The organism is Roseateles sp. PN1 (genome assembly GCF_038419725.1).
Taxonomy (GTDB): Bacteria; Pseudomonadota; Gammaproteobacteria; order Burkholderiales; family Burkholderiaceae_C; genus Paucibacter_A.
This window is the reverse complement of sequence record NZ_JBCARA010000019.1, coordinates 1-55,275: the sequence shown is the minus strand read 5'-3', so window position 1 is coordinate 55,275 and position 55,275 is coordinate 1. Positions and strand designations below refer to the sequence as shown.

Below are 55,275 nucleotides of genomic sequence, written 5' to 3'. Positions count from 1 at the left end.
ATTCTTCAGCTCGGGCGAGTTCACCAGCACCTTGATGGCCCGCATGGTGCTGCCCAGATCGGCCACCATTTCCTCGACCGGCAATTGCTCCAGGCGCGCCGTCATTTGGTCGAAGCGTGAGGGCAGGGTGGGGATCTCACCCATCTCGTTGCTCAGGGCATAGAGCTTCTCGGGCGTGTTGGGCTGCAGGCTCAGATCAACCAGCAGCAAGCCCGTCAGCAGGCTCTGGCTTTGCAGCTGGGCGCGCAGACCCAGGTGGCGCATGCTGTCCAGATCGCTCAAGCCCGTGACGCGCAGGCGCCGCTCCGCCTCGGGCGAGAACTCCACCACCACCGGGATCAGAAACTTTTTGCTGTTCGGTGCCACGGTGATGCCCAGCTTGCTGACTTGGCCCACCTTGACGCCCAGAAACACCACCGGCGCGCCCACCTGCAGGCCGTAGACCGAGCCTTCGAAATACATCACCGCGCGTTCCGGTCGGCTGAACAAGGTGCCGCGCGCCAGCAGCAAGACGCCCACAAAGGCGAGCAGACAGGCCGCGATGACGAAACTGCCGATCAAGGTCGGGTTGGCTTTTTTACTCATTGGGGCTCACTCATTGCGGCCGGTTTGCCGCGCCTCATGAAGCTGCTCACTTGGGGCGGGCCGCTGTTCAAAAGCGCTTGCGGGCTGCCCAAGGCAATCATGGTACGGGTCTTGGCGTCCAGAAACACGCAGCGGTCGGCAATGCCCAGAATGCTGGGCAACTCGTGGGTCACCATCACCACCGTGGCGCCTAAGCTGTCGCGCAGTTCCAAAATCAAATCGTCCAGGTTTTTGGAGCTGATTGGGTCCAGCCCGGCCGAGGGCTCGTCGATGAAAAGGATTTCCGGATCGATGGCCAGGGCCCGCGCCAAGGCCGCGCGCTTGCGCATGCCGCCGCTGATCTCGCTGGGGTAGTAATCATCAAAGCCACGCAAGCCCACCAAGTCGAGCTTGAAGCTGGCCAGGGCGCTGGTCTCGGCGGGGCTCAGGGCCAGGTGTTGCTCGATGATCAGGGCCACGTTCTCGTTCAGGGTCAGGGAACTCCAGAGCGCGCCGCTTTGAAACATCACGCCGCATTGGCGCTGCAGCTGGGCTTGCTCTGCCGCGCTGCTGGCCCAGAAGTCCTGGCCCTTGATCAGCACCCGGCCTTGGGCGGGGCTTTGCAGGCCGATCATGTGGCGCAGCAGCGTGCTCTTGCCGCAGCCGCTGCCACCCATGATGACGAAGATTTCCCCGCGCTGCACCGCGAAGTTGAGGTCGCGCTGTATCACCCGCTCGCCATAAGCCATGGTGAGCGCGTCGATGACGATAGGGGCGGTGTCGCTCATGGTCGCTGGTGTCGTGGCTGCTGGTTACACCGGCTCAGATGCCCAGTTTGTAGAACACGATGGTCAACATCGAGGCCGTCACCACGATCAGCAAGATGCCGGTCACCACCGCCGAGGTGGCCGCTTCGCCCACCGACTGCGCACTGCGCCCGCACTGCATGCCGCGCAAACAACCTGCCAGCGCCACCATCGCCCCGTAGACGCAGGACTTGGCCAGGCCGACACCAAAGTCGGTCAGGCTCAGCGTCTCTACGGTTTGGCTGAAATAGGCCGTGGCGTCCAGGCCGAACACCAGCACCGCTACGCTCAGGCCGGCCAAAATGCCCATCACGCTGGCGTAGATGGTCAGCATGGGCATCATCAAGATCAAGGCCAGCATGCGGGGCAGCACCAGATAGCGCATCGGTGCCATGCCGGCGGTGCGGTAGGCATCGATCTCTTCGTTGACCTGCATGGTGCCCAGCTGGGCCGCGAAGGCCGCGCCTGAGCGGCCGGCCACCACGATGCCTGTCATCAGCGCGCCGATTTCCCGCACCATGCCAATGCCCACCAGATCGGCGATGTACACCTGGGCGCCAAATCGGGCCAATTGCGCCGCGCCCATATAGGCCAGGATCAAACCGACCAAAAAGCTGATCAAGGAAACGATGCCAAAGGCTTGCGGCCCGCATTGCTCAACAATGCTCCAGAAGTCGCGGGCCCGAAACGAACCCTTGCCGCGCAGCGCCTCGCCGGTGGCTTGCAGCAGCTCACCGATGAAGCGGGCGAAGGCGCGCATATCGGCGCCGATCTCCAGCGTCAGCAGGCCCAGGCGATGGATGAAGCCGATGTTGGCGACGGCGTGGGGCGCGTCGGGTGGCTCACCCTGCGCGGCCAGGTGCAGCAAGCGCCGCAGACCGTCGGGCAGGGCGCTGAGGTCCAGTTGCACGCCCTGGGCCTGCAGTTGCTGGATCAGGCCGCGTATCAAAACGGCAAAGCCGCTGTCCCAAGCGCTGAGCTGCTGGCCGTCGAGGCTGATGGTGGTGCCTTCGGCTTTGCTCTCGGCGGCAAAGGCGATCAACTCGGCTGCTTGGGGTAAACGGTCGCTCAAGCGCCATGAGCCCGCGAACACCCAGCGCACGGAGGCCGCCTGCGGCTCAGGCAGAACGCGGAAGCGTTCTTCGCTCATGGGTATGCGCGGGACTTCTGTCATTCTTCTCGCAAGTTATTTGGGGTGTTGCCGCAGTGTCGCATCAGCAAATGCCGCCGCGCAGACTCCTGGCGTCCCTTGTACATTGAAGGCCTCGAAGATTCAATTCTCATCGTGCCTAGCCAACTCCTCCATCCCCTGCATTTGCTGATCATCGATCCGCAGAACGACTTTTGCGATCTGCCCGAGGCCTATCGAGCGCCCGATCCGGCCACTGGGGGCAGGCTGTCGCCCGCACTGCCAGTGCCTGGCGCTCATGCCGATATGCAGCGACTGGCCCAGTTCATGCGCTCCTGCCAGGCAAAGCTGGATGCGATCACGCTCACCTTGGACTCGCACCATCGCCTGGACATCGCCCATCCTGCTTGGTGGCAGGACGCCAGCGCTCAGCCCGTGCCGCCCTTCACGATCATCAGCGCCGAGGCGCTGCGTGCCGGCCAATTCCGCCCGCGTGATCCGGCGCAGGTCCCGCGCTGCCAGGCTTATTTGGATGCGCTGGAGGCGGGTGGGCGCTACCAGCTGATGGTCTGGCCGGTGCACTGCGAGATCGGCACCTGGGGTCATGCGGTGCATGCCGATGTGCAAGCGGCCTGCAGCGCCTGGGAAGAGTCGCGTTTGCTGCCGGTACGCAAGATCCTCAAAGGCAGCAACCCCTGGACCGAGCATTACAGCGCCCTGCAGGCCGAAGTGCCCGATGCCGCCGACCCCGCCAGCCAGTTCAACCAGGGCTTGCAGCAAAGCCTGGCGACAGCCGGCACCTTGCTGGTGGCCGGTGAGGCCAGCAGCCATTGCGTCAAAGCCACGCTGGAACATTTGGTGGCGCATTGGCCGGCCGATCTGCTGGGCCGCATCGTGCTGCTGAGCGATTGCATGAGCCCGGTGGCCGGCTTTGAGGCCCAGAGCCAGGTCTTTTTGGATGAGATGCAGGCGCGCGGTTTGCGCGTGTGCAGCAGTGGGCAGTGGCTGGCCGAGGCGGCGTTGTGAGTGGCGCTGTGAGTGACGCAGTGGGCTCATCTGCGGCCCCCGTCATCGGCAGCTTGCTGGAGACCGATCTCTACAAATTCACCATGTGGCAGGCCATGCTGCACCGCCACCCGCAGGCGCAGGCCGAGTACCGGTTCGCCTGCCGCTCCCAGCCTGACTACCCGCTGGCCGAGTTGCTGCCCGATATCGCGCGCGAGCTGGACGCCCTGTGTGCGCTCAGCTTCAAGCCCGACGAGCTGCGCTACCTGAGCGGCCTGCGCTTCATGAAGTCTGACTTCATCGACTTCCTGCGCATTTTTCGCTTCCAGCGTGACTTCATAGAGTTAGGCGTGAGCGAGGTCGATGGGCGGCAAGACCTGACCCTGGTGGCGCGCGGGCCGCAAGTCCATGTGATGGGCTTTGAGATCTATGTGCTGGCCATCGTCAACGAGCTTTACTTCCGCCGCTTTGACCAAGCCCGTGCGCTGCGCCTGGGCCGCGAACGCCTGGCCAGCAAGATTGCCGACTTGCGCGCCTTCGAACATGAGCCCCGGCGCGCCCATCCCTTCGAGGTGTTTGACTTTGGCGTGCGGCGGCGCTTTTCCGGCGCCTGGCAGCGCGAGATGGTGGCCACCTTGAAGGCCGAGGTGCCGCAGTTCTTCAAAGGCACCTCGAATGTCTTGCTGGCCCGCGACCTTGACCTGGTGCCCATCGGCACCATGGCGCATGAGTATCTGCAAAGCTACCAGGCCACCGGCGTGCGCCTGCGCGACCATCAAAAAGCCGCGCTGGAAGATTGGGTGCAGGAGTACCGCGGCGACCTGGGCGTGGCGCTGACCGATGTGGTCGGCATGGACGCCTTTTTGGCCGACTTCGATCTCTATTTCGCCAAGCTGTTTGACGGCTTGCGGCATGACTCCGGCGACCCCTATGTTTGGGGCGAGAAGGCTCTGGCCCATTACGCCAAGCTGCGCATCGACGCGCACACCAAACGCCTGGTGTTCTCCGATGGCCTGGATGTGCCCGCCGCCCTGGCCCTGTACCGCCATTTCGCTGATCGGACCCAGCTGGGCTTTGGCATCGGCACCAACTTCTCCAACGATATGGGGCTGACGCCCTTGAACATCGTCATGAAGCTGACCCATTGCAATGGCCAGGCGGTGGCAAAGCTGAGCGACAGCCCAGGCAAGACCATGTGCGAGGACCAAACCTTCCTGGCCTATCTGCGCCAGGTCTTCGGAATTGCCGCCGTATGAGTTAAAGAGCTGAACGTCCTGCCCAGTTTGCCAGCCCAGCCTGCGCGCTTCTGGCACTGATTCGACTGCCCCAAGCGCTTGGAAACATGCTCAAATAATTGCCGCCATGTCTGCTGCAGAAAACGAACATCGCATCACCGTTGATCAGTTGCGCGTGGGCGTTTACGTCTACTTGGACGTGGGTTGGATGGATCACCCCTTCAACTTCAATAACTTCAAGATCAAGACCGAAGAGCAGCTGCAGACCATTCGCAGCCTGGGCCTGGCGAGTGTGCGCTGGGCGCCGTCCTTGAGCGATGTGAAGCCCTTAGCCAAGAGCGAGCAGCCGCCGGCGCCGCCCACCGCGGAGGAGTTGGCCCGCCAGGCCGAGCTGGCCGCCCTGATGGCCGCCAAGCAGCAGCGCATTCAGCAGTTGGCCGAGCACCGCGAGAAGATTGAGAAAGTGGAGCGCGCCTTCGCCAATGCCGCCGGGGTCATCAAAGGCATCAACAAAACCATTTACTCGCAGCCCCAGCAGGCGCTGAATGACACCACCGAGCTGATCGGCGGCATCGTCGACGAGATGCTGGCGGCGCCGGATCTGGCCATTCAGGTGATGGGCGACAAGCCCGGCAACGAGGATGTCTACCTGCACTCACTCAATGTCTCCGTGCTGGCCATGGTGCTGGGCAAGGAGATGAGCATGCCGGCCGAGCTGGTCAAGATGGTGGGCATGGCGGCGGTGTTCCATGACATCGGGCTCAATGACATTCCCGAGAACATCATGCGCAAGGCCGGGCCCTTGAGCAAGTTTGAGCGCGAGGCGCGTGAGCTGCACTGCCAGTACGGTCTGGACCTGGCGAAGAAGATTGGCCTGTCCAATGTGCTTTGCAACATCATCTATCAGCACCACGAGGCCTTTGACGGCAGCGGCTATCCGAAGAAGCTGTCGGGCGAGGCGATCGACCCCTTGGCCCGCCTGGTCGCAGTCATCAACACCTACGACAACCTCTGCAACGCACCCAATATCGCCAACTCGCTGACACCGCATGAGGCCTTGTCGCAGATGTTCGCGCAGCAGCGCAGCCGCTTTGATCCGCGCTTTTTGCAGGCCTTCATCAAGTTCATGGGCGTGTACCCGCCGGGCACCATCGTGGGCCTGTCCAATGATGTGATTGGCCTGGTGATTCGCGTCAACGCCGCCCGGCCGCTCAAGCCCACCGTCATCACCTACGACGCGGGCATTCCGAAGAGCGAAGCCATGATGCTGGACCTCAACGAAGAGGGCGATGTCCACATCAGCAAGGCCTACCGCCCCAGCCAGCTGCCGGCCGCGGTGTATGAGTACCTGGCGCCGCGCAAGCGGGTCAACTACTTCTTTGACGGAGGCAAGCCCTCATGAGCTGGGATGCTGCCACCCTGGATCGCGTCATGTGCGACCAGAGCTCCGAGATGCTCTTGGTGGTGGACCCCAAGTCGCTCAACATCATCTCGGCGAATCGGCAGGCCGAAGTCACCCTGGGCTATGAAGCCACGCCGCTGGTTGGGCGCTCCATCACCGAGGTGGAAAGCAGCCTGGCCGATATCTTCTACTGGGAAGATGTGCGCATGGGCGGCGGCAGCGATATCGACAACGCTGAGTCCATGTACATCTGCGGTGACGGGGTGGCGCTGCCGGTGATCAAGTCGATCCGCCGCTTGCGGGGTGACTTCGAAGACGTCTTGGTGCTGCGGGTGCGTGACGGCGCCAGCCTGAAGCGCGGCGAGGCCCAGTTGGCGGCGCTGTCGGGCCAGTTGCAGGCGACCCTGGAATCGATCTGGGAAGGCATTCTGGTGCTCGATTCGGCCGGCCAGATCGTCAATATGAACCGCCGCTTCAGCGCCATGTGGGAGATCCCCGAGGCCGTGCTGCTGCAAGACAGCGAAGCCATCATCGCCTGCCTGATGGACAAGCTGAGCACGCCGTGGGAGCTGCAAGACGACTTCGACGCCTTCAGCCAACAGGCGGGTCACGAAGTCTGCGAAATCACCAAGCTCAAGAACGGCCGTTTGTTTGAACGCCGTGCCCGCCCGCAGATGGACCGCGGCGAGGTGATCGGCTTGGTCTACAGCTTCCACGACATCAGCGATTTCGTGCACGCCCGCCAGGAGGCCGAGGAAGCCTCGCGCTCCAAGAGCCGTTTCCTGGCCAATATGAGCCACGAGATCCGCACGCCGATGAACGCGATCTTGGGCCTGCTCAAACTCCTGCAGCGCACCGAGCTCAGCACGCGCCAGCGCGACTACGCCAGCAAGACCGAGGGCGCGGCGCGCTCGTTGCTGGGCTTGCTCAACGACATTCTTGACTTCTCCAAGGTCGAGGCCGGCAAGCTGGCCCTGGACCCGCAGCCGCATGCCTTGACGCAGGTCTTCCGCGATTTGTCGGTGATCCTGGCCGCCAATGTGGGCGCCAAGCCGGTGGACTTGCTGTTTGATCTGGATCCGCAACTGCCGCCCTTGCTGCAGGTGGATGCCTTGCGCTTGCTGCAGGTGCTGATCAACCTGGCCGGCAATGCGCTCAAGTTCACGGCCCGCGGCGAGGTGGTGGTGGGCGTCAAGCTCTTGCAGCGCGATGCAGAGGCGGCCCGCCTGGAATTCACGGTGACGGACACCGGCATCGGTATCGCGCCGGAGCACCATGCCAAGATTTTTTCCGGCTTCAGCCAGGCTGAAACCTCCACCACACGCCAGTTCGGAGGCACCGGCTTGGGGCTTGCCATCAGCATGCGCTTGCTGGAATTGATGGGCGGTCAGATCACGCTGCAAAGCGCCTTGGGTCAGGGCAGCCGCTTCAGTTTTCAGCTCGACTTGCCGCTGGTGCAGGCCGAAGGCGAGCCTGGTGTCAGCGCCCCGCGCCCAGCCTCGCCGCGGCAGGGCCTGGCCTTGCTGATTGATGACAACGCGCGGGCCCGCGACGTGTTGCGCCGCCTCTTGACGGCCGAGGGTTGGCAAGTGGTGGCGGCAGCCAGCGTGGCCGAGGCGCAGGCCTTGATGGCTGCGTCCGCCCCCGACGGCCTGGCGCTGAACCTGGCACTGGTGGACGCGCTGCTGCCGGGTGAAGATGTGTGGGCCTGCCTGGCCCAGCTGCGGGCCCAGCCCGGCTTGGCCGAGCTGCCTATCGTCATGAGCGGCACGGCGCTGCAGCTCGAAGCGCTGACACAGGGCGAGCAAGCGCAGCTGAGCGCCTTCCTGGTCAAGCCCTTGATGGCGCTAGCTTTGCGTGAGGCGCTGAGTCCGGACAAGCACGCTGCCGCCGCCAGCGCACAGCTTGGCGCTGCGTCTGCAAGCGCCGAGTTGGCCCCGCTGGCAGGCATTCGCTTGCTGGTGGTGGAGGACAACCTCAATAACCAGCAGGTTGCGCAGGAGCTGCTTGAAGACGCCGGCGCCACGGTTCGCCTGGCCTCGAATGGGCAGGAGGCGGTGGACTTCATGAGGGCCGAGGTGGGCTCGGTTGACCTCTTGTTGATGGATGTGCAAATGCCGGTGATGGACGGCTACACCGCCACCCGCATCCTGCGCGAGGAGCTGGGCCTGCGCCTGCCCATCGTGGCGATGACGGCCAATGCCATGGCCTCGGACCGCGACGATTGCTTGGCCGCGGGAATGGACGAGCATGTGGGCAAGCCTTTTGATCTGGATCGCCTAGTGCATCTGATTCGGAAGTTATGCCGGCCCACGTCGGCCGGTTCAGAGGAAGCGAGCGCGTCAGCGGCGCCCAAATTCGCCACCTTGCAGGTGCCGGCGCCGCTGCTGGAACGGGCGCTGGGCGAGGGCATTCAAATCCAGCTGGCCGTGGACCGCTTCATGGGCAAGGCGGCGATGTACCAGCGCACCGTGCTGGGCTTTGCCACGTCAGCGAGCGAACTGCCGGGCCAGGTCGAGGCGGCCTTGCATGCGGGTGATTTGGCGGCCGCCCAGCTTCAGGTGCACGCCTGCCGAGGCATGGCCGCCATCTTGGGCGCCGAGCGTCTGGCCCAGTTTCTGGACAGTGGCGAAACCCAGCTGGAGCAAGGCAATGCGCCCGATGCCGCCTGGCTGGCCACACTGCCCGAGCAGCTACAGGCCACGGTGGCAGCCTTGCGCGAACTGGCCGAGGCGGTGCTGGCATTGCCGGCGCCGACCTGAGCCTGCAGATATTGCGGCATTCAAGGCCGCATGGATGGCCGGCGACAACAGGTAACTAGCGCTTACTGCGGCCTGGCCTCCAGCCACTGCGTCAGCTTGCCCGCCAGCAAAGGCGTGGCCTCACCTGCCGCCCAGGCGGCGTGGCCGGCGCCGTAGTAGGGCGAGAGCGGATGGCCGCTTTGCCCGCCCGGCATGCTTAACAAGCCCTGCGCCTCGCGGCCCGGCGCCACCACCAGACGCTGCGACTGGCCGAAGGCCGGCTGGGCCACATGGGGGAGATTGCTGTCGCCGCCTTGCGGCTGGCTGGGCATGTCCAAGAACATCGACAGCGCGGGGATGGCCTTGGACAGTACATGCTGGATCTTGCTGGCGTTGTGTCGGCCCCATGTTGCTTGGCCCAGCGGCTGGGTGGCGCCCAGGGTGAGTTCGTTGATGGCAAGGTCTAACTGGCTCAGCAGCAGGGCGTCCCAGCTGGCGTAGGCGGGCGGCAGCAGATGGGCGGGGGCCTGGTCCAGCGCCGCGCTGGCGCTGTATTCGAACTGGGCGCGCCAGGGCGTGCGGCGCTTCTCGTCGAGCTGTTGTTCACCCAGGAAGGGCAGGGTCCAGGCGGCCCACAGGCGGTCCAGCGTTTTCAGGCGCACCGCACGCACCAGGCGGTAGGCCACTTGGTCGGCATCGGCGCGGCCATTCCAGGCTTGCAGCATGGCGGCCACCTCGTCATGGCGCTGGCTGCGCGTAAGCACCTTGCCCAGGCGCTGGGCCCAGCTCTGCATGAAGCGGGCTTCGTTGTCGAGTTGGATCGCCGCCAGGCTTTGCTCGTCGTGCTGGGCGCGCTCGCTCAGACGGTCACGAATCTGGCGGGCGCGCGCGCCCAGGTCAAAGCCGCCGTCGCCCAGGCTTTCGCCGCCGATCTGGCGGTTGTTGGCGGTCCACAGCTGGCCCTGGCTGGGGTTCTTGACGACGGGGTAGTCCGCACGGGGCATCCAGTCAGGCGCTGCGCTGTCGGGTGCTTGAAAGCGGGCGTAGCTCTGCGCCACGCCGGCCTGGCGCCACAGCCGGCCGGCAATGGTCCAGGCGATGGCTCCACGGCTGTCAGCCAGCAAGATGTTTTGATGCGGCAGGCCGCTGGTTTGGGCGATGCGCAGGCCTTCTTCGACCGAACCGGCCTGCAGCATGCCGTCCAGTTCCAGATTGAAGGCCTCGCCGCGCTGAGCGATCCAGCGCAGGGCATAGGCTTGGCCGCTGGCTTTGTCTTCGCGCACGATGGGCGCGCCCTTGAACTCGCGCACTTCCAGCGTTTGCGCGGCTTCGCCCTTGATGGCGATGGTTTCTTGGTAACGCTGAATCTGCTCGGGGGGCAGATTGGCCGGCAGTTTGATCCAGTCAAACCATTGGCCGTAGGCATTGGTGAATCCCCAAGCCAGCCGCCCATTGCTGCCCACCACCAAGCTGGGCATGCCCGGCAGCGTCAGCCCAGCGCCGCGTTGGCTTGCGCCACCCTGGCCCAGCTGCAGCTGCGCCCGGTACCAGATGCTGGGCACGGACAAGCCCAGATGCATATCGTCTGCCAGCAAGGCGCCACCGTGGGCGCTGCGCTGGCCGGACACGGCCCAGTTATTGCTGCCGATGACGGGGGCTTCGCCGCCGCTGGCCATGCTGACCCCCATCCCAAGCTCAAACCCTGACCCGCTTTCTGGCTTGAAGCTCAAGGCCTGCTTGGGCGCTGCCGCCGCTTGCTTGCGCAGGTCAAAGGCTTCGGCCGTGGGCATGGCGCCGTGCGGAGGCAGCTTGCTGCCGTCAAGCGCGGCGTCCCAGTGGCCGCCGCGCGGGTTGAGCCAGTCGAACAAAGCATCGCCGCTGAGTTCGCGCAGGCGGGCGCGCTCAAAGCCGGCATCGATGCCACTGCCTTGCAGCATCCAGAACATTTCCGCCACCACCAGCAGCGAGTCCACTTCGGTCCAGGCCTGCGGTTGAGCCTGCAGCAAAAGGTACTGCCAGGGCCGCAGTGTCTGCGCGGCTAGGCCGGCGTTGACGCCGCTGGCGTAGGCTGTCAGTAGGGCTTGGTCCGCGGCGCTGAGTTGCTGAAAGCGTTCGCTCAGGCGCACGCGCATGCGGTGCATGCGGCGCTGCTTGTCGCGCTCCAGGGCTTTGGCGCCAAACAGGGCGGACAGCTCACCCGCGGCCGAGCGGCGCGTCAGGTCCATCTCAAAAAAGCGTTCTTGCGCATGCACAAAGCCCAGGCCGCGCGCCAGATCGAGCCGGTGCTCGCCTTGCAAGACGGCCGTGCCCAAGGCGTCACGCCCTATGCTCAGGGGCGCTTGCAGGCCCGGCAGCGTGATCTTGCCATTGAGCTGGGGCAGGCTGGCGCGCAGCAGCGTCCAGGCCAGGGCGATCAGCAGGAGCAGGATCAGCAGCAGGGCAGCGAGGCTGCGGCGCAGCAGGCGCAGGCCGGATTTTTTGGGGGAGGGCGTGTTCGTCATGGTGAGGCAGTCTAGGTGGCTGCGGGGCACTCGGCCCCCCGGTCTTGCCCCATGTCGGAGCCAGGTATGCGACCATCCGCCCCATGTTCTTCGCCAAGCATGTATCGCGCCGGCAGTTCGGCCCTTGGGCGGGCGGCTTGGCCATGACTCTCTGGCCCCGTATGGATGCATTTGCACAAGCCCAGGCGCCCGCGCAGCAGCAGCTGGTCAATAGCAGCACGGCAGCCATCAAGGCGCAACAGCTCACAGCGGCGCTGCCGGCTGGCGGCGGGCCGCTGAACCTGAGTATTGAGGTCCAGGGTGAGCCGGAGAATCGCCTTGTGTTTTCATCCCTGCGCAGCACGGCCAAACTCGCGGCCATCAGCCTTTTGGATCCTCTGGGTTCGCTGGTCTGGCGCAAGACGCCTGCCGAGCTGGGGTTGACGCCGCAGGCCGATGCGGGGCGGCCCGAGCTGGGCGATGCCATCGTTTTGCCGGCGGTGCGCGATGCGGCGCCGGGGCGCTGGCGCTTGCAGCTTGAAGCAAGAGCAGGCGCCAAGGGTCAGGTCTTGCTGAGCTACCGCGTCTTGCCGCGCTTCGAGCTGAGCCTGAGTTTGTTGAGCGCCGGCAGTTCAGGCTCAATGATTGCCGCCGGTGAGCCCTTGCAGCTGGTGTTGCGTGGCCAGGATTACGGCGTGCCGCTCACCAATTGGGCGGCGACGGCGCCGCAGCTGAGTCTGCGCGATAGCCGGGGTGAACTCGTCGCCAGCCCCAAAGCCGAGGCCGGCGCGCGTACCGCGACCGGCATCTTGATCAGTGATGAGCCCGGTGCCCTGATCGCCCGCTTCATCCTGCCCGCCGCGGGGGAGTACCGGCTCACAGCCCAGCACCAATTCCGGGCCACGGCCAAGCCCCTGCAGGCCGAACTGCTGCTGCATGCCACCGCGCCCAAGGCCGCGCTGGCCTTGAGTGGGCTGCGGCTTGAGCAGCAAGCGGGCGCTGCCGGGGCTTGCGTCCGCGCCGTGCTGTTTGACTTTGCGGTGAATGTGGCCACTGCCGGCAACTATGCCTGCAATATCAGCCTGGTCGGGCCGGCGGGATCGCGCATGGTCAGCGGCTCCAGCTTGCTGGCGGCGGGGGCGGGTCGCATCTCGGTGCGGGTGAGCGCAGACAAGCTGGCCGCGCTTGGCGGGCCGCTGACGGTGCTGGCCCGGGTCGGCCTGATCCGCTTTGGGCCCAGCGAAGCGGGGCTGGTGGCCGAGTTGCAAGACGTGGCGCTGAGCGCCGAGCAGGCCAATGAACTCAGGGCCGTATACATGGCTGTATGTAGGCCCTGAGTTCGCTTTCACTTGCTTTCACTGACTCACTCACTCACTCACTCACTCACTCGCCCGCCAGACCTGCGGGCGCTGCGTTCACTCCACGCCTCTTCGACCTCAGTTGCGCGGGCAGTTGGGCGCCGTACAAGCGCGCTGGATCAAAAGCCGGGCATCTTGCAGATCGATCTTGCCGTCTCCGTTGAGGTCGCGGCGGTCGCCGGGGATCAGCGGGCTTTGGCCGCGGTACTGCATCAAGAGGTCGCGGTCGGCGGCGTTCACACTGCCATCGCCGTTGAGGTCGCCGGTGATGGTGGGGAAGTACTGCCAGCGCGAGATGGCGCTGGCGGCCACCGGCACCCGCGAAGCTTGTGCCGTGCTGCCTCCGCCCACCACCAGCACCGATTCGATGCGGTAAGGCCCGTCACTGCGTTGCAGCTTGTCGGCCAGCACCGTGGCGGTGATGGCGGTATTGCTGTTGGCAGTCAGTGCGCGGCTGAGGCCGAATTGGCCCACCTCGGCGCCTTGCGCATCAATCACCTTGAAGGAGATTTGGTAGTTGCCGGCACTGATCACGCGCAGTGGCAGGCTGAAGTCCAGCTGGCCGATATGGCCGCCGCGCAGCACCGGGCTGACGGTGGCGCCATTGGCCACCTCGATGGCGGCGGCACAGAACTGTTCCAGCGGCATGCCGCTGAAGCTCAGCGCATTGTTGCGGCGCATTTCCAGCTGCGGCGAAGCGCCCGCGAAGGCCAGCAGATCCAGCGGCTCGACGACAAAGCTGCCGCCTTCGCTGAAGTGCTGGCGGATCTCGGTCGAGCTGAATGACACGGTGGACGACAAAGCACCGGCCGCCGCCAGCGTGGTGTTGGCGCGCTTGAGCAGGCTGCCGCTGGCGCTGCCGTTGGGGCCAAGCAAGGTAGCCGCCGTGCTGTAGGTGCCGGGCAGGGCGACCGTGCCGGTCAGCGTGATATTGAGTTTGCTGATGCAGTTGTTGGCCCCGCGCGTGACCGAGCTGCTGACCGCGCCGAATGTGAAGTTGGCCGGCACGATGTCCACAAAGCCGGTGGCCGTGCGCCGCACATTGCCGCCGCCGGCGGTGGGAATGTCCACCTGGGCGTCGACCTGGTAGCGGCCGGTCTGGTTGAAGGTGTAGCCGCGGCTGTAGATACCGTCGCTGGCCAGGCCGTCGAAGTCAGCGGCCTGGCCGCTGTCCACTGCACTGACGTTGGCAATCGGATTGCCGTCCTTCTTGAGCGTGAGGCTAGGTGCCAGGCCCAGGATGGGGAGGCCCTGGTTCAAGGCCAGCACGCCCAGCGGCACCGGTTGGCCGACCCGGTAGCTTTGCCCGCTCAGCACCATGCCGACCTGGAAGGGCGACTGCGCGTAGAGGTTCAGCAGTGCAACCGTGGGCACGGGCGCGGGCGGGAAAGTGGCCAGCAAGGTCCAATTGCCGTCCACCGGGTTGGCGATCTCGGGCGTGATGAAAAGACCGCCCGGCAGCGGCGGCGTCAGGCTGGCGCCGTCCAGAAAGCTGATGCGCGGGTCATTGGCCGGGATCACGACCATGCCTTGCGGGTCGATCAGGCTGATTTGTGCCCCGCTCACTGGCAGGATCAGCTGCAGCTTCAGGCTGTTGAAAGCCGAGACCGCAATCGGCAAGCGCAGCTCGGTGGCGCCGGCCGCGATGGGCCCGGCTTGGGTGTTGGTGGCCATGGCGTTGACCAGGCCGGTGTTCTGCGCTTGGGCAGCGGGGGCCAGCAGGCTCAGGCCCAGTGCCAGGGCTTGGGCCAGGCAAAGGGTGGAGAGGCGTAGCGAGCGCAATGAATGAAAGGGGTGGCGACGAATCAAGCTCATGATGGCTCCTGGCTCAGCGCAGTTTGATGGTTTCATCAAGAATCTTGCGCACATTGCCGCCGTTCTTGACCGTCGAGTGGTTGATGCTGTTCTGGTTGCCCAGTGGCGTGCCCCAGCCCGGGTTGGCGCTGGGCAGGGCCACCACCACATCGTTGGGGCTGGCGCTGGCGTTCAGCACCGTCTGGTAGGTCAACACCGTGATGGGTGGGACCGAGGGGTCAAAGCTGGGCAGCACCTCGAAGCTCAGCTGCACGGCCGAGCTGAAGTTGCAGATGGTCATATAGGCCAGGCGCAGCGCGTTATAGGTGTAGTTGCCGAAGATGGGCACCCCGGAGATAGGGTTCATCGGGTCGATCTCGCCATTGCTGGGCTCGCGGCTGCAGTTGGGGCCGGCGTCCGCACCGATGGTGAAGGTATTGCCCACATTGCCGCGCAAGCCCGCTGAGATCGCCTGATTGGCCGATTGCGTGGTCAAGTCGTTAAGCCCCGGAGGCTGGGGCCCGGCGCCAAAGCCGCTGGCGATGCCGGCGGTGGTGCTGTCCACAAAGCGGCGGGCATAGCCGTTGGGGTCTTGGCCATTGCCTTCGTAGATGCTGGCCAGCGCGCGCTGCAGCAAGGTCAGGTCAGCCACCACCGAACCGCGGTGCGGGGTGGACAAGGTGCCCAGCGACAGCACTTCAAATTCTGGCGGGCTCAGCACAGCCATGGCTTGTGAGTCCAGGCCACCCTTGCTGTGGACGATCAGGTTGACCTTCTTGGCCTTGACCTGATCCAGATAGCCTGCAATCTGGCCCTTCAAGTCCGCTGCATTCGTCATCACCGCACCATTGCGGTTGCCGGTGAAAAAACGCTTGTAGAGCGCACCGCTCTTGTCCATGGTGTCGAGCACGCCGGGTGCCTCGGCGGCGTCCCAGGTGTCGTCTTTGGCGGCGATGCCGTGAATCAGGGCGAAGGGGTAGGCGGCGTCGAATTCAATGCCGACCCAGTCGATGGACATGCACCAGTACTCGCCATTGCCAACATTGCCGGTGTCGATGTCGACCCGAAATTCGTTCACCACGCCCGGGTTGCTCGGGCTGGCGAACTTGACCTCGCCAATGTCGACCTCGAAGGAATCATTCACCCACTGGTTGTTGAAGCCGGACAGGGTTTTGATGAAGGTGCCGTTCCAGGAAAGGTTATCGATCTCGGGGGCGTAAGTGCCATCGGTGACGGCCTTGTCGTCAATGTCATAGACCGGAAAGGAAATCTTGGCGCGCGCGCCCACCACCTTGTCGGCGACCAGCTTGCCCGGGTCTTTGAGCTTGCCCTGACCGTCGAGCTGGGTCTCGTTGACAGGGGCGGGCACCTTGAAGCGCACGACGAGCGGGCCACTGCCGCGGAAAGTGCAGCCGCTGTCCAGGCCCGCGCCGGAATTGATGACGTATTTGCCCATGTCCTGTTCGGGCGGGGTAAAGGGCGAGGTGGTCTGCGCCAGCGCGCAGGCGCTGCCAGCTAGCAGGGTCAGGCTGGCGCCTGCCTGCACAAAGGTCTTCATCATGATGGCGTCCTTTGAGTCGAAGGGGCTCAGGGTTTGCTGAGGAACACTGGGGCAGCGACAAAGATGGCGTCGCCGCGCGCATGGGCCTGGCCCTGCAGGCGGCCGCCGAGCTTGTCGGCCGGCAGCGGCTGGGCTGTGGTGATCCAGTACTCACGCCCGTCTTCCACCGCCCTCACCTTGGCGCGCGAGCCGGCGATTTGCAGCACCACGACCTCGATCGGCGTGCCTTTGGCCACCGCCGTGGCGGCCGGTGCCGATGCCGCGATTGCAAGCGGTGGTGGATTGCTGGTCTGCGCCGAGACCTGGCCTACCGCGAAGGCGGCGCTGGCCAGGCCGAGCATCCGGATGGCCCGCCCTGAGGGTCGGGTCTTGCCTGCGCTGTCGGCCTGCTTGCCCTTGCGGCGGCTCAGGCCCACGCCGGCCAGGGCCAAGGCCACCAGTGCCAAGCTGGCGGGCTCGGGCACTTGCCCGCCGCCACCCTCGGTGATGGCCACCACCGCGCGGGCCGACTGGTAGTCCACTTCCATCAGCCGGCCGCTGCTGTCCAAGAACAGCATGCCAGGGTCGCTCAAATCAATGGCGAACTCAGCGCCGCTGCTGGCCGCCAAGGCGGTGAAGCTCAGGCTCAGGAAGCGGAAGCTGTCGGCTTGGTCGGCGTCCAACAAGGCCGTGCTATTGCCCGACAGGCCAAAGGCATCGACCATGCCGGCGCCCTGGGTGGCATCACCGAAAAAGCCGATCGACCCCGGCTCGTCAAGGTCGAGCTGGTTGATGGCGCTGGCCGGGTCGATGAAGCTGACGGTGCCCAGGCCCGCCAGGGCGGCGTTGTTCAAGATATTGATGTCGAATGTACTGAGCGAGCTGCCGGCCGCTGGGCTGAAGCCGCTGATATCGAAATAGATGGTGAAGACCTCACCCACATTCACGCTGGACTTCGAGGCGCTGACGCTGATGAGCGGCGTGGCTTGTGCCGTGCCGATCCAGCCTGCGCTGGCCAAGGCAAGCGCCAGCAGCCCACGCAGCATGCCGGTGCGGAGCTGGCTCTGGATGGAGAGAGGGAAACCTAGCTTCATGAGAACTCCTGACTGAACGGTGTGATGACTGAATTCGGGTGCGGCACCTGGCGGCCAAGCAGCCATGCAGCAGCTTCAACCGCGGCCTACCGCGGTTCGTCAAGCAAAACAGTTTTTCCGGCTAAAACCTCGTGATGGCGAGGCATGCGTGCTCGCACGGCACTTCGCTGGTGCCTGGGGAAGACTGGGCCCGTCAAGACCGGGCTTTGTTGCCCGGCTCTTCGCCCGTCCGCAGAAGCTTGACTTGCACAAGCCTTGCCTTGAATGGCGCTGAGTCTATGGAGTGCTGCTGCGGCGCGCAATTTCACATCTAGGGGGGAGCGGCGCAAGGTCCCTAGAATCGCGGCATGCATTCTTTCTCTGACCCTGCCTCCGATTTACTTCGCCCCGCAATCACCCCATTCAGCCGCCGTGGCTTGTTGTTGGCGGCCCTGGCTCTGGCCGGCTGCTCCAGCACTTCCCTGACCAAAGCGCCCGAGGTGGCCCCGGCACCCAGCCCGGTTGCCGCCAGCCCTGTGGCTGCGCCTAAGCTGCCGCCGGTCTTACCCAAGCTGGGCTTGGCGCTGGGTGGTGGCGCGGCACGCGGCTTTGCGCACATCGGCGTGATTCAGGTCTTGGAAGAGCAGGGCATCAAGGTTGACCTGGTGGCAGGCACCTCGGCCGGCAGCTTGGTGGCCGCCTTGTATGCCTATGGCATGAACGGCCGTGAGCTGGCCACGCTGGCCGATGGCATGGACGAAGGGGCCATCACCGATTGGGCCTTTCCGACCCGTGGCTTGATCCGTGGCGAGGCGCTGGCGCGCTATGTGCGCGAGAAGACTGGCGGCAAGCTGATTGAGCAGATGAAGCTGCCGCTGGGCATCGTCGCCACCGATTTGTCGGACGGCTCGGGCGCGCTGTTCCGGCGTGGTGATACCGGCGTGGCGGTGCGGGCCTCAAGCTCGGTGCCGGCGGTGTTCCAGCCGGTCAAGATTGGTAACCGCGAGTATGTGGACGGCGGCCTGGTGGCACCCGTGCCGGTGCGCTTTGCCAAGCAGATGGGGGCCGAGCTGGTGTTAGCGGTGGACATTTCCTCGCCGCCGGACAAGAACCCGCCGGGTGATGCGATGCGCATGCTGATGCAGACCTTCTCCATCATGGGCCGCAGCATCAATAACTTTGAGCTCAGTGAGGCCGATGTGGTGATTCGGCCCAAGCTCGACGGTGTGGGCAGTGCCGACTTCACGGCACGTCGCCGCTCCATCCAGGCGGGTCGCGAAGCAGCTATCCTGATGCTGCCGCAGTTGCGGGCGCGCATTGAGGCCAAGACGCGTTAGTTGATTCCCTTCTCCCCCAGCCGGTTGATTCCGCCTGGCTCATCCCGCGAGGCACCGAATCATGAGCACCGCAACGATTCCGCTCTTCCCCTTGCAGTCGGTGCTCTTCCCCGGCGGCTATCTGCCGCTGCGAATTTTTGAGCCACGCTATCTGGACATGATCGCGCGCCAGCACAAGGCCGACCAGGCCTTTGGCGTGGTCAGCCTGATCGAGGGCGGCGAGCTGCGCCGCCGCGATGAGGCCTCGGCCGATGGCGCGGGCTTTGTGCGGGAGCGCTTTCACGACATCGGCACCTTGGCGCATATCGACTGGCTAGAGTCGCAAGGCCCCGGCCTGCTGCAGATCCGCTGCCATGGTGGTCAGCGCTTTCGTCTGCTTCGCAGTGAATGCCTGCCGCATGGTTTGTGGATGGGTGAGATTGAACTGCTGCCCGACGATGTGGCGGTGGCCGTGCCCGCCGATCTGGCGCCGGCCGCCGTCTTGCTGCAAACCTTGCTGCACAACCTGGAGCAGGGCGCGGCAGCGGTAGATCTGCCCTTTCAGCCGCCCTACCAGTGGAAGGACAGCGGCTGGTTGTCCAACCGCTGGAGCGAGATGCTGCCACTGGCCGACGCAGAGCGGCAGCGCCTGATGCAGCTGGACAACCCGCTGCTGCGGCTCGAGTTGGTGGCCGATCAATTGGACCGTTTGGGCCTGCCGCCGCAGGGCCGATGAGTGGGCGCGCCAGCGCCCACTTTGTGCCTCAACTCAGCAGCGTCCACACCATCAAGCCGGCCAGGGCCATGCTGATGGTGATCGAGTAGAGCAGCAGCACGGCGAAGGCGCGCAGGCCGGTGCTCCACCAGCGCGAGCGGTAGACCCGGCTCATCGCGACCAGTGGGTAGAGCATCGAGGCCAGCCCGGCCCACGCGGGCGCGCCCGACAGACCCATCAGCTTGCCCGCCATCACCAGGGCAATCATGGCGAACCAGAAGGCGTGTAAGTGCAAGGCGTAGATCAGGTGCTCGGTGTAGCGACGCCGTTTGTCCAGATAAACCAGCTTGAGCCAAAGCGCGTAACTGGGCAGCAGCAAGAACATGGCGGTACCCAGATGGCTGAAGAAGCGCGCCTGCCCTTCTTGCAGCTCGGTGGCCATGGTGGCGGGGTCGAAATTGAAGCGACGCTTGAGCCGCTCGCACGTCGAGGTGGGCAGCTTCTTGCAAAAGAAGACACCATCTTTGATGCCGGCCTCGAAGCCGCCCATGCCAATGATCTGCACATCCTTCTTGTCGGCCGTGTCGATCTTGATGAAGTCGGCCGAAGCGGTCTCCATCTGGGTGGCGGTCACAATCCGCAGCAAAATCAAGGCCAGCAGGCTGATGGTCAGGTAGATGCGCAGCGGCAGCACATAGCGGCGGCGCCGCCCGGCGAAGTACTCCAGCGTCAGCTGCCCCGGCACCATCAGCTTGGCCAGGGTGCGCCACAAAGCCCCTTCCATCGCCAGATAGCTGCCACCGAATTGCTGCAAGAACTCGCCCAGCTTGGGCGCGCGCAGCAGGGTTTCTTGGCCGCATTCGCCGCAGTACTTGGGCTTGGGGTCAGGAAAAGGGCTGGCGCAGTTGGGGCATTTGTCGTCCTGCGCGGGCGACACGGCCAGCCAGCGCGACCAGGGCCGGGGCGGGCGTTGCGCCAGCGGTGCTGGGGCGGGGGCGAGCGAGGTCGGGTCGGACATGGGGATGCGCAAGAAGGTGAGGCCGTGAGGGCTAAAAAACAGTGCCCGCATCTTATGGGCTAGCCGTCCCGCCACATGCGTGTCTGGCCAGGCTTGGGGTCAGGTCTTGCCGCGCTGGCTTGAAAAGCGTTCGGCCATAAAAAAACCCAGCGCAAGCGCTGGGCTGAATCGGTGCAGGCATGCACCGAGGAGACAAACTTGGCCGGCTAACTGACTGATCTACCGGCTGCAAGGCCGCTGCACCGAGGCCATCAAGGCCCGAGCGGCGGCTTGCTGATTCGTTCGCTGACTGATCAGGCTGCGGCGCGCTTGGTGGCGCGGGTGGCGGTCTGAGTGGCAGTCTGGCTGGCCTTGACGGCCGAGTTGGTGGCGGCTTCGAAGTTGGCTTCGGCGACGTCAGCAGCTTGCTTGGCGGCCTTTTGCACGGACTCGAAAGCGTTGTTGGCGGCGGCAACAGCCGACTTCACCAGGGCAACAGCGTTCTCGGTGCCGGCAGGGGCGTTCTTGGCAGCGCTCTCAACCACGGCCGAGAACTTGGCTTGGATGTCGGCCAACTGGGCTTCAGCAACCTTGGCCACTTCGGCATTGGTGCTGGAAGCGATGTCGTACAGGTGACGGCTGTAGGAAGCGGCCTTCTCGGCGCTGGGTTGCAGCAACGAGGATTGCAGGGCCAGCAGCTCTTGAGCGTCCTTCACCGACAGGGCAGCGTGAGTGGACTCAGCCACTTCACCCAGGGCCGTCTTGGCCACTTGCAGGTTCAGTTCGACGAGCTTCTCGACGCCTTCAAACGCCTTGTTCGTCAGGCCGAACAGGGTTTCGATATTGGCTTTGTGGGCGGCGATGATTTGTTCTGCGGTCAGCATGATGGAGCACTCCTTGAATTGGGGGCTACCCCCGTGTTTATCTGCAAAGTCAAACTTCGACAGTGAAATGTTGCACTGCAACAAACCGAAGTATAGGGAGGGGCATTTCTTTTGCAAGCACTTTTTTGTTGCAATGCAGCAAAAAAATGTAATAAGGCCAAGCCGGGCGGTTGTTGCCCTGCAAGTTCTTGCCAAGCCAGCATGCGCGCAGGGCGTGACGTGCTCATGACTTTGTCTAGCGACAGCGGGGGCGCATTGTGCTTGTCTCGTGCCCTCTTCTTCAGTTCCGAGTCGACCTGACAGCGTGTCGACTGATACGGAGTGGGTCCATGGCGCCGCAGCATAGAAAGGGAGCAGGGCGCCAATAGCGGCCTCGCAGAGTCCAAACTTGCTTGACTGCCCCGTTAGGTGCGACTTGAAATGGAAGGGCTGTGGCTGCCCGTCATTGTGTTTGGCCTTTGTCTTTGCGCCTGCGCTTGCTCATTGCTCTGCCAACTGCTGAAGCCACGCCCACCAGCAGCATGATCGGAAGTGCCAAGACGAGGGCAATGCCAAAACCGTAAGCAGCGGGTTCGTTACCAGCTCCGCCTGAAGCTCAGAGCCCCGCAAAAAGCAGCCCCAGCATGCCAAGCCCAAACCAGCCAGCATTGGAAGTTTTGGCCTCATGGGCCGAGCGATAGCCCCTCGCATATGCGATGCTGGCAATGATGAGCGCGAGGATGAGGACCAAGGTGGCAGCCATTTGCACCTCCTAGGGAGAAGGGGTCAGTTCTCTCATTTTGCACATTTGGGTCGCTGAAATCGTGCACGAGATCCCCTCACACGCAAGCGCATCCTTCGTCACGCGGGAGTATCGCCATGTCAGACCTGAATCCTGTCTTCCACGAACTCAAGTCGATCTTGGCGCCGTACGCCAAGACACTCGATGCAAAGAAGGACGATGAGTCCGAGCTGTACCTCGACACCAAACACATCCAGGCGAACAAGAAGCCACTATTCTTCGGTGCGGTTCAGCTTAAGAAGTCATTCGTCAGCTTCCACTTGATGCCTGTGTACCTGAAGCCTGATCTTCTGGACGCTATCTCGCCAGAGCTCAAGGCTCGCATGCAAGGGAAGTCATGCTTCAACTTCAAGGAAGTCGACAAGCCGCTTTTCGAACAGTTGGCCGCCCTCACGCAAACGGGATTGGCCAGCTACAAGGCGCAGGGGTTTGTGTAGTTCGCTTGGGCATTGCTCATTACTCGGGAGAAGTGCCATCGTGTGCAGTTTGGCTTGATGCAATTTGGGCGGCCTGACCCCTTGCTGGCCCCAATCAACTTAGAACAGAAGGAAGACCCTCGTGACCTTGGACACCTCACGCCCACTTGCGTCTGAACACAGACTTCGGCGACTGGAAGATCCCGTCGGCGATTTTCCGTTCTACAACGATGCACCCACGACGATTTCAGCTCGGCAGTGGTTGTTCGTCCTGGGAGCGGTCGCGGCCGGTTTTCTCGTCTTGGTCTTGCCGATTCCTTGGCCCGGTGGGGTGCTCGGGGCCCTGATTCCGGCCGTTTTGTTTCCGGTATTGCCAATGGTGGCGCTGGCGCATGTTGCGCCTAAACATTGGACCGTGATTTTCGGCAAGGTGGGCGTGCGCGAACTGCGCTTGATGCTTGGCTTTGCTTTGCTAAACATCGTTGTCAGCATGAGCATCGGTGCCATCGTTAGCGTGCTGACGGAAGTCACGCCCAATGGCGCCGCGCAGCTCTTGGGCTCTATGGACGCAGCGGGACGCATGGCCTTCTTTGCCAAAACCGTGCCTCAATTGTTTGGCGAAGAGCTTCTCACGCTGCTGCCTTTTCTGGCCTTGATGCAGGCGCTTTCGGTCCATTTCGGCGCCGGGCGCAAGGGCGCCATCATCAGCGCATGGCTGATCTCTTCATTGCTCTTTGGCCTGATTCATTTGCCCACCTATGACTGGAACCTGATCCAGTGCATCGTCGTGATCGGCTCTGCGCGCTTGGTACTCACCTTGCCCTGGATCTTGACCAAGAACATCTGGGTTTCGACCGGCGCGCATATCGTGAATGACTGGCTGCTGTTCGGCGTGGGCTTGCTCTTCGCTGGGCTGATGGGGAAGGCTTGAGGGTGTGGTGGCAGGGTCAGCGCTCCCAATTTGCACATTTGGTTTGCTGCATTTTGGAAGGCCTGAGCCCTGACCCGTGACGTGATGACTTAGCCCCGCCGGCGACGGAGCGCACCGATGCCGCACAAGCCGATGCCGAAGAGCACAAGGCTGGCCGGTTCGGGGACGTTGGGGGTGATAGGCGCAAAGGGCAGGAAGGCCACTGAAGTTATCCCCTCAGGGCTGGTCGTGACGTCAAGCCCGCCGCCGAGGCCATCGCTGCCGCTGAGCAAGCCGGTGCAGCTATTGGAAAGCGTATTCATCTGCAAGGTCACCGCGCCCGTCTTGGCCAGTACGCGCCCGCAGCTGTCCCTTGCCCCTGTATTCAAACTGATGCTGGCGACGGCAAGGATATTGCCCATGAAACTCGTATTGCTGCCCAGCGTGGCCGAGCTGCCTACGTTCCAGAAGACGCCTGCACCCTGTCCGGTATTGGTGACGCTGACCACCGAGTTTGCTGAGGTAATGAGGGTGCTGGCCATCTGGAACACCCAGGCCGCATTGGCATTGCCTTGCCCGTCCAGAATGAGTGCGCCTGACAAATTGCTCGTGCCGGCCGGCACGGTGTAGACGCCAGGAGTGAGTGTCATGCCAACCAGATCGGCGCCTAACAGGGTGCCGACCCCGAGGGAGGAAAGATTGGTGATGGCCGAGGTGAGTTGGCCCTGTGCAGCCGCGGCGCCTGCAGTCCCCGCGTGGACAAGACCACTCGTCACTTGCGGGTCGGCGACCGCAAGGCCCGGAGAGGACAAAAAGCCCGTGATGGCATTGGCCCCGCCACTTGACCACACGCCGACATTGCCGGAAATGGTGCTGGTGGGCACATTGGTCACCGTGGCTGCGCCCAGCACCGTGAAAGTGGACAAGTCAGTGCCCAACAAGGGCAAGGCCATGGCGGAGTTTGCGCCGACCATCGCCAATAGCAGCGCCGAGGTCGCAAAGTTGGTGCCAAGGGCGCGACTCCTGGGCGGCATGCTGATCTTCGAATTGATGTTCATCACGTGACCACTCCCTTGCTGCTGAGATGCGCCGGCTGCGAATCAGCGGCATGCACGCTGCTGACCATAAACCGCACATAAATCAGGTCTGTGCGTTGGCATACACAAGCGGTTCCCGCGTGAAGCTGCAGCGCCAGCGAGATGGGGTCTGAGATGAAGGCGGGCCGCCCTTTCAGCGCAATGGGTTCGCTGCAATTTGGGAGACCTGACCCCGTGCGGAGAGCGACCCCGTGCAGACGGAGGGCTTGGGCTTGAGCCTACTCGTTGATGGCGTCGACGACGGCAGTTACTACGGTCTTTAGCTCGTCCCCCGAGTACCCGATGAAGACCTTTTTGACCATGCCATCACGGCCAATAATCGTCAGGTGCGGGATCGGCCCGCCTTTGTAGGTTTTCTGCGCGGTCTTGTATGGGTCGTTACTCAGGGTCATCTTCCAGTCGGCCATGTCGCGGGTGACCTTGCGAAACACATCCCGATCCTCAATGTTCACTGCGATCACTCGCAGCTTGTCGGGGCCAAGTACCCGCTGCAGCTTTTCAAGCATTGGCAGTTCAACCTGGCAAGGCCCACACCAAGACGCCCAGAAGGTCACGGCATGCACTTGAGCAGGGCTGTCTGGGATGCGAACTAGATCTCCGTTCTTGGCTCTGCCCAACTCGTTGGGGGCTTTCTCGCCCAGTTGCAACTGCGCCATGGCGCCAAGGGGAAGGGCCGCGAGATGCATTGTGATGACAAGGCGGGCGAGTCGTGGTGTATTCATTCGGGGGGCAAGAGATGGCGAGATGGGGTCAGGTCTTGCATTTTGCACACTTGGTTCGCTCAAATCTGGGAGGCCTGCCCCCAGACCGGACCTCGGGATCCGTGCCTCCCCTGAGGCTGCTTGCAGTGCCGTTTGCGCTCTAGTCCCCCTGCGGAACTCCCCCGGCGGCACTTCATCCGCCCTGGGCGCAGGCCGTGCCACCGCCTGCGCTGCCCGTCGCAGCCCGCCCCAGCTGCGCCTTGCTGAGGTCTATGCTGCGGGTCTCAATTCCTTCTCATGAGGTGCTCATCCATGACTCCTGTTCGCGCTTTCGGTCTTGCTCCCCTCTCCCTGCTGCCGCTGAGTCTGGCGCTGGCCGCATCCTTGGCGACAGCCGCGCATGCAGCCACCGCGCCCGTAGCCAAGGCCGACAGTCTGGCGGCCGAAACGCCGCTGATCGCCCGCTCTGCCTTGTTTGGCAACCCGGTCAAGAGCGGCGCCCAGTTGAGCCCGGACGGCCAGTGGCTGTCCTGGATGGCACCCGTGAATGGCGTGATGAACGTCTGGGTGGCGCCGGCCGACAAGCCCGAGGCGGCAAAGTCCATCACCGAATCCAAGGACCGCCCGATCCCGAGTCATTTCTGGTCCGGCAACAGCCAGCAGGTGCTGTTCGTCAAAGACAACGCCGGCGACGAGAACTTCCACCTCTACGGCGTGGACATCAAGACCGGCGCCCAGCGCGACTACACGCCCTTCGACAAGGTGCGCGTGCGCCCCACGGGTTTCTCGACCCGTCGTGTCGATGAAATCCTGATCGGCATCAACAACCGCGACCCGCGCTGGCACGATGTGCATCTGCTCAACCTCAAGACCGGTGAGCTCAAGCTGGTGATGCAGGCGGATGGTTTTGCCGGCTTCCAGGCCGACAACGATCTGAACCTGCGCCTGGCCATGCGCCCCAACGGCGCCGGCGGCATGGACTTCTTCAAGGTGCAAGACGGCAAGGTCGAAGACAAACCCAGTCTGAGTACCAATCTGGAGAACAGCAGCACCTCGCCCCTGGGCTTTACCCACGACGGCAAGACCCTGTATTGGATGGACTCCCGCGAGACCGACACCACTGCCGTGATCGCCGAAGACGTGGCCAGCGGCAAGCGCACCGTGCTGGCACAAGATGCCCGCGCCGACCTGGGCGCCACGCTGCGTGACCCGGCCAGCGGCGTGGTGCAAGCCTATGCCGTCGAGTACCTGGACAGCGAATGGAAGTTCCTGGACAAAACACTCCAGGCCGATTTCGATTGGCTGCAGAAGCAGCTGGGCAAGGGCGAGGTCTACGTCGCCAGCCGCACCCGCAACGACGACAAATGGATCGTCGGCATCGACCCGGTGTCCAAGGTTGCAGCCACCTACCTCTACGACCGCAAGGCCAAAAAACTGCAGGCGCTCTACGTCGCCCGCCCCGAGCTGCAGGGCGCGCCGCTTGTGGACATGCACGGTGTGGAAATCAAGGCCCGCGATGGCCTGATCCTGCCCAGCTACCTGACCCTGCCCAAGGATGCCGACAAGAACGGTGATGGCAAGGCCGACAAGCCCGTGCCCCTGGTGCTGTTCGTGCACGGCGGTCCCTGGGCCCGTGACGGCCATGGCTACAACGGCTATCACCAGTGGCTGGCCAACCGCGGCTATGCCGTGCTGGCGGTCAACTTCCGTGCCTCCACAGGCTTTGGCAAGAAGTTCCTCAATGCCGGCAACAAGCAGTGGGGCCTGGCCATGCACAACGACCTGCTGGACGCGGTGGACTGGGCCATCAAGCAAGGCGTGACCACCAAGGACAAGGTCGCCATCATGGGTGGCAGTTATGGCGGCTACGCGGCCCTGGCCGGTGTGGCCTTCACGCCCACCACCTTCGCCTGCGCGGTGGACATCGTCGGCCCCTCGAACCTGGAAACCCTGCTCGGCACCATCCCCCCGTACTGGGAAGCCGGCAAGAAGCAGATGTATAGCCGCATGGGTGACCCGACGACCGAGGAGGGCAAAGCCATCCTGCGCGCCGCCTCGCCGCTCTACAAGGCCGACCAGATCGTGCGCCCGCTGCTGATCGGCCAAGGCGCCAACGACCCGCGCGTCAAGCAAGCCGAAAGCGACCAGATCGTTCAGGCCATGCAGGCCAAGAAGATCCCGGTCACCTATGTGCTCTACCCCGATGAAGGCCATGGCTTCAACAAGCCCAATAACCGCATCGGCTTCAACGCCGTGGCCGAGAGCTTCCTGGGCCAATGCCTGGGCGGCCGCGTCGAGCCTTTGGGCGAAACCGTGCGCCAATCGACTGCGCAGATCGTGACGGGTGCAGAGCATGTGCCGGGGCTGGAGGCTGCGGCGAAGAAGTAAGTCGCAAGGCCAGTAGCCTATCACCGCTCGCTCATGGGCGGTGATCCGCGCCCCTGGGGTCTGTCATGACCCAGGGGCGCTTTCCTTGAAGGGTGGGCACTGACCTCCCGGACCCCCTGCAGCTACAGCCGCCCCAATGACGCCGGCATGACAGACCCTCAGCCGCAGTTCCGGCTATCGTCTGTCCCCATGCGCGCCTTTCATTCCGATGCCTTCAGTTTGGCCCTGCCGCCCGGCCACCCGTTTCCGCAGTCCAAATACCGTTTGCTGCGTGAGCATTTCGAGGCCAGCCCGGGGCTCTTGCGCATGCAGCCTGCCGAGCCCGCCAGTGAGGGCGAGCTGGCGCTGGCGCACACCCAGGACTATGTGGACGCTGTCTTGCAGGGCCATTTGAGCGCCGCGCAGCAGCGCGAGATTGGCTTCCCCTGGTCGCCGCAGATGGCGGAGCGCTCGCGCCGCTCGGTGGGCGCCACCATCATGGCGGCGCGGGCGGCCTTGTTTGAGGGCGAGGGCGTGGCCGCCAATATGGCCGGCGGCACCCATCATGCGCAGGCGGACAAGGGCTCGGGCTATTGCGTCTTCAACGATGTGGCGGTGGCCGCCCGGCTGATGCAGGCGGAATGGCATCGTGAGTCCAACAAGGGCGCCAACGCCCGGCTGCTGCGCGTGCTGGTGATCGATCTGGACGTGCACCAAGGCAATGGCACGGCAGCCATTTTTCGGGATGACCCGAGCGTGTTCACCTTTTCCATGCACGGGGCCAAGAACTTCCCCTTCCGCAAGCAACCCAGCGACCTTGATGTGGAGCTGGCCGATGGCTGCGGCGACGGCGACTATCTGGCCGCGCTGACGGCGGCGCTGCGCCAGATCGACGCAGCCGGGCCATTCCAGCTGGCGTTTTACCTGGCCGGGGCCGACCCGCATGAGGGCGACCGGCTGGGCCGGCTCAAACTAACCAGCGCCGGGATGCTGGCGCGTGACCAGCAGGTGCTGGACTTCTTGCGCCAGCGCCGCATCCCGGTGGCCCTGAGCATGGCCGGCGGCTACGGCCGCGAACTCAGCACCACGGTGGCCTGCCAGGTCGCGACGCTGGAGGCGGCGGCGCGCAGCTGGCAACTTTGGCAGCAGTGGTGGCAGCCTGGGGATGAGCCGAATTCCGCCAATGCCTTGCCCGCCAGCCCAGGCGAGCCATCCAATCCGAACCCAATGCAAGAATGCAAGCCATGACCGCCAGCGCACCCAGCACCAACAACAATCCCCGCCCCGTGGCCGACGGCCGCGACAGCTACGCCCGCTTTGTACTGCTGAGCACCCGCTGGATGGACAACGACGCCTACGGCCACCTCAACAATGTGGTCTACCTGAGCTTGTTCGACACGGCGGTCAACCAATACTTGATCGAAGCCGGCGCGCTGGATCTGCACCACGGCGCCGTCATCGGCCTGGTGGTGGAGACGCATTGCAATTACTTCGACTCCCTGGCCTACCCGCAGCGCATCGAGGCCGGCTTGCGGGTGCACAGCCAGGGCCGCTCCAGCGTGCGCTACGAGATCGGCTTGTTCGCCGAAGGCGCCGCGCTGTGCGCCGCGCGCGGGCACTTCGTGCATGTTTATGTGGACCGCCAGAACCGGCGGCCGGTAGCCCAATTGCCTGATGCTTATCTGAGTGCTTTGAAAGGACTGACCCTGTGACAACGCCTACGCCTGAAGCCCAACGTTTTGCCATGCCCACGCCCGCCGAGACGGCCGCTGTGGACGCCGCGATTGAAACCCGCCACTCCATGCGCGCCTTCACGCCCGAGGCGGTGCCGCGTGAAACGCTGGAAGACATCTTGCGCGTGGCCTCACGTGCGCCCTCCGGCACCAACACTCAGCCCTGGCAGGTGCATGTGCTGACGGGTGCGGCCAAGCAGCGCCTGAGCGACCGCATCCTGGCCGCCTATCTGGACCCAGCCCAGAACGCCGCGCACCAGGAGGAATACGCCTACTACCCGCAGCAATGGGCTTCGCCCTATATTGACCGCCGCCGCAAAGTGGGCTGGGACCTCTACGGTTTGCTGGACATTGCCAAGACCGACAAGGCGCGCATGCAGCACCAGCACGGCCGCAACTACCAATTCTTCGACGCACCGGTGGGCCTGATCTTCACCATCGACCGCGTGATGCAGCAAGGCAGCTGGCTGGATTACGGCATGTTCTTGCAGAACATCATGATCGCGGCCCGCGCCCGGGGCCTGCACACCTGCCCGCAAGCCGCCTTCACCCAATTCCACGCCCTGATTGCGGATGAGCTGCAGCTCGCCCCCACGCAGATGCTGGTGTGCGGCATGGCCCTGGGCTTTGCCGACCCGGCCGCGGTGGAAAACAGCCTGGTGACCGAGCGCGCTGCGGTGGCCGAGTTCACCCGCTTTCTGGCTTGAACGGGTGCAGCGCATGAAGCCCAAAGTCCTGATCGCCCGGCGTATTTTTCCCGACGTGGTGGCGCGCCTGCGCGAGCACTTCGAGGTGGAGTGGTACGACGAAAACGAACCGCTGACGCCCGCGCAACTGCAGCGCCGCCTAGCCGGCAAGCAAGGCCTGTTTGCCTCGGGCACCGAGCAGATCACGGCTGAACTGCTGGACGCCTGCCCGGAGCTGAAGGCGGTGTGCCTGATGACCGTGGGCTACAACAATGTGGATGTGGCGGCCTGCACGGCGCGCGGCGTGCTGCTGACCAACGCGCCCGATGTGCTGACCGAAACCACCGCCGACTTTGGCTTCGCCCTGATGATGGCGGCCGCCCGCCGCATCAGCGAGAGCGAGCATTTCCTGCGCCGGGGCGACTGGACCCAGTGGCGGGTGGATCTCTTTGCCGGCGCCGATATTCACGGCAGCACCCTGGGCATTCTGGGCATGGGCCGCATCGGCCAGGCCATTGCCAAACGTGGTGCCCTGGGCTTTGGCATGCAGGTGATTTATCACAACCGCAGCCGCCTTAGCCCTGAGCAAGAAGCACCGCTGGGCGCGCAGTGGGTCAGCAAGCAAGAGCTGCTGAGCCGCGCGGACCACATGGTGATCGTCGTGCCCTACACGCCCGAGTCGCACCACCTCATCCAGGCGCAAGACCTGGCCCTGATGAAGCGCAGCGCCACCCTGACCAATATCGCGCGTGGCGGCGTGGTGGATGAAGACGCGCTGGCCCAGGCGCTGGGCGAGGGCCGCTTGGCCGCAGCGGGTCTGGACGTGTTCGAAGGCGAACCGACGGTGAACCCGCGCCTGCTGGCGCTCAACAATGTGGTCTTGACGCCCCATATCGCCAGTGCCTCGGTGCCCACCCGGCGAGCCATGTGCAATCTGGCGGCTGACAACCTGATCGCGGCGCTGACCGGGGGCCAGGTCTTGACGGCGGTGAATGGGCGCGAGTTGGCGGCCTGATGATTTCAGGCCAAGCGGGTGCCGCCTGAGACAATGGCGGCATGAGCATTGTTGAAATTGTGATCTTGGCGCTGCTGGCGCTGGTGTTGGTGTTGCTGATCGTGAGCCTGTGGTGGCAGGCCAGCAGCCGGGGTGAGGACAAGGGTGTTGATATGGGCGCCCAGCTCAGCCCTATCGTGCAAGCATCGAGTGAGCGCCTGGAGCGCGAATTGCGCCACGAACTCAGCCAGAACGCCAGCGGCATGCGCCAAGAGCTGCTGCAAACCCTGAGCCAGTTCCAGCAAGTTTTGCTGAACCAGGGCGGCGATGTGGCCCGCACCCAGAACGAGCAGATTGACAGCTTCCGCCTGCAGCTCGGCAGCTTGCAGCAGGGCCTGAGCGACAGCTTGCAGAGCACCGCCCAAGGGCTGAATGCCCAAGCCCTGGCGGCCCGCCAGGCGCAGGACGAAGCCCAGCAACGCAGCGCGCAGACCCAGCTCGACGCCATGCAGCAGATCGCCCGTGCGCAGAACGAGCAGATCGAGGCCTTCCGCCTGCAGCTCGCCGGCATGCAGCAAGACTTGAGCGTTAGCTTGCAAGCCACCACGCAAGCCCTTAACACCCAAGCCCTGGCCGCGCGTGAGGCGCAAGACCAGGCGGCGCAGCGCAGCGTGCAAGCGCAGCTGGAGGCGATGCAGCGCCTGTCTGACACCATGAGCGCCCAGCTCAAGGCCTTGTCGCAGGCCAATGAACAGCGCCTGAACGAGATGCGCGCCACGGTGGACCAGCGCCTGACCCAGGTGCAGGCCTCGGTGGAGCAGCGCCTGGTGGCGATTCAGCAAGACAACGAGAAGAAGCTCGAGCAGATGCGCGCCACCGTGGACGAGAAGCTGCACGCCACGCTGGAGCAGCGCCTGGGCGAGAGCTTCAAGCAAGTGGCCGACCGGCTGGAGCAGGTGCACAAAGGCCTGGGCGAAATGCAGAACCTGGCCCGCGATGTGGGCTCGCTCAACCGTGTGCTGACGAATGTGAAAACGCGCGGCATCTTCGGCGAGGTGCAGCTGGCCGGCTTGCTGGAGCAGGTGTTCACGCCCGAGCAGTACGCCAGCAATGTGGCCACCATCCCCGGCAGCAGCGAGCGGGTTGAGTTCGCGATTGCCTTGCCGGGCCAGCGCGAAGACGGCGCGCCGCTGTGGCTGCCCATCGACGCCAAATTCCCGCGTGAAGACTACGAGCGCCTGCTCGAAGCCCAGGACCGCGCCGATGTGGCCGGCGTCGAGGCCTCGTCCAAAGCCATCGAGCTGCGCCTGCGCGCCGAGGCCAAGACCATTCGCGAGAAGTACATCGCCCCGCCGCACACCACCGATTTCGGCATGCTGTTCGTGCCCACCGAAGGCCTGTACGCCGAAGCGCTGCGCCGCCCTGGTTTGGTGGAAAGCCTGCAACGCGAGCACAAGGTGATGCTGGTGGGCCCCACCACCTTGCTGGCCACGCTGACCAGCTTGCAAATGGGCTTCCGCACCCTGGCGCTGGAGAAGCGCTCGGCCGAAGTTTGGGAGGTGCTGGGCGCGGTGAAGACCGAGTTTGGCAAGTTCGGCGATGTGCTGGCCAAGACCAAGAAGAAGCTGCAAGAAGCCAGCAACACCATCGACCAGGCCGAAACCCGCACCCGCGCGATGACGCGCCAGCTGCGCAGCGTGGAGTCGCTGCCCGATGAGGCCGCCAGCAAGCTGCTCAAGCTCGGTTTGCCGGCCGACGCCTTGGACGGTGCTGATGCCGGGGCTGATGAGGCTGACATGTGAGTGATGCCGATCCCGCTGAAGCCGCCCCCGGGGCCAAAGCTGCCGGAGCTGTCCCGCCGCCGCATGATCTGCGCCGTGCCTTCCCCTGGCTGATCGCCACTCTGGTGGCCGTGCATGCCTGCATGGCTGTCACCCGTGTGGCCGCCAGCTTGTGGACGCTCAAGCAGGGCTATGGAGAATGGACGGTGGGCGTCTTGCTGAGCCTGTTCGCCATGGCACCCATCGTGCTCTCGCTGTGGGCCGGGCGCCAAGCCGATAAACACGGCTTTCATCGCCCCGTTGGCATCGGTGTGTTGATGGCCTTCACCGGCGCGGTGGTGGCGCTGCTGGGGCAGTCGCTGTGGAGCATTGCCTTCAGCTGCTTGCTCAGCGGCGGCGCCATCTCGGTGGCCGCCGTGGCCTTGCAGCGCGAGGCCGGGCTGATGGCGGATGAGCCCTCCGAACTCAAGCGCATCTTCAGCTGGGTGGCGTTGGGGCCGGCTTTGTCGAATGCGCTGGCGCCGGTGGCGGCGGGGCTGTTGATTGACCATATTTCCTTCCGCGCTGCCTTTGTGCTGGCGCTGGCCCTGCCGCTGATTGCCTGGGCGCTGGCGCAAAAAGTGCCGCGCCACCCGCCCAAGCCGGTTAGCCCTGCCAGCAAGGCGCGGCCTGCCTGGGACTTGCTGCGTGACCCGGCGCTGCGCAATCTGCTGCTGGTCAATGTGGTGCTGTCGGCCAGCTGGGACGCGCACAGCTTTGTGGTGCCGGTGGTGGGCCATGCCAAGGGCTTGAGCGCCTCGCAAATCGGCCTGGTGTTGGGTTCGTTCGCGGTGGCCGCCACTTGCGTGCGCCTGGCCATCGTGCGCTTTGCGGATTCACTCGATGAGTTGAAGGCGGTGCGCGCCGCCATGCTGCTTGCCACCGTGATGCTGCTGGGTTATGCCTGGCTGCCGGGCGCGGCGGGCATGATGATGGGCTCGGCCATGCTGGGCTTGGCGCTGGGTTCGGTGCAGCCCATGGCTTTATCGCTGCTGCATCAGGTCACGCCAGCGGATCGCCAAGGTCAGGCCCTGGGCCTGCGCATGATGGTGGTCAACAGCGCCACCGTTGCGATGCCTGTGGGCTTTGGCCTGCTGGCAGGCGTCACGTTGGCTGCGGCGCCGATGTGGCTGATGGCAGGCTTGCTGGTGCTGGCTCAATGGCCTGCCAGCGTGATCCGCAAGCTGCCGCAGGAATAACTCAAGCGAAGGCCGCTGCGGGCGGCGTCGTCGGTCAGCGGGCAGGGCGCAAGCATCGCTTCGCGCCCTGAGGTTCCCGCTGCTTTATGCCGGCTTGTCCTGCTCACGCAGGAAGATTTCCACCCGGCGATTCTTGGCGCGGTTCTCGGCGCTGGCGTTGTCGGCGATGGGTTCGTGGGAGCCACGGCCGGCGGCCTCGATCCGGCCCGGGCTGATGCCCCGGTCAACCAGGAAGTTGCGCACAGAGTTGGCGCGTTCCACCGACAGCTTGTCGTTGATGGTGTCGTTGCCGGTGCTGTCGGTGTGGCCCACCACGCGCACGCGCAGCGAGGGGTCGTTGCTCAGGCCGTTGCCAAAGTGTTCCAGCACCGTGCGCAGCTCGGGCTTGAGGTCGGCGCGGCCGGTGTCAAAGGAGATATCGCTGGGTACTTGTAGCTTGAGCTGGTTGTCTGCCGTGCGCGCCACTTCCACGCCGGTGCCTTGGGTGGCCTGTTCCATCGCCTGGCGCTTGGCCTCCATCTTTTTGGACCAGATATTGCCGCCAACGGCACCCGCCGCGCCGCCCAGCAAGGCGCCGGTGGTGGCACCATCGCGCCCGCCAATCAGCCCGCCCAACACGGCACCCGCGGCCACGCCGATGCCGGCGCCGGTGGCTGTGCCTTTTTGCTCTGCGCTCATATTGGCGCAGGCGCTGAGCAGCAGGCTGATGGCCAAGGTGGTGGGCAACACCAGGCGTTTGAAGGATCGTGCATCTGTGTTCATGGGCTTCCCTTGAAAGTGGACGTTGAAGTGGCCGAAAGACTGCTTTGGCCTCGCAATGTTCCGCAGTTTGGTACGGGTGCTGCCAGCCTAAACCAATCTCAGCCCTTTGCGTTGATGCCCCGCAAATCCATGGCCGTTCGGCGTCGCCAGGGCAGGGGACGCGGCCCTGTGGCTGGCAGCGCCGCGGCATTCTCGGCTGCAAGTCACACAGTCCGCGTGGCCATGCGTCGCCAAGCGCAAAGATGGCGCGCGTTCTCGCTGAGAATCGGGCGCAAGAGTGACGCACCGAGGAAGGACTGGGATGGAACGACTCACGCACGGCGGGCAGCCCGGGCAGCCTGGTACGACGCACGACGCCGACATGGGCCTGACCATGGCCGAACTCATCGGCTCACTCAGTCACGCGCTGGACATCACCGAAGGCCAGCCCAAAGGCCATTGCGTGCGCTGCTGCTGGATCGGCATGCACATCGGCAAAGCCATCGGCCTGCAAGAGCAAGCGCTTTGGGAGCTGTACTACACCTTGCTTTTGAAAGACCTGGGCTGCAGCAGCAATGCCGCGCGCATCTGCGAGCTGTATCTGACCGACGATCTGCAGTTCAAGCGCGACTTCAAAACCGTGGGCGACAGCCTGCCGCAAATGCTGCGCTTTGTGTTCAGCCACACCGGTTTGAATGCCGGCATGGCGGATCGCTTTCGCGCCATCATGAACATCATGCGCAACGGCCCCGAACTCGCGCATGAGCTGATTCAAACCCGCTGCCAGCGCGGCGCCGACATTGCCCGCCAGCTGCGCTTCCCCGAGACCGTGGCCGACGGCATTCATGGCCTCGACGAACACTGGAACGGCCTGGGCAAACCCAGCGGCCTCAAGGGCCCGCAGATCCCGCTCTACTCACGCATCGCCCTGCTGTCGCAGGTGATCGACGTTTTCCGCACCGCCGATGGCCCGGCGGCGGCCTTGCAGGAAGTGTCGGCCCGCACCGGCACCTGGTTCGACCCCGAGCTGTGCTCGGCCTTCCAGTCCTTGGCAAGCGACAAGGCTTTCTGGGCCTGCATGGAGTCGCCCGACATCGAAGCCATGGTGCGCGCGCTGGAGCCCAGCAATCAGCGCCTGCCGCTGGATGACGACTATCTGGACGATATTGCCGCCGCCTTCGGCCAGGTGGTTGACTCGAAAAGCCCCTTCACCAGCGGCCACAGCATGCGCGTGGCGCAGTATGTGGACGCCATCGCCGCCACCCTGGGCCTGGATGATGGGCGCCGGCGTTGGCTCAAACGCGGCGCTTTGCTGCACGACGTGGGCAAGCTAGGCGTTAGCAATGCGATTCTGGACAAGCCCGGCAAGCTCGATGAAGAAGAGTGGGGTCAGGTCAAGCTGCACGCCCAGTACACCGAGGCGATTCTGGGCCGCATCAAGCCCTTCGCGGAGCTGGCCCGTGTGTCCGCCGCCCACCATGAGCGCCTGGACGGTGCTGGCTACCCCAAGGGTTTGATAGGCGCCGACATCAGCCTGGAAACCCGCATCATCACCACGGCCGACATCTTTGACGCCATCTCCGCCGAGCGGCCCTACCGCGGCGCCGTGCCCATCCCCAAGACGCTGGAGATCATGGGCGAAACGGTGGGCACCGCCATCGACGCGCGCTGCTTTGAAGCCCTGAAAGCTGCACTGGCCTTGCAAGGCCTCGGCCAGTGAGTTGATCGCTGCCAGGCTGGCCTGAGGTTGGCGCCCTCAGGCCATGAACTGCCGAATCTGGCCGCACACCACCAGCAACTGCTTGTCGTCCATGCGGCCGATGATGTTGCGGATGACCGTGCCCATCAGCTTGTTCACGCCCGCCATGCCTAGCGCGGCCGACTGCTGCACCAGAAAGTTCGCCTTGGTGGCCTTGAGCGATTGCAAAAAGTACTGGTCCAAGCCCTGATCGGTCAGCTTCAGCACCAGGTCCGTCAGCGCATCGGCGTGCTCCGTCGCCTGCTCAGCGGCCTCCACCGCCAGCAACACTTTGAGCGTCTTCACCCGCAGCGCTGGCGAATGGTGGAAGCGCAAGAAGGGCTTGGATTCCGGCTTGGCTTGCGCTTTTGTTTCGGGCTTGGGCTTGGGCTTGGGCTTGGACTTTGGCGCGGCCTTCGGCTCGGCGGCCTGCTTTGGTGCGCGTTTAGCGCTGGCGGGCGCGGGGTGTTTCGCTGAGCTTGGCATGGCTGTGACCGTGTCGCGATGAAAACTTCATCCTACGCTGCGGTGCCGCAGCAGCGCGCGTCCCAGTCACAAGAACTGCACGGTTAGGGAGATCAGCCCATTGGCGCTTGCCGCAGCACGCTGGGGGCGCCCTCAGCCCCCGACCGGGCGCCCCTCAATGCGAGCCAGGCGCTCCAACATGATGGCGATGGCTTCGCCGTGGCTGGGCAGCAGCGGATGGCTTTCGTTCAGGTAATGCGCGTCCGCAAAAGCATGCGGGCAGGTTTCCGACTCTGACAGCATGCCGTCGTTGCGCGAGCGGTGGCCGGCCAGCCGAGCCAGGCCAGCAATGGACTTGGTGCCCACGATGCACGTGGTCGGCACATCAGGCCGGCTGATCGCATTCATCCGCCGCGCTGAGGCGGCCACCTGGCCGCAGTCACCCGTCAGCATCCGGTAGGCAATGCAGCGGCTGAAAGACTTGCTGAGCTTCGATGCCCGCAAGGGCGAGCCCAGCAAGAACAAATGCCGAGGCTGCCGGAGGGCTGGCCCGGCTTGCTGCAAGGCGGCACGCAACAGCACACCACCGAAGGAATAGCCGATCAGGGCGTAGTCCCCGCCAGCGGCCATCGCGCGAATGCGCTCCGCAACCTGGGCCTGCAGGGCGCTGAAGCTGTGCCGCGCCGTGAGGTATGAGAAGTGTTCGATCTGGTGCCCGCTCTGGGCCATGCGCCGCAGCAGTTCGCCGCGATAGATCTTCGCGCCGCCAATCCCGTCCACAAACAGCACTCGCATCTTGAGCTTTGATTCCTAACAGTCCATCTACCCATCCATCCACTTGGGTGGCCACGAAGCGCGTGCCCGGCACCAGCCCGCGTGAATGTAGCGCACCAGGGCTGCCCGCCCTTGGCCTAGGCCGGGGTGGGCGAGGAACTGATCACCATGACTTCATCAAAGCCTTCCTCCAGCGTCGGCGGCTCCAAGCTTTCAAAGACATGGCGCATGGTTTCCTCCTTGATTCGCGCCAGCCCGCTGCGCTGCGCATTCCGCGCCATGGCGACGTCAAAGGGCGCATGGATCCACACGCCAATGCGCTTGCGGCAACCCACGCGCGCGGCCATCAGCAAGGCCCGCTCGCGGTGCCGGCGCGAGGGCAGTGGGCCGGAGAGATACACCGCCAGGCGCGGCCCCAGCTGGCTCTGCGCGGCCACCCAGGTCGACTTGCCGGCGCCTTGCAGGCCGAACACTACATAGAAATGCGCCTCGGGGCCCAGCTCAAGCAGCCGCTGCTCCGCAAGCGCATACGCGCGATCCCAGGCCGCCATCACGTCCTCGCGCCCCACCGGCACCGCGCCACTCAGGTCGAGAAACTGGTCGGGGTCGATGCAGTAGGGTGGGGCATCGGCGTTGGCGTCGGCATCGCGGCTTGGCATTGAGGGCATCGTGGAATTGGCTATTGCCTTACGGGAAACTGGGGCTGAGTCGGCACAGAAACTGGCCTATGGCGCGCATTCAAGCTTCATGTCCTTGCTAATCTTGGCGGCCTCGTCGGCCTTCACCCGCGCCAGCAGCACGCAAGTGGTGAAGTGCCCATGCCGCTTGCCGTCCTTGGTGTAGCCCCAATCGACGATCTGGTCCCGCGAGAAGCTGACCTGCTTGCCCCACGCCAGCGTCGGGTTGTACTGAGGCACGCTTTTCAGAATGCCTTCAAAGCCATCGCCTTTGCCATTGACGCCCCCACTCACACGAAAGGGCGACACCCACATCAGCTCGCGCGAAAACGAGACCTTCAGCTCGAAGCGCTCGGCCCCTGATTTGGGGTTCTCTTTGATTTGCATGAAGGCGCCCAGGGAGTCTCGCGCCTTCTGAATTGCCTGATTCATTGGCACATCAGCGTCGCGAACCGCCGCGATGTTGTCGTTGGCAAAAGCCGGTCCGAATAGGCGTGCTAGCAGCAGAAGTAAAAGACCGGATCGCATCGACGCTATTCACCATTCAGAAACTAAACGGGCGCCAGATTAGCAGTCGATGGTGCCCAGATTGCAGCAGCGGTTTGTTGACTGAGCGTTCATTCAGTTAGTCACCGCCAGACCTGAACTGAAAAACGGCGATGAGCAATATGGCCGCCGCAAATGCAGCCCAAAAGTACGACACCCCATGGATGCCGAACTGCGCATGGAAGAAGGTCATGACTTGCGACAAGCGCCCGGTGAACGGAGGCGTTTTCGGCTGGACCCACTGAATAGCTGCCATGGCACCAAGCAAGAGCCCGAGGGCGGCACTGAACTTCCACCTTCGCAAGGGCCTCGCGCGCCAGCCATTCTTGAGTGCAGCACGCGGCAATGGTGTGACCGAGCCGCTAGCTGCTCGGCGGCGTTCCCAGCCAATGAAAATCAGCAAGGCGACGAGGGCGGCGAGGAGCAGGAGTGCTGGCATAAGAATGGCGGTATCGATGGAAGCCCGGCTCAGCGGCCGAGCGCTCTCATGTCGATGCCGAGCGACTGCGTTGGTGGGGCACGGCGAGCGCAGGAGGAAGTCGGCGTGATGGATGCCATGCCCCACGATGTGCGAAGTCGCAGTTGCCGGCGCAGGCGCACGAGCTCACGCACGTTTAGGCGCCTTGCTTCGTCAGCTTGGGCGCCACCGCCAAGAAGACCAGCCATGCCGCGAACGACAGGCCACGCTGGATGCCAAAGAAGCACAGCGCGAACACAAGCCACTGGCTGATGGACAGCGCGCCCATTGACATGCCGGCCACGGACAGGAGTTGAACGGTCAGCCAGGCACCGATGCAGGTGACGGGGGCAAAGAACCACCACTTACGTTCAAAGTTCGACATGAAAAATGGCTTTAGGGAGTTGGCGCGAAGCTCGCGACGGGCAGGGTTTGTCGTGAATCGGCGCGGAGGGTGGAACTCGGGGAACTCAAGGTCAGGTCTAAATGTATTGCTCGCAACGCTGTGCCAAGTCAGTGATGTCTCGCGGAGACTACAGATTTGAGGCCTGCCCCTGTGTTTGCTGTGTTCCTGTGTTTCGGGAGGCCTCGACGACGCGGCGTACTGGTGTGGAAAGGCCTGCCGCCACTTCCGTAGCAGAGGCACGCTCATAGAGGAGCTCGGCGCCTTGGCGGCCAGCCTGCGCACTGCCCTAGGCCAGTGCACAGGCCCCTGCGACATCAGTCCCGCATGGCCTGCGCGACCAACAAGGTGTCGGTGAATTGCTCGAAACCGACGATCTTGCCCCCAGCAAGGCGCCACACATGGGTCACGCGCGCTTGCATCGCTTTGCCGGTCTTGCGGTAAGTGCCGTGATAGCTGCCAACGCCCACGATCTGGTCGCCGCCGTCGATCAACTGGTCCAGCGCAAAGGTGTAGCCCTCCCATTCGCTGCCCAGCACCTTGAACACCTTGTCGACGACCTGATCGACACCCGTCCAGGTGCCGGCGCAGGGGAAGCCGGCCATCTCGGTCCAGGCCACATCGGGCGCGACGTCAAGCATCATGCCGACGACATCCTGGCGCGCCGAAGCCGCATAGTGATCAGCAATGATTTGTAGATTGGTTCTCATGAGAGCGCTCTGATTTTTCTTCAAATGGCACAGCCGTTGGCGTCACATCCAAACGCGGGTGCCGCTTGGGTGCTGGGCGTGCGGCTACGCAGCCAGGCCTGGAAGTCCTGCGGGCGCCCCAGGTAACTGGAAACATTCACGGTTTGCAAGCCGCCTTCAGTTTCGAGCACCATGCTTGGAAAGCCCTGTGCGCCCACCTGTGCCATGAAGGCGCGGCTGTCCTTGATGTGCGCCTGCACTGGGCCGCCCAGTTGCTGGTCCAAGGCTTGCGCAAAGCCCTCGGGGTCCAGGCCGATGGCTGCGGCCATCTCGATCAGAACCGCCCGGTCTGCGATGCGCAAGCCGTCCACATAGTGCGCCGTCTGAAGCTGTGCGAGCAGGTCCAGCCCGCGCCCTGCCATCCCCTCGGCGGCCAGCATGGCGGCGGTCGGCGGCTCGGAATCGAACACGGCCGTCGCGTCGCGCAGCAAGCCTTCTTGGTAGCCCTCGCCGAAATGCTGGCCACTGGCTTGCGCCACACTCACGTCGTGCGCCATCACGAAGCTGCGCAACTCGGCCGTCACGCGCTGGCGCCGCGCGCCCGTCATCATCCCGCCGCCCCGGGGGAGCACGGGGATGACTTCGCGGGCCGCCTTCACCAAGGGGGCGGCGCCGTAGCACCAGCCACACAAAGGGTCATGGATGTAATGCAAGCGGGTTTTGTTCATGATTCAACAACGGTTCGGTGTGGGTGGGCGGATCAGTGGGTAGCTCGGTGAAGGCGGCGCTAGGGACGCTCAGCCGATCACCACTGCATTTCGCCCTTGGCGACCTTGGCACTGATGTCGAGCGCAACGCCCGGTTCCGCTTGGGGGTAGGCCTTCTTCATCGCCTCGATCAGCTCAGCGCCGGTTTTGGCTTTGATGGTCTCGGCGTTGAAGCGCTGCAGATAGCTGCGCGTGTAGGCAATGGCGCTGCTATCCAGTGCGGTGCCGGGCGCCATATGGCCGGGCACGACCATCGCGGGTTTGAGCGCTTCCATCTCATCCAGCTGAGCCAACCAGGCCGCATGCTCGCTGGCCTTTTGCGTGTCCGCCGTCCACACATGCTTGTTGCCGGAAATGGCGATGTTGCCGGCGATGGTCTTGATGGACGGGATCCACACATAGGGACGATGGGCCAGTTCACCCACCGTGCCGCGCACTTCGATGGTCTCGCCGTCCACCTTCAGGGTCGTGCCCTGCAGGAGATCGGGAACGATGGGCTTTTGCGGCGCATTGGCACCCATCTTGGGCGACCAGAAGGCCACTTTGCCTGCCAGCTTCTCCTGCAGCTTCTCGCGCACGGCCGGGGTGGTCAGCACCTGAGCATTGGGGAAGATGCCTTTGAGCACTTCGGCGCCGAAGTAGAAGTCCGGATCGGCATTGCTGATGAAAATGGTCTTCAGGGTCTTGCCGCTGTCGAGCACATTGGCGGCCACGCGCAGGGCGTCGGCACGGGTGAAGCCGGTGTCAATCACGAGGGCTTCGGTCTGGCCGCTGACGACCACGGCATTGACGTTGAAGCTGTTGCCGTCGGCGTTGTAGACCTTTACCGCCAAGGGCGCCGAGGTCTGCGCCGCAGCGCCGGTGGCTGCCAAAACGCCGAGCGTGAGGGCTGGCAAAACGAAACGGGCAATGCTGTTGAGCTTAAACATGGAGTTCTCCGTGAATGGAAGCTTGCTTGTTTGCTTGCTTGCTTGGGACAGGATGAACTTTAGTTTTTCGCTAAACGCAGATAAACCCGCCAATCATTGATTGTTTGTTGCATGAATCGATCGAATGGACCGACCGACCGACCGCTGTGCATGTGTTTGTTTGTTGAAGTCGCGGATCGAGGCAGCCTGACCCGGACCGTTGGGCCTCTGGGGAGCTCGGTGGCGATGCTCAGCCGCGATCTCACCGCCATCGAGGACTGGTTTGGTGCGCGCTTGCTTCACCGCAGCACGAGAAAGATCAGCCTCACGGATGCCGGGATGGCGGCCTGGCGCCAGCATCGCTGCAGATTTAAGGCCTGGCCCCGTGTTTCTGACCCTGTGTTTCTGTGTTTCCTCAGACCCTATTCCGCGTTCCTCTGGGCATGCGACTGCATGCTCACTGGCGGCTAGTTCGAGTTAGGCGATATGGCTCCTTACTCAGCCTGGCCGTACGACACCTTCGGATAGAGCGTCGTTGCGGTTTGCCACTCGTCGATTTCTTCGATGGGCAAGTAAAAGCTGGAGGCCAGCAAATGGGCGTAGCGGGTCTTGCTCAACTTGCCATCGCCCGAGACTGTTTCGCAGCTCACCTCACGGTAGTCGCCCACGAGTGCGGCCCCCAGTTGCGACGCGGGCTGCAAGTCCACAGCGGCGCGGCACTTGGACTCCTGCACGCGCTTGATCTGATTCGTGCGGCCGAACAGCCCCGATGTTTTGATCGTCACCTCTTCCTCGGTCTTGAAATTGAACTCCAGTCCGCTTGTCGGCATGCAGAGCGAGGGCGCATTGGTTTCAAGTGCCACGATGCGGCGTCGGCTAGCGAAGTCCACGCTCGACTTGATGCCAAAGGGCAAGATGACCTTGCCAATCGGTATGGCGCTGGTCAAAGACGTGTCCGTCGTGGACTGCGAGTCACTCAAAAGGCCAATCAGCCCACACAGCGACAGGCCGGTGCCTCGGCCCATTCCCTTGCCGCCATCCATGACCACCGAGGATTGCGAACCCGTCAGGCCATTCTCCAGGCGGCTCATCACGAACTCGATCTTGACGCCGACCTTTCTGCCAAAGTTTCCTTTGTGATCGATCACCTGTTGCGCCGACAGTGAGGCAAGCGGGCTGGGCGGGCGCTGCGCCGGCACATGGGCTCGCAAACGCTCCTGCACCGCCTCGGAAAGGACGAAGTCCACCGCAGTTTCGGCAGATTGCGCCAATGCGCCGCCTGTGCAGCACAGAAAAGCCAGCGTTGCGCTGGCGGCAAGGTGTGAGGGCAAGGGCATCAAGTCTCCATGCTGCAATAGAACATGATCACAAGGGATGCGCAGTAACGCCTAGGTTAACTGGCAAAAATGCGAAGCAATTTCGTCCGTGTTGAACCGCCAGACAGGCAGGAGCGCCCGGTGGAATGGCTGGGTGGCCAGCATGGCCTGTATTTGATTGGCTGTTGCACTTGCCAGTAGAAGCTATGAGTCCTTCCTTGCTTCGGCACGTCTTGCTTCACGGCGTTCCTTTGCAAGTTTCAGAACTTCCGGCTCGGTATAAAGGCGTTCCAACAGAGCGGTCGTGAAGTCCAGAAGGTCCTCGGCATCCTCCTTGCCGAGAGTGCCGGCGTGAGCACCGTCATTGCCGTCGTCTTTGATGCACGTCGATAGGTCGTGGAGCGCTGCAGGAAGAATGTGGTTGGTAAAAAGCCAGGGCAGCCTGAGGCCCAGGTCGCGCCTTACTCTCGGGTTCAGCCCTGTCACTTCGCCTTCAGGAAGTAGGGATTGCGTGGCTAGATCCACGCAAAGGCGAAACATGGTGCCTGCTGCGTTGTAGCAGCTCACTGCAAGACACATCGCACCCTCACGAAACGCTGCTTCAATCGATTGCGGAAGATGTTGCGGCGGCTCTACTGACGCATCGTCTTTCTTGCTAACTATGCCTTCTATCCGCATCCACTGATTGACCGCTCCTGTGAGTTTAACTAGGCCATTCCTGTGAACAATGGTCTTGTCAGGGTCAGTTGCCTGGGCCAGCACGAAGATTGAAGCCTTTCGGCAATGCCTACACACACAAAAGGCTTCGTACCATTGTTGCCAGCCGTACTTCATACCCAAGAGATTCTCTTGGATCAAGTCAAAGGTGATGCGTTTGGATCCACATCTGGAGCAGTCAGCTACAAGTTCAGCCATTGGCGCCTGGGAAGTTGATTGGGTGCGGGTTTGTGAAGTGTAGCGATGACGCCTAACGTGCGCGCTCAGCGGGTGGCATAGCCGCCCACTGTTGTGAAGCGTTAAACGTCTGCTTACTCAGGAAAACCGTAGGTTTCCTCTTTTTTGAGCGACAGCATCACCCAATACAAGCTTGTATGGAAGGAAGATCAGCACTGATGTCTTTCCCGATGATTGAGCGACACAGCGAGATTCCCTAGTCGCGGCTGGCGTCGGGCCTCTGACTAGTGCTGGTCATCGCCGTCGGGCGCATTTGCACTTGCAACTTCTTTAACGCGCCGGTGCCCGCTGGCAAAGCATTCAGCGCTGGCCGGACAAATGCCGCCCCATCACTCCCGCGTCTGCATCCTCAGCCGCCTCGCCGCATCCTCATCCCGCGCGTCATCGATCTCGCGCATCACCCCACGCAGATCCACGGGCTTGGCTTTGCGCTCAAAGCGGCCGGTCAGGGGGGATTCAACCGTCAAGGCGCCGCGCTGGTACAGCGCCCAGATTTCGTTGCCGTAGTCACTTTGCAGCAGGTCGGGGGCGAACTGGCCGAAGAAGTTGCGCAGGTTTTCCACATCGCGCAGCAGCATGCGCTGGGCGTGGTTGTTGCCGGCGGCGTCCACCGCTTGGGGCAGGTCGATGATGACGGGGCCGTCTGCCGCCAGCAGGATGTTGAATTCGGACAAGTCGCCGTGCACCACGCCCGCGCACAGCATGCGCACCACTTCGCGGATCAGGCTGGCGTGGTGCTCGCGTGCTTGCTCGGGCGTGAACTGGCTGTCGTTCAGGCGCGGGGCGGCGGCGCCGTCGGCGTCGCACACCAGTTCCATCAGCAGCACGCCTTCAAAGAATAGATGCGGCTTGGGCACGCGCACGCCGGCGGCGGCCAGGCGGTAGAGCGCATCGACCTCGGCGTTCTGCCAGGCTTCTTCCTGCTTTTCGCGGCCGAACTTGCTGCCCTTGGCCATGGCGCGGGCTTCGCGGCTGTTTTTGACCTTGCGGTTCTCGGTGTAGTCCACCGCCTGGCGGAAGCTGCGATGGGTGGCTTCCTTGTAAACCTTGGCGCAGCGGGTTTCATCGCCGCAGCGCACCACGAACACCTGCGCTTCCTTGCCGCTCATCAGCTGGCGTTGCACGCTGTCAATCAAGCCCTCTTCCAGGAGGGACTGCAGTCTTTTGGGTGTCTTCATCGGCGCATTGTCCCAGCAGGTTTCATCAGGGTTTGTCTGGGCATGGTTTGTACCGAAGCAGCAAGCCTAGTGTCAGCTAGCCGCAAGACGGAGGCCCATACTTTGCTCAGCATCCGCCGCCCTGTTTGTTGTGGGCCGTTTGCATAGCGCTATCTATCAACACGAAAGAGACAAGCACCATGAGCAAACACATCACTCAGACATTGACCGCTGTGGCCTTGGCGGCCTTCAGTTTCTCGGCCCTGGCTGCGGAGCCGATCAAGATCGGTGTGTCCGGCCCCTTCACCGGCGGCTCCTCGTCGATGGGCGTGAGCATGCGCGATGGCGTGCGCCTGGCCGCCGATGAAATCAACAAGGCCGGCGGCGTGCTGGGCCGCCAGCTGCTGCTGGTGGAGCGCGACGACGAGGCCAAGAACGAGCGCGGCGTGCAGATCGCGCAAGAGCTGATCAACAAAGAGAAGGTCGCCGCCACGGTGGGTTACATCAACACCGGTGTGGCCCTGGCTTCGCAGCGCTTCTACCAAGAAGCCAAGATCCCGGTGATGAACAATGTGGCCACCGGCTCCTTGATCACCCAGCAGTTCGCCAACCAGCCGGAGAACTACATCTTCCGCAATGCCGCGCACGACAGCATTCAGGCGCCGATGATTGTGGAAGAGGCGATTGCCCGCCGCGGCTACAAGAAGGTGGCCATCCTGGCGGACTCCACCAACTACGGCCAGCTTGGTCGCGCTGACTTGGAGAAGGCGCTGGACCTGAAGGGCGTGAAGGCCGTGACGGTGGAGAAGTTCAACATCAAGGATGTGGACATGACCGCCCAGCTGCTCAAGGCCAAGGAGGCGGGGGCTGAAGCCATCCTGACCTACGCCATCGGCCCTGAGCTGGCGCAGATTGCCAACGGCATGACCAAGCTGGGCTGGAAGGTGCCGATGATCGGCAGCTGGACCTTGTCGATGGCCAACTTCATCGACAACGCCGGCCCCGGCGGCGAAGGCGCGCGCATGCCGCAAACCTTCATCCAAGAGCCCACAACGCCCAAGCGCCAGAGCTTCATCATCAACTACCTGAAGACCTTCAACCCCAAGAACGCGCGCATCGACTCGCCGGTCTCGGCCGCGCAGGGTTATGACTCCATCTACCTGCTGGCCGCGGCCATCAAGCAGGCCGGTGGTACCGAAGGCCCCAAGGTCAAGGCCGCGCTGGAAGACTTGAAGGCGCCGGTGGAAGGCGTGGTCACCACCTACAACAAGCCCTTCACCAAGACGGACCATGAGGCCATCACCGCCAATATCCCGGTGTTCGGCGAGGTCAAGGGCCAGCGCGTGGTTTACGCCTACGAGGCTGACTTCAAGAAGGCCTCCGAAGTGCGCGTCAAAGACGTCAACGCCAAGGGCGCTTTGAGCCAGAAGAAGTGATGAGTCAGCCCGCCTCGCGCGGACGCAAGCGCGGTGCTGAGTGAGCAAGCGAGCGAGCGACCAAGTAGGCAGTCAATCAGTTGAAGGCTGGCCGGTGTGCAGCGTGGGTGTAAGAAGCCCATCGCTGCCGCCGCTGGCTAAGTTTGATGCCGTGACTGTCTGTCTGGTTGTCTGCTCGCGTGCTTGCCTTTGAATTTCAGTTTTCCTTTTGAACGCAAGGCCACGCCATGCAAATCTTGACCCAACTCGTGTTCAGCGGCATTGCCCTGGGCATGATTTACGCCGTCATCGCCTTCGGCTATCAGCTCACTTTCGCGACCTCTGACACCCTCAACTTCGGCCAGGGCGACGCCCTGATGCTGGGCGCGCTGGTGGGTTTGTCGCTGGTGGGTTGGGGCGTGAACTACTGGATGATGATTCCGCTGGTGTGCCTGTTCGGCGCTATGCAAGGCGCGGTGGTGGAGCGCATTGGTGTGCGGCCCGCCATCAAGATGAAGTCAGAGTTTGGCTGGATCATGTCCACCATCGCGCTGGGCATCATCTTCAAGAACGTGGCTGAAAACGTCTGGGGCCGCGACGACTTGAAGTTCCCTTCGCCGCTGCCTGAATCGCCTCTGCACTTCCTGGGCGCCAATGTGCTGCCGATGGAAATCTTGGTGGTGGTGGGCGCGCTCTTCATGATGTTGGCGGTGGAGCTGTTCAACCGCCGCAGCATTTACGGCAAGGCCGTGGTGGCCACCTTCAATGACCGCGACGCGGCCAAGCTGATGGGCATCAACACCGGCTTGGTGATCACGTTTTCCTACGCCTTGTCTTCGATGACGGCGGCCTTCGCCGGTGTGCTGATTGCGCCGCTGACGTTGACCGGCGCCACCATGGGCGCGGTGCTGGGGCTGAAGGCCTTTGCGGTGGCCATCATCGGCGGCCTGACCAGCGGCATGGGCATCATCGTCGGCGGTGTGATTCTGGGCGTGGTGGAGACCACCACGGGCTTCTACCTGTCCACCGGCTACAAGGATGTGCCGGGCTTGGTGCTGCTCTTGATCGTGCTGGCGGTGAAGCCGGCGGGTCTGTTCGGCAAGACAGCGATCAAAAAAGTTTGAGGACTTTGCGGGACAGACCGATCGAGCGAAGCGAGTAGCTCTGTCCCCAACTGATTAGGAATTGCGGGGCAGACCATTCGAGCGCAGCGAATGGCACTGCCCTCAACTGACGGGAACATGATGATCAATGCTAAGAAATTTGTTGCAGGCGCCGTGGCCATCGCGGCCCTGGCTGCCTTCCCGCTGATCTCCGGCAACCCGTACTACATCCACTTGGTCGAGACCATCATGATCTACGCGATCGTGCTGTTCGGCCTGGACATTGTGGTGGGCTACACGGGGCAGGTGTCGCTGGGCCATGCGGGCCTGTTCGGCATTGGCGCTTACACGGCCGGTGTGCTGGTGTTCAAGTTGGCGGCGCCGCTGTGGATCACGCTGCCGGCGGCGATTCTGGTGACGGCGGGCTTCGGCGCCTTGTTGGCACTGCCGGCGCTGCGGGTGATGGGGCCGTATCTGGCCATGGTCACATTGGCCTTCGGCACCATCATTCAGATCCTCATCAACGAGATGACCTTCCTGACCGAAGGCCCGATGGGCATCACGCTGACCAAGCCCAGCCTCTTCGGCCATCAGCTGGATGAGACTGAGTACTACTGGGTGGTGGCGGTGATGCTGCTGGCTTCGCTGGTGTTTGTGCACCGCGTGCTGCGCTCGCACCTGGGCCGCGCGTTTGAGGCCTTGCGCGGCAGCCCGGTGGCGTCGGACTGCATGGGCGTGTCGGTGTATCGCTACAAGGTGTACGCCTTTGTGATCAGCGCGGGTCTGGCCGGTTTGGCGGGCGCGCTGTATGCGTACTCCGAGCAGTACATCTCGCCCAATACCTATAACTTTGAGCAGACGGTGCTGTTCCTGCTGGCCATCATCATGGGCGGACGCAAGACCCGCACAGGTGCGCTGTTAGGTGCGGCCATCATCGTGATGCTGCCCAAACTGCTGGATGACCTGGAGTTATTCCGCATCGTTTCGGTGCTGCTCGCGGTGATCGTGATGGTGGCCTCGGGCGTGGCGCTCAAGCGTGGCAAGTCCACCTTGCAGGCTGCCGCCATTCCGGTGGTGGGCAGCGTAGCGCTGGCGGCGCTGTCCTTCAAGCTGCAGACCATGACGGACTGGCGCTTGTCGGTGTTCGGCCTGATCACCTTGTTCGTTGTGTACTACCTGCAAGACGGCATCGTCGGCTTTGTGCGTAACGCGCTGAACCTGCGCGGCCATGCCGCCAGCGATGCCGATGACGCCGTGAATCTGCCCAGCAAGGGCGATGCGCTGGGCCACCCCGGCGGCACGGCCGGTGATGACTTGCTGCAAGCCAATCAGGTCTTGATGCAGTTTGGCGGCCTGAAGGCGCTGAACAATGTGGACTTGCTCGTCAAGCGCGGCACCATCCACGGCCTGATCGGCCCGAACGGCTCGGGCAAGAGCACGATGATGAATGTGCTGACGGGCATCTATGTGCCCACCGCCGGCACGGTGAGCTTTGGTGGCCGCAGCCTGGGTGGGCGCACCTCGTCAGACATCGCGCTCTCGGGCATTGCGCGCACCTTCCAGAACGTGCAGCTGTTTGGTGAGATGAGCGCCTTGCAGAACGTGCTGGTCGGCCTGCATCACAGCTTCAAGAGCAATCTGCTCGATGTGGCCCTGCACCTGCCGCGCTACTTGCGCGAGAACCGCGAAAACACCGCGCGGGCGCTGGGCCTGCTGCGCTTTGTGGGCCTGGCCGACCTGGCCGGCGAAGAAGCCCGCAACCTGCCTTACGGCAAGCAGCGCCTGCTGGAAATTGCCCGCGCACTGGCGCTGGACCCTCAGCTGCTGCTGCTGGACGAGCCAGCGGCCGGCCTGACCGCGCCCGACATCAAGGAGCTGATCGCCATCATCCGCAAGATCCGCGAGCATGGCGTGACCGTGATCTTGATCGAGCACCATATGGATGTGGTGATGAGCATGTGCGACACCGTCTCGGTGCTGGACTTCGGCCAGAAGATTGCCGAGGGCCTGCCCGCTGCGGTGCAAGCGGATGAAAAAGTCATCGAGGCTTACCTCGGTGGCCAAGCCTCTTGAGTTGAAGGACTTCTGACATGCTTGAAATCAAGAATCTCAGCGCCGGCTACGGCAAGGTGCAAGTGCTGCATGGCATTTCCATGCACGTGCCCAAGGGCAAGGTCGTTACCTTGATCGGCTCCAACGGCGCCGGCAAGACCACCACCATGCGTGCCGTTAGCGGCATGATCGCGCCCACGGCGGGTGAGATCAGCCTGAACGGCAAGCGCATCGACGGTATGGAGTCCTACGACATCGCCCGCCGCGGCCTGGCCCATTCACCCGAAGGCCGGCGCGTGTTTGCCACCATGACGGTGACCGACAACCTGCGCCTGGGCGCCTTCCCGCGCTACACCGGCAGCCGGCCCAAGGGCGATGTGGCGGCCGATCTGGAGCGCGCGATGGAACTCTTCCCGCGCCTGAAAGAGCGCCGCGAGCAATTGGCCGGCACGCTCTCCGGCGGCGAGCAGCAAATGCTGGCCATGGCCCGCGCCACCATGCTCAACCCCGATGTGATGCTGCTGGACGAGCCATCGATGGGCTTGGCGCCGATTCTGGTGGCGGAAGTCTTCCGCATCATCGCGCGGCTCAAGGAGCAGGGCGTGACCATGCTGCTGGTCGAACAATTCGCCGCTGCCGCGCTAGGCGTGGCCGACTACGGCTATGTGCTGGAAAACGGCCGCATCTCCTTGCACGGCCCTGCCGAGAAGCTGCGTGATGACCCGGCGGTGAAGGCGGCGTATTTGGGCGGCGGGCATTGAGGCGGCCTCGCGTCTATTCGGCCGGGCTGGCGGAAATCTCACAGCGCCATTAGCGGCAAAGTGCTTTTTTCGAAAGTTATCTGACGCACGCAGTTCCCCTTTTCCTGCAGGCCTAGCGATACGCGGTCATTGGTCTCCGGGATTGAGATGCTGAGGTACTCACTCTGAACTACCGCGGGTGCCGTGGAGCCAGGCACGACAAAGCCTACAGACGATGGACTGCGGACTCCGACAGCGCCTGCAAGATTCTCCAGTTCTTTGAGGGTGATGCAAATGCGTTGGCTAGGCTTGGTGCGAAGCCAACTGGTGTGGAACTTCTTCGAGTTCAAAGGGCTGATTTCAACGAGTTGCAGGTCCTTTAGAGCTAAGGAATGGATGTCGAGGAAATCGCTTCGACAACGGTGCTCGGTAAAAGGTGGGTTGAAAACGCGACCATCAATGTCGACGCATTTGTGGCCGATCAGCTGTGCCTTGGTCTGGTCAATGACGGTTTGCTGGTTAGGCAGCTTAGATGTCTTGAATACGTTCAAAAGCGTACTGACATCTCGAAGCGTTGCCTGCTTCAAAGTGTCGGTTTGATCGCTGGCTGTGACGGACGTACTCGCAATGGCAAGGGCGACGACAAGCCCGATTGATTTTGAGCGGCTGAAGCTGCTTCTTTCGAGTTGGACGAGTGGTCCTGTGACTTCTTGGTTCATTGAATGAGATGCCCGGCTCGCGAGTGTTTCAACTGTGGCAGCTATTCTGCGTAGGGCGTGTGCTCATCGCTAGTGCGGGCAGTGGGCATTGCGGCGATTCAAGGCTTGTGCTTGCCTCCCGGCGGCCCCAGAAGCAACTTCACAGCCCGCCAGCAACTGCCGGTACGCCAAAGATCTCGGGCCAAAGCCACCCAGGCGTGGGTGGCGATGTGAACGGGGTTGTGGCTGAGCAGCGGAGGGTTCAGCCCATAGCGGATGGCGATATCGGCACGCTCTTCCACAAAGCTGCCGAACAAGCGGTCAAACACGATCAGCACGCCGCCGAAATTGGCGTCTAGGTATTCGGTATTGCTGCCGTGGTGCACGCGGTGGTGAGAGGGCGTGTTGAAGACCCACTCAAGCGGCCCCAGCTTGGGTATCCAACTGGCGTGCAGCCAGAACTGATAGAGCAGATTGGCCGCCACTGCCGCCGCCACGGTCGTCGGTGCAAAGCCCAGCCAGATCAAGGGCGCAAAGAATACCGCCGTGCCGCTGAGCTTGCCGGTCCAGCCCAGGCGCACCGCGGCGCAGAGGTTGAGCTCATTCGATGAATGGTGCACCGCATGCGTGGCCCAGAACCAGCGCACGCGGTGGGCTGCGCGGTGGTAGCCGTAGTAGCAGAACTCTTGTCCGATAAAGAGCAGCAGGTAGGCTTGCGGTCCGTCCAGTTCAAGCGTCTGCAGCCTGTTCATATAGGCCCAGTTCAGCAGTGGCGCAGCCAAGGTCAGGCCGAGTCCATCAATCAAGCGACGGCCCGCAAAATCTGCGATGGACGCTGCAAAAGCCCGCCAGTCGTAGGGCAGGTGCAGCACATAGCTGCGCAGCAGGCCCTCCAGGCTCGCGCAGAACAAGACCAGGCCGGCCAGGGCCAGCAACCAGGGCAAGGCTTCGGGCACAAGGTCCATGGCTTTCCCCTGTTGGCATCGAATGCCGCGCTTGCGCGTCGGACCTGCAGCCCTGTGCAATGGCCATGCCCCCTGAAGTCGGGCGCGTGGCGCTCATCCTCAGGGCATGGGTGTGTGGTCCTTGCAGGGCGGCTTGGCAAAGGCATCGATGACACCGGTGATGCCGCTCGGGTCCACCGAGGTGATGATGATGGTGTCGAGATCCTTGATCAGGTCGGAGATGTAGAACAGCATCTGCCGCGCCGCCCATTCACGGGCGATGTGCCGATAGTCGGCCGAATCTCGTGGGTATCTGGCGGCAATCTTGGCCTCGATGTCGGTGCTCGAAATCGAAGCCAAATTCTTCTCTGCCAGGTTCATGAAATTGTTGATGTTGCTCGACAGCGTGACGGTGGCACTCGCCAACTTCTCAGCGGTGTCGGCAATTTTGTAGGCCTCTTTGGCGGTCATCGCCGCAACTTTGGCCTCGCCCATCGCGCCCGCCGTGGCAAAGCTGCCAATCATCATGGCCGTGCTGACCACCATATTGCTGATGGTGTTGACGCATTGGTTGGCGTTGCTGGCGCAAGCTGCCGCGCCGCAATCGGCGAGGCCCGAGGCGCAACGCTGGTTGCAGTTGGTGACGTTGCACTGATAGCCTTCGCGGGGTTTGAGATAGCACAGACCGGCTTGCAACTCGCGATTGGACTTGCACGATTTCAGCAAGCTGCCGGCGCCGTTTTGATACGAGGGCTTGTTGAGCCAGCAGGTGGCAATCCGGTCACCGGTATAGCCCTCGTCGCATCTGTTCATCGCCCAGGCCCAGCAGGTGCCCAGCGCGTCTCGCGCCGTGCAGTGCTTGCCCGGCTGGTAGGAGAGCTTGCGGTCGCTCCAGCACACCGAGCCGACGGGGTGGTAGCCGCTGCGGCAGTTGGAATAGCACAGAGCGCCGTCCTGATACTGGCCGTCAGCGCAGCCGGGCAAGATGCCAACACCTCGGTCGTAGGCTGCAGTCTTGTAGCAGAACGGGGTGCTGCTGATCGAGGTTTCACCCTGAATCCAGTTGACGATCGTCGTCACCTGCCCAGCGCTCAAGGTTTGGTCCTTGACATAGGTGGTGGGCTTGTCGGCCAGGCCCTGCGGCCAGTTGTTGGCCACGACGCTGCTGGTGCTCCAGTACTGGAGCACATTGCCGGCATCGCAGGACTCAAGGACGACGCCAGTCCCTTTTTGACTCAGGCACAGGCCGCTGGGCGACACAATGCTGGAGTTGCTGCCGCGCTTCCACTTCTGATTGGGTGCGGGCGGCACACCGGTCTCGCCACAACTGCCCAGGCCGACGGCGGAGCCCGCATCGCCCGATGTCGTCAGGCAATAGCCGTTCAACACGATGGCGCCCTGGTTGGTGAAGCGAAAGTACTCGCTCTTTGCCGTCCCCGTACATGCCGACACGCTCAACTTGCTGGTCGACAGCGGCGATGTGAAGTCCACCTGCTGCAAGCAGTTGCGCGTGCTGCTCCTGACCTGGGTCTTGCTGGCGTCGGCCAAGTCGACTGGCAATGGGTTGGCCAAGCTCCACTTCTGGTTGGCTGCCGTGGCCGAGCACAGCGCGAGTTCGGCGCTCAGCACGCCTGGCTTCACAGTGCCCACCAACTGCCATGACAAGCACATCGCCGACATCGCCCGGGTTTGGCTGAGTTGCAGTTGATTGCCGCCGGGGCGGCTCCAGTAGGTGCTGGCATTGCCGGTGGACAGCGCGGTGCTGAAGCTGACCGTCTTGCTCGCAAACAGATTGCCCAGCAAATAGCGCTTGCCGTCGCTGCCGGGCAGATAGACCGTCCCGTCAGCACCGAAGACGAAGCGCTGCTCGGCCTTGCCGCATGGGCTGAGAACGCCGCTGCTGTCCAGGCATTGGCCGTTGCTGGCGACGACGTTGTAGGAGGTATCAGCGGCTTGCGCCGACGCGAAGGCGCCGGTCGCCAGCAGCGTGATCAAGAAGCGAGAAAACCAATTCATGGTAATGACTCCGATGAGTGCAAGAGGGGGACGATCAAGTGGGCCGCGCCACGCGGCGGATTTCAGCCCCCGGCTTGCTTCCCGCCTTGGCTGACTTGGCCGACTGAGCTCGCCGCGCCGCGTCGATCGCTGCGGCAAGTTGTTCGGTGCCGACAGCCCCCCGAAACATCACATCGCCGACGACGATGGCCGGCGTGCCCTGGATACCCAGCCGCTCAGACAGCACGCGCACCTCACCGAGTTGGCGGTTCACTGCCACCACGTCCACCGGTTTGAGGCCGAACTGGCGGCTGATGGCCTGCAGGCTGGCTGCGTCAATCGAATCAGCGCTCAGCAAGGCCTTGTGCACCTGCTGCGCCGTGCTGCCCTGGCCTGCAGACAAGGCCAGTTGCGCCGCCGCAATCGACTCAGGCCCGAGGATGGGCAGGTGTTTGACCAGCACGCGCAGCTGACTATCGCGCTGGATCAAGGCCTCGATGCTGGGGGCCAGCTTCTTGCAATAGCCGCAGTGGTAATCGATGAACTCCACCAGGGTCACATCGCCGGCCGGGTTGCCCAAGACCGTGGCGTCAGATGCGTCGGCAATGGCTTTGGCAGAAGCGGCGAGGGCCTTGCTCTCCTGCTGGGCATGGCCAGCCAGCTCGCGCCGCTGCAACTCGTCCAGCGCTTCGCGCACCAGCTCGGGCCGGCTCTTGAGCAGCTTGATGACGACTTGCTCGATGGCCTGAGTTGACGGGGCTGACTTGGCTGGCGCGCCGGTCTGCGCGATGGCCGCGCCGCCCGGCAGCGCCAAGCTCAGCGCCGCCAGCAAGGGCGCGCTCAGCCTGCGCGCGGCAGGGATTGTTGAAAGTGAAAGCATGGCAGCTCCTGGCTGGCAAAGGTTGTCTGGGATGGATGGGCCGGCTGCCGGCCCTGGACGTCAACTGAGCATCAGCTCAGCTTGCGGCGGCGCCAAGCCAGCATGACCAGCCC

General features: G+C 63.5%; 51 protein-coding genes (1 of these 51 only partly in view). 22 read left to right on the top strand and 29 right to left on the bottom strand.

Annotated features, from left to right (window positions below; genetic code table 11):
- The 3 genes in view from AABB87_RS21880 to AABB87_RS21870 are tightly spaced (at most 34 nt apart) and all read right to left on the bottom strand, a layout consistent with a single transcriptional unit that may run on beyond the window.
- Nucleotides 1–585 carry the 5' portion of an MlaD family protein gene (locus tag AABB87_RS21880; protein ID WP_341973430.1) on the bottom strand. The gene continues 423 nt to the left of window position 1, outside the view, so only the first 585 of its 1,008 coding nucleotides appear in the window; its start codon is at nucleotides 583–585; the stop codon falls past the left edge of the window.
- Entirely contained in the window at nucleotides 582–1,352 is a 771-nt protein-coding gene (locus AABB87_RS21875) for an ABC transporter ATP-binding protein (RefSeq protein WP_341973429.1), read from the bottom strand. The genes AABB87_RS21880 and AABB87_RS21875 overlap by 4 nt, the downstream gene beginning before the upstream one ends.
- A gap of 34 nt (nucleotides 1,353–1,386) precedes the next feature.
- A complete protein-coding gene (locus AABB87_RS21870; protein WP_341973426.1) occupies nucleotides 1,387–2,520 on the bottom strand; it encodes an ABC transporter permease in 1,134 nt (377 codons plus the stop codon).
- A 135-nt stretch (nucleotides 2,521–2,655) separates the two neighbouring features.
- Between AABB87_RS21870 and AABB87_RS21865 the strand changes: the two genes are divergently transcribed.
- The 4 genes from AABB87_RS21865 to AABB87_RS21850 all read left to right on the top strand — a co-directional run bounded on the left by AABB87_RS21865 (nucleotide 2,656) and on the right by AABB87_RS21850 (nucleotide 8,903).
- Entirely contained in the window at nucleotides 2,656–3,525 is an 870-nt protein-coding gene (locus AABB87_RS21865; RefSeq protein ID WP_341973425.1) for a cysteine hydrolase, read from the top strand.
- 8 nt (nucleotides 3,526–3,533) lie between these two features.
- On the top strand, nucleotides 3,534–4,760 hold the full coding sequence (gene pncB, locus AABB87_RS21860; RefSeq protein WP_341973424.1) for a nicotinate phosphoribosyltransferase: 1,227 nt from the start codon (nucleotides 3,534–3,536) through the stop codon (nucleotides 4,758–4,760).
- A gap of 106 nt (nucleotides 4,761–4,866) precedes the next feature.
- On the top strand, nucleotides 4,867–6,141 hold the full coding sequence (locus AABB87_RS21855; RefSeq protein ID WP_058718783.1) for an HD-GYP domain-containing protein: 1,275 nt from the start codon (nucleotides 4,867–4,869) through the stop codon (nucleotides 6,139–6,141).
- Nucleotides 6,138–8,903: a PAS domain-containing hybrid sensor histidine kinase/response regulator gene (locus AABB87_RS21850; protein ID WP_341973423.1), complete on the top strand. Its 2,766-nt coding sequence runs from the start codon at nucleotides 6,138–6,140 to the stop codon at nucleotides 8,901–8,903. The genes AABB87_RS21855 and AABB87_RS21850 overlap by 4 nt, the downstream gene beginning before the upstream one ends.
- A gap of 62 nt (nucleotides 8,904–8,965) precedes the next feature.
- Here the strand turns inward: AABB87_RS21850 and AABB87_RS21845 are convergent, their stop codons facing one another.
- The gene (locus tag AABB87_RS21845; RefSeq protein ID WP_341973422.1) at nucleotides 8,966–11,383 is read right to left on the bottom strand and encodes a penicillin acylase family protein; all 2,418 of its coding nucleotides are present in this window, start codon (nucleotides 11,381–11,383) and stop codon (nucleotides 8,966–8,968) included.
- Nucleotides 11,384–11,544: 161 nt separating this feature from the next.
- On the opposite strand from AABB87_RS21845, the gene AABB87_RS21840 reads away from it, so the two are divergent.
- Nucleotides 11,545–12,699, top strand: a complete 1,155-nt coding sequence (locus AABB87_RS21840) for a hypothetical protein (protein WP_341973421.1) — start codon at nucleotides 11,545–11,547, stop codon at nucleotides 12,697–12,699.
- A gap of 99 nt (nucleotides 12,700–12,798) precedes the next feature.
- On the opposite strand, the gene AABB87_RS21835 is transcribed toward AABB87_RS21840, so the two are convergent.
- From AABB87_RS21835 to AABB87_RS21825, 3 genes are read right to left on the bottom strand one after another with little or no spacing between them, the layout of a single operon-like run.
- Nucleotides 12,799–14,535, bottom strand: a complete 1,737-nt coding sequence (locus AABB87_RS21835) for a dockerin type I repeat-containing protein (protein ID WP_341973420.1) — start codon at nucleotides 14,533–14,535, stop codon at nucleotides 12,799–12,801.
- A gap of 13 nt (nucleotides 14,536–14,548) precedes the next feature.
- Nucleotides 14,549–16,075 carry an esterase/lipase family protein gene (locus AABB87_RS21830; RefSeq protein WP_341973419.1) on the bottom strand — a complete coding sequence of 509 codons (1,527 nt, stop codon included), beginning with the start codon at nucleotides 16,073–16,075 and terminating at the stop codon, nucleotides 14,549–14,551.
- A 26-nt stretch (nucleotides 16,076–16,101) separates the two neighbouring features.
- Complete coding sequence (locus tag AABB87_RS21825) at nucleotides 16,102–17,148, bottom strand: PEP-CTERM sorting domain-containing protein (RefSeq protein ID WP_341973418.1); 1,047 nt, start codon at nucleotides 17,146–17,148, stop codon at nucleotides 16,102–16,104.
- Between the two features lie 347 nt (nucleotides 17,149–17,495).
- Here AABB87_RS21825 and AABB87_RS21820 point away from each other — a divergent pair, with 347 nt between their 5' ends.
- Nucleotides 17,496–18,464 (top strand): patatin-like phospholipase family protein, encoded by a 969-nt coding sequence (locus AABB87_RS21820; protein ID WP_341973417.1) that lies wholly within the window; start codon nucleotides 17,496–17,498, stop codon nucleotides 18,462–18,464.
- 61 nt (nucleotides 18,465–18,525) lie between these two features.
- Nucleotides 18,526–19,179, top strand: a complete 654-nt coding sequence (locus AABB87_RS21815) for an LON peptidase substrate-binding domain-containing protein (protein ID WP_341973416.1) — start codon at nucleotides 18,526–18,528, stop codon at nucleotides 19,177–19,179.
- A gap of 28 nt (nucleotides 19,180–19,207) precedes the next feature.
- Here the strand turns inward: AABB87_RS21815 and AABB87_RS21810 are convergent, their stop codons facing one another.
- The 3 genes from AABB87_RS21810 to AABB87_RS21800 all read right to left on the bottom strand — a co-directional run bounded on the left by AABB87_RS21810 (nucleotide 19,208) and on the right by AABB87_RS21800 (nucleotide 21,781).
- Nucleotides 19,208–20,176 (bottom strand): DUF3667 domain-containing protein, encoded by a 969-nt coding sequence (locus AABB87_RS21810; protein WP_341973415.1) that lies wholly within the window; start codon nucleotides 20,174–20,176, stop codon nucleotides 19,208–19,210.
- 293 nt (nucleotides 20,177–20,469) lie between these two features.
- Nucleotides 20,470–21,039, bottom strand: a complete 570-nt coding sequence (gene phaP / locus AABB87_RS21805) for a TIGR01841 family phasin (RefSeq protein WP_269465248.1) — start codon at nucleotides 21,037–21,039, stop codon at nucleotides 20,470–20,472.
- 595 nt (nucleotides 21,040–21,634) lie between these two features.
- Entirely contained in the window at nucleotides 21,635–21,781 is a 147-nt protein-coding gene (locus AABB87_RS21800) for a hypothetical protein (protein ID WP_341973414.1), read from the bottom strand.
- 116 nt (nucleotides 21,782–21,897) lie between these two features.
- Between AABB87_RS21800 and AABB87_RS21795 the strand changes: the two genes are divergently transcribed.
- Nucleotides 21,898–22,257: a hypothetical protein gene (locus AABB87_RS21795; protein ID WP_341973413.1), complete on the top strand. Its 360-nt coding sequence runs from the start codon at nucleotides 21,898–21,900 to the stop codon at nucleotides 22,255–22,257.
- Nucleotides 22,258–22,378: 121 nt separating this feature from the next.
- Nucleotides 22,379–23,167 carry a CPBP family intramembrane glutamic endopeptidase gene (locus tag AABB87_RS21790; RefSeq protein WP_341973412.1) on the top strand — a complete coding sequence of 263 codons (789 nt, stop codon included), beginning with the start codon at nucleotides 22,379–22,381 and terminating at the stop codon, nucleotides 23,165–23,167.
- Nucleotides 23,168–23,256: 89 nt separating this feature from the next.
- On the opposite strand, the gene AABB87_RS21785 is transcribed toward AABB87_RS21790, so the two are convergent.
- Both AABB87_RS21785 and AABB87_RS21780 read right to left on the bottom strand, forming a co-directional pair.
- Nucleotides 23,257–24,204 carry a DUF3494 domain-containing protein gene (locus AABB87_RS21785; protein ID WP_341973411.1) on the bottom strand — a complete coding sequence of 316 codons (948 nt, stop codon included), beginning with the start codon at nucleotides 24,202–24,204 and terminating at the stop codon, nucleotides 23,257–23,259.
- Nucleotides 24,205–24,461: 257 nt separating this feature from the next.
- Complete coding sequence (locus tag AABB87_RS21780) at nucleotides 24,462–24,965, bottom strand: TlpA disulfide reductase family protein (protein ID WP_341973410.1); 504 nt, start codon at nucleotides 24,963–24,965, stop codon at nucleotides 24,462–24,464.
- Between the two features lie 291 nt (nucleotides 24,966–25,256).
- On the opposite strand from AABB87_RS21780, the gene AABB87_RS21775 reads away from it, so the two are divergent.
- The 7 genes from AABB87_RS21775 to AABB87_RS21745 all read left to right on the top strand — a co-directional run bounded on the left by AABB87_RS21775 (nucleotide 25,257) and on the right by AABB87_RS21745 (nucleotide 33,743).
- Complete coding sequence (locus AABB87_RS21775; protein ID WP_341973409.1) at nucleotides 25,257–27,332, top strand: S9 family peptidase; 2,076 nt, start codon at nucleotides 25,257–25,259, stop codon at nucleotides 27,330–27,332.
- A 189-nt stretch (nucleotides 27,333–27,521) separates the two neighbouring features.
- Nucleotides 27,522–28,559, top strand: coding sequence for a histone deacetylase family protein (locus AABB87_RS21770; protein ID WP_341973457.1), 1,038 nt, complete (start codon nucleotides 27,522–27,524; stop codon nucleotides 28,557–28,559).
- Nucleotides 28,547–29,023 carry an acyl-CoA thioesterase gene (locus AABB87_RS21765; protein WP_445944900.1) on the top strand — a complete coding sequence of 159 codons (477 nt, stop codon included), beginning with the start codon at nucleotides 28,547–28,549 and terminating at the stop codon, nucleotides 29,021–29,023. The genes AABB87_RS21770 and AABB87_RS21765 overlap by 13 nt, the downstream gene beginning before the upstream one ends.
- Nucleotides 29,024–29,055: 32 nt before the next feature.
- The gene (locus AABB87_RS21760; protein ID WP_341973456.1) at nucleotides 29,056–29,751 is read left to right on the top strand and encodes a nitroreductase; all 696 of its coding nucleotides are present in this window, start codon (nucleotides 29,056–29,058) and stop codon (nucleotides 29,749–29,751) included.
- 13 nt (nucleotides 29,752–29,764) lie between these two features.
- A complete protein-coding gene (locus AABB87_RS21755) occupies nucleotides 29,765–30,745 on the top strand; it encodes a 2-hydroxyacid dehydrogenase (RefSeq protein ID WP_341973407.1) in 981 nt (326 codons plus the stop codon).
- Nucleotides 30,746–30,786: 41 nt separating this feature from the next.
- On the top strand, nucleotides 30,787–32,526 hold the full coding sequence (gene rmuC / locus AABB87_RS21750; RefSeq protein ID WP_341973406.1) for a DNA recombination protein RmuC: 1,740 nt from the start codon (nucleotides 30,787–30,789) through the stop codon (nucleotides 32,524–32,526).
- Nucleotides 32,523–33,743 (top strand): MFS transporter, encoded by a 1,221-nt coding sequence (locus AABB87_RS21745; protein WP_341973405.1) that lies wholly within the window; start codon nucleotides 32,523–32,525, stop codon nucleotides 33,741–33,743. Before rmuC ends, AABB87_RS21745 begins: the two co-directional genes overlap by 4 nt.
- An 84-nt stretch (nucleotides 33,744–33,827) precedes the next feature.
- On the opposite strand, the gene AABB87_RS21740 is transcribed toward AABB87_RS21745, so the two are convergent.
- Entirely contained in the window at nucleotides 33,828–34,505 is a 678-nt protein-coding gene (locus tag AABB87_RS21740; protein ID WP_341973404.1) for an OmpA family protein, read from the bottom strand.
- 301 nt (nucleotides 34,506–34,806) lie between these two features.
- On the opposite strand from AABB87_RS21740, the gene AABB87_RS21735 reads away from it, so the two are divergent.
- On the top strand, nucleotides 34,807–36,204 hold the full coding sequence (locus tag AABB87_RS21735) for an HD-GYP domain-containing protein (protein WP_341973403.1): 1,398 nt from the start codon (nucleotides 34,807–34,809) through the stop codon (nucleotides 36,202–36,204).
- Between the two features lie 36 nt (nucleotides 36,205–36,240).
- Here AABB87_RS21735 and AABB87_RS21730 read toward each other — a convergent pair whose 3' ends face one another.
- The 9 genes from AABB87_RS21730 to AABB87_RS21690 all read right to left on the bottom strand — a co-directional run bounded on the left by AABB87_RS21730 (nucleotide 36,241) and on the right by AABB87_RS21690 (nucleotide 41,929).
- Complete coding sequence (locus AABB87_RS21730) at nucleotides 36,241–36,708, bottom strand: hypothetical protein (protein WP_341973402.1); 468 nt, start codon at nucleotides 36,706–36,708, stop codon at nucleotides 36,241–36,243.
- A 132-nt stretch (nucleotides 36,709–36,840) separates the two neighbouring features.
- The gene (locus tag AABB87_RS21725; protein ID WP_341973401.1) at nucleotides 36,841–37,482 is read right to left on the bottom strand and encodes an esterase/lipase family protein; all 642 of its coding nucleotides are present in this window, start codon (nucleotides 37,480–37,482) and stop codon (nucleotides 36,841–36,843) included.
- A gap of 116 nt (nucleotides 37,483–37,598) precedes the next feature.
- The gene (locus AABB87_RS21720) at nucleotides 37,599–38,129 is read right to left on the bottom strand and encodes a hypothetical protein (protein ID WP_341973399.1); all 531 of its coding nucleotides are present in this window, start codon (nucleotides 38,127–38,129) and stop codon (nucleotides 37,599–37,601) included.
- A gap of 57 nt (nucleotides 38,130–38,186) precedes the next feature.
- Nucleotides 38,187–38,570 (bottom strand): YegJ family protein, encoded by a 384-nt coding sequence (locus AABB87_RS21715; RefSeq protein ID WP_341973398.1) that lies wholly within the window; start codon nucleotides 38,568–38,570, stop codon nucleotides 38,187–38,189.
- Between the two features lie 193 nt (nucleotides 38,571–38,763).
- Complete coding sequence (locus tag AABB87_RS21710; RefSeq protein WP_341973397.1) at nucleotides 38,764–39,123, bottom strand: hypothetical protein; 360 nt, start codon at nucleotides 39,121–39,123, stop codon at nucleotides 38,764–38,766.
- Between the two features lie 175 nt (nucleotides 39,124–39,298).
- Entirely contained in the window at nucleotides 39,299–39,526 is a 228-nt protein-coding gene (locus AABB87_RS21705; RefSeq protein WP_341973396.1) for a hypothetical protein, read from the bottom strand.
- Nucleotides 39,527–39,861: 335 nt separating this feature from the next.
- Entirely contained in the window at nucleotides 39,862–40,254 is a 393-nt protein-coding gene (locus AABB87_RS21700) for a nuclear transport factor 2 family protein (RefSeq protein WP_341973395.1), read from the bottom strand.
- A 20-nt stretch (nucleotides 40,255–40,274) separates the two neighbouring features.
- Nucleotides 40,275–40,961 carry a DsbA family protein gene (locus tag AABB87_RS21695; RefSeq protein WP_341973394.1) on the bottom strand — a complete coding sequence of 229 codons (687 nt, stop codon included), beginning with the start codon at nucleotides 40,959–40,961 and terminating at the stop codon, nucleotides 40,275–40,277.
- Nucleotides 40,962–41,038: 77 nt separating this feature from the next.
- A complete protein-coding gene (locus AABB87_RS21690) occupies nucleotides 41,039–41,929 on the bottom strand; it encodes an MBL fold metallo-hydrolase (RefSeq protein ID WP_341973393.1) in 891 nt (296 codons plus the stop codon).
- 111 nt (nucleotides 41,930–42,040) lie between these two features.
- Here AABB87_RS21690 and AABB87_RS21685 point away from each other — a divergent pair, with 111 nt between their 5' ends.
- Complete coding sequence (locus AABB87_RS21685) at nucleotides 42,041–42,379, top strand: helix-turn-helix domain-containing protein (protein ID WP_341973392.1); 339 nt, start codon at nucleotides 42,041–42,043, stop codon at nucleotides 42,377–42,379.
- Between the two features lie 23 nt (nucleotides 42,380–42,402).
- On the opposite strand, the gene AABB87_RS21680 is transcribed toward AABB87_RS21685, so the two are convergent.
- The 3 genes from AABB87_RS21680 to AABB87_RS21670 form a co-directional block, all read right to left on the bottom strand.
- Nucleotides 42,403–43,245, bottom strand: a complete 843-nt coding sequence (locus AABB87_RS21680) for a hypothetical protein (RefSeq protein WP_341973391.1) — start codon at nucleotides 43,243–43,245, stop codon at nucleotides 42,403–42,405.
- 183 nt (nucleotides 43,246–43,428) lie between these two features.
- Complete coding sequence (locus AABB87_RS21675) at nucleotides 43,429–44,058, bottom strand: DUF4145 domain-containing protein (RefSeq protein ID WP_341973455.1); 630 nt, start codon at nucleotides 44,056–44,058, stop codon at nucleotides 43,429–43,431.
- 449 nt (nucleotides 44,059–44,507) lie between these two features.
- The gene (locus tag AABB87_RS21670; RefSeq protein WP_341973389.1) at nucleotides 44,508–45,356 is read right to left on the bottom strand and encodes a PA4780 family RIO1-like protein kinase; all 849 of its coding nucleotides are present in this window, start codon (nucleotides 45,354–45,356) and stop codon (nucleotides 44,508–44,510) included.
- Nucleotides 45,357–45,535: 179 nt separating this feature from the next.
- On the opposite strand from AABB87_RS21670, the gene AABB87_RS21665 reads away from it, so the two are divergent.
- The 4 genes from AABB87_RS21665 (at nucleotide 45,536) to AABB87_RS21650 (ending at nucleotide 50,666) form a co-directional block, all read left to right on the top strand.
- On the top strand, nucleotides 45,536–46,771 hold the full coding sequence (locus tag AABB87_RS21665) for an ABC transporter substrate-binding protein (RefSeq protein ID WP_341973387.1): 1,236 nt from the start codon (nucleotides 45,536–45,538) through the stop codon (nucleotides 46,769–46,771).
- 227 nt (nucleotides 46,772–46,998) lie between these two features.
- The gene (locus AABB87_RS21660) at nucleotides 46,999–47,874 is read left to right on the top strand and encodes a branched-chain amino acid ABC transporter permease (RefSeq protein WP_341973386.1); all 876 of its coding nucleotides are present in this window, start codon (nucleotides 46,999–47,001) and stop codon (nucleotides 47,872–47,874) included.
- 123 nt (nucleotides 47,875–47,997) lie between these two features.
- Complete coding sequence (locus AABB87_RS21655; RefSeq protein WP_341973453.1) at nucleotides 47,998–49,926, top strand: ABC transporter permease subunit; 1,929 nt, start codon at nucleotides 47,998–48,000, stop codon at nucleotides 49,924–49,926.
- Nucleotides 49,927–49,943: 17 nt separating this feature from the next.
- Entirely contained in the window at nucleotides 49,944–50,666 is a 723-nt protein-coding gene (locus AABB87_RS21650; protein ID WP_058718818.1) for an ABC transporter ATP-binding protein, read from the top strand.
- Between the two features lie 38 nt (nucleotides 50,667–50,704).
- Here the strand turns inward: AABB87_RS21650 and AABB87_RS21645 are convergent, their stop codons facing one another.
- The 4 genes from AABB87_RS21645 to AABB87_RS21630 all read right to left on the bottom strand — a co-directional run bounded on the left by AABB87_RS21645 (nucleotide 50,705) and on the right by AABB87_RS21630 (nucleotide 55,162).
- Nucleotides 50,705–51,364 carry a hypothetical protein gene (locus AABB87_RS21645; RefSeq protein ID WP_341973385.1) on the bottom strand — a complete coding sequence of 220 codons (660 nt, stop codon included), beginning with the start codon at nucleotides 51,362–51,364 and terminating at the stop codon, nucleotides 50,705–50,707.
- Nucleotides 51,365–51,462: 98 nt separating this feature from the next.
- Complete coding sequence (locus AABB87_RS21640; protein WP_341973384.1) at nucleotides 51,463–52,308, bottom strand: sterol desaturase family protein; 846 nt, start codon at nucleotides 52,306–52,308, stop codon at nucleotides 51,463–51,465.
- Between the two features lie 99 nt (nucleotides 52,309–52,407).
- Complete coding sequence (locus tag AABB87_RS21635) at nucleotides 52,408–54,303, bottom strand: RICIN domain-containing protein (protein WP_341973383.1); 1,896 nt, start codon at nucleotides 54,301–54,303, stop codon at nucleotides 52,408–52,410.
- 34 nt (nucleotides 54,304–54,337) lie between these two features.
- On the bottom strand, nucleotides 54,338–55,162 hold the full coding sequence (locus tag AABB87_RS21630) for a DsbA family protein (protein ID WP_341973382.1): 825 nt from the start codon (nucleotides 55,160–55,162) through the stop codon (nucleotides 54,338–54,340).
- Nucleotides 55,163–55,275: the final 113 nt, after the last annotated feature.

What these genes read in the sequence shown, in the direction of transcription:
- AABB87_RS21700 (WP_341973395.1), bottom strand. Translation starts at nt 40,254, where the DNA reads ATGAGAACCAATCTACAAATCATTGCTGATCACTATGCGGCTTCGGCG.
- AABB87_RS21740 (WP_341973404.1), bottom strand. Translation starts at nt 34,505, where the DNA reads ATGAACACAGATGCACGATCCTTCAAACGCCTGGTGTTGCCCACCACC.
- AABB87_RS21760 (WP_341973456.1), top strand. Translation starts at nt 29,056, where the DNA reads ATGCCCACGCCCGCCGAGACGGCCGCTGTGGACGCCGCGATTGAAACC.
- AABB87_RS21710 (WP_341973397.1), bottom strand. Translation starts at nt 39,123, where the DNA reads ATGCCAGCACTCCTGCTCCTCGCCGCCCTCGTCGCCTTGCTGATTTTC.
- AABB87_RS21645 (WP_341973385.1), bottom strand. Translation starts at nt 51,364, where the DNA reads ATGAACCAAGAAGTCACAGGACCACTCGTCCAACTCGAAAGAAGCAGC.
- AABB87_RS21725 (WP_341973401.1), bottom strand. Translation starts at nt 37,482, where the DNA reads ATGCGAGTGCTGTTTGTGGACGGGATTGGCGGCGCGAAGATCTATCGC.
- AABB87_RS21800 (WP_341973414.1), bottom strand. Translation starts at nt 21,781, where the DNA reads ATGGCTGCCACCTTGGTCCTCATCCTCGCGCTCATCATTGCCAGCATC.
- AABB87_RS21810 (WP_341973415.1), bottom strand. Translation starts at nt 20,176, where the DNA reads ATGTCCGACCCGACCTCGCTCGCCCCCGCCCCAGCACCGCTGGCGCAA.
- AABB87_RS21815 (WP_341973416.1), top strand. Translation starts at nt 18,526, where the DNA reads ATGAGCACCGCAACGATTCCGCTCTTCCCCTTGCAGTCGGTGCTCTTC.
- AABB87_RS21775 (WP_341973409.1), top strand. Translation starts at nt 25,257, where the DNA reads ATGACTCCTGTTCGCGCTTTCGGTCTTGCTCCCCTCTCCCTGCTGCCG.
- AABB87_RS21820 (WP_341973417.1), top strand. Translation starts at nt 17,496, where the DNA reads ATGCATTCTTTCTCTGACCCTGCCTCCGATTTACTTCGCCCCGCAATC.
- AABB87_RS21845 (WP_341973422.1), bottom strand. Translation starts at nt 11,383, where the DNA reads ATGACGAACACGCCCTCCCCCAAAAAATCCGGCCTGCGCCTGCTGCGC.
- AABB87_RS21635 (WP_341973383.1), bottom strand. Translation starts at nt 54,303, where the DNA reads ATGAATTGGTTTTCTCGCTTCTTGATCACGCTGCTGGCGACCGGCGCC.
- phaP (WP_269465248.1), bottom strand. Translation starts at nt 21,039, where the DNA reads ATGCTGACCGCAGAACAAATCATCGCCGCCCACAAAGCCAATATCGAA.
- AABB87_RS21795 (WP_341973413.1), top strand. Translation starts at nt 21,898, where the DNA reads ATGTCAGACCTGAATCCTGTCTTCCACGAACTCAAGTCGATCTTGGCG.
- AABB87_RS21840 (WP_341973421.1), top strand. Translation starts at nt 11,545, where the DNA reads ATGGATGCATTTGCACAAGCCCAGGCGCCCGCGCAGCAGCAGCTGGTC.
- AABB87_RS21715 (WP_341973398.1), bottom strand. Translation starts at nt 38,570, where the DNA reads ATGAATCAGGCAATTCAGAAGGCGCGAGACTCCCTGGGCGCCTTCATG.
- AABB87_RS21830 (WP_341973419.1), bottom strand. Translation starts at nt 16,075, where the DNA reads ATGATGAAGACCTTTGTGCAGGCAGGCGCCAGCCTGACCCTGCTAGCT.
- AABB87_RS21680 (WP_341973391.1), bottom strand. Translation starts at nt 43,245, where the DNA reads ATGCCCTTGCCCTCACACCTTGCCGCCAGCGCAACGCTGGCTTTTCTG.
- AABB87_RS21735 (WP_341973403.1), top strand. Translation starts at nt 34,807, where the DNA reads ATGGAACGACTCACGCACGGCGGGCAGCCCGGGCAGCCTGGTACGACG.
- AABB87_RS21755 (WP_341973407.1), top strand. Translation starts at nt 29,765, where the DNA reads ATGAAGCCCAAAGTCCTGATCGCCCGGCGTATTTTTCCCGACGTGGTG.
- AABB87_RS21665 (WP_341973387.1), top strand. Translation starts at nt 45,536, where the DNA reads ATGAGCAAACACATCACTCAGACATTGACCGCTGTGGCCTTGGCGGCC.
- AABB87_RS21870 (WP_341973426.1), bottom strand. Translation starts at nt 2,520, where the DNA reads ATGAGCGAAGAACGCTTCCGCGTTCTGCCTGAGCCGCAGGCGGCCTCC.
- AABB87_RS21770 (WP_341973457.1), top strand. Translation starts at nt 27,522, where the DNA reads ATGCGCGCCTTTCATTCCGATGCCTTCAGTTTGGCCCTGCCGCCCGGC.
- AABB87_RS21675 (WP_341973455.1), bottom strand. Translation starts at nt 44,058, where the DNA reads ATGAAGTACGGCTGGCAACAATGGTACGAAGCCTTTTGTGTGTGTAGG.
- AABB87_RS21630 (WP_341973382.1), bottom strand. Translation starts at nt 55,162, where the DNA reads ATGCTTTCACTTTCAACAATCCCTGCCGCGCGCAGGCTGAGCGCGCCC.
- AABB87_RS21660 (WP_341973386.1), top strand. Translation starts at nt 46,999, where the DNA reads ATGCAAATCTTGACCCAACTCGTGTTCAGCGGCATTGCCCTGGGCATG.
- rmuC (WP_341973406.1), top strand. Translation starts at nt 30,787, where the DNA reads ATGAGCATTGTTGAAATTGTGATCTTGGCGCTGCTGGCGCTGGTGTTG.
- AABB87_RS21780 (WP_341973410.1), bottom strand. Translation starts at nt 24,965, where the DNA reads ATGAATACACCACGACTCGCCCGCCTTGTCATCACAATGCATCTCGCG.
- AABB87_RS21835 (WP_341973420.1), bottom strand. Translation starts at nt 14,535, where the DNA reads ATGAGCTTGATTCGTCGCCACCCCTTTCATTCATTGCGCTCGCTACGC.
- AABB87_RS21850 (WP_341973423.1), top strand. Translation starts at nt 6,138, where the DNA reads ATGAGCTGGGATGCTGCCACCCTGGATCGCGTCATGTGCGACCAGAGC.
- AABB87_RS21650 (WP_058718818.1), top strand. Translation starts at nt 49,944, where the DNA reads ATGCTTGAAATCAAGAATCTCAGCGCCGGCTACGGCAAGGTGCAAGTG.
- AABB87_RS21875 (WP_341973429.1), bottom strand. Translation starts at nt 1,352, where the DNA reads ATGAGCGACACCGCCCCTATCGTCATCGACGCGCTCACCATGGCTTAT.
- AABB87_RS21705 (WP_341973396.1), bottom strand. Translation starts at nt 39,526, where the DNA reads ATGTCGAACTTTGAACGTAAGTGGTGGTTCTTTGCCCCCGTCACCTGC.
- AABB87_RS21695 (WP_341973394.1), bottom strand. Translation starts at nt 40,961, where the DNA reads ATGAACAAAACCCGCTTGCATTACATCCATGACCCTTTGTGTGGCTGG.
- AABB87_RS21640 (WP_341973384.1), bottom strand. Translation starts at nt 52,308, where the DNA reads ATGGACCTTGTGCCCGAAGCCTTGCCCTGGTTGCTGGCCCTGGCCGGC.
- AABB87_RS21690 (WP_341973393.1), bottom strand. Translation starts at nt 41,929, where the DNA reads ATGTTTAAGCTCAACAGCATTGCCCGTTTCGTTTTGCCAGCCCTCACG.
- AABB87_RS21730 (WP_341973402.1), bottom strand. Translation starts at nt 36,708, where the DNA reads ATGCCAAGCTCAGCGAAACACCCCGCGCCCGCCAGCGCTAAACGCGCA.
- AABB87_RS21765 (WP_445944900.1), top strand. Translation starts at nt 28,547, where the DNA reads ATGCAAGCCATGACCGCCAGCGCACCCAGCACCAACAACAATCCCCGC.
- AABB87_RS21685 (WP_341973392.1), top strand. Translation starts at nt 42,041, where the DNA reads ATGAATCGATCGAATGGACCGACCGACCGACCGCTGTGCATGTGTTTG.
- AABB87_RS21670 (WP_341973389.1), bottom strand. Translation starts at nt 45,356, where the DNA reads ATGAAGACACCCAAAAGACTGCAGTCCCTCCTGGAAGAGGGCTTGATT.
- AABB87_RS21720 (WP_341973399.1), bottom strand. Translation starts at nt 38,129, where the DNA reads ATGCCCTCAATGCCAAGCCGCGATGCCGACGCCAACGCCGATGCCCCA.
- AABB87_RS21785 (WP_341973411.1), bottom strand. Translation starts at nt 24,204, where the DNA reads ATGAACATCAATTCGAAGATCAGCATGCCGCCCAGGAGTCGCGCCCTT.
- AABB87_RS21825 (WP_341973418.1), bottom strand. Translation starts at nt 17,148, where the DNA reads ATGAAGCTAGGTTTCCCTCTCTCCATCCAGAGCCAGCTCCGCACCGGC.
- AABB87_RS21855 (WP_058718783.1), top strand. Translation starts at nt 4,867, where the DNA reads ATGTCTGCTGCAGAAAACGAACATCGCATCACCGTTGATCAGTTGCGC.